General features: G+C 42.2%; 58 protein-coding genes and 2 pseudogenes (2 of these 60 only partly in view). 50 read left to right on the forward strand and 10 right to left on the reverse strand.

Features of this window, described 5'->3' with window-relative positions:
• The 7 genes from ASG93_RS27685 to ASG93_RS27710 all read left to right on the forward strand — a co-directional run.
• Positions 1-255, forward strand: partial view of a PH domain-containing protein gene (locus tag ASG93_RS27685; RefSeq protein ID WP_056837694.1) — the end only. It extends 360 nt beyond the left edge of the window; only the last 255 of its 615 coding nucleotides appear in the window; the start codon falls outside the window, past its left edge; it ends in the stop codon at positions 253-255.
• A gap of 349 nt (positions 256-604) precedes the next feature.
• Positions 605-1,051, forward strand: coding sequence for a GyrI-like domain-containing protein (locus ASG93_RS27690; protein ID WP_162262887.1), 447 nt, complete (start codon positions 605-607; stop codon positions 1,049-1,051).
• Positions 1,052-1,794: 743 nt separating this feature from the next.
• Positions 1,795-2,748 carry an RNA polymerase sigma-70 factor gene (locus ASG93_RS27695; RefSeq protein WP_056837324.1) on the forward strand — a complete coding sequence of 318 codons (954 nt, stop codon included), beginning with the start codon at positions 1,795-1,797 and terminating at the stop codon, positions 2,746-2,748.
• A 169-nt stretch (positions 2,749-2,917) separates the two neighbouring features.
• Entirely contained in the window at positions 2,918-3,067 is a 150-nt protein-coding gene (locus ASG93_RS36605) for a hypothetical protein (protein WP_235550980.1), read from the forward strand.
• Positions 3,046-3,261: a carboxymuconolactone decarboxylase family protein gene (locus tag ASG93_RS36610; RefSeq protein WP_235550981.1), complete on the forward strand. Its 216-nt coding sequence runs from the start codon at positions 3,046-3,048 to the stop codon at positions 3,259-3,261. Before ASG93_RS36605 ends, ASG93_RS36610 begins: the two co-directional genes overlap by 22 nt.
• Positions 3,262-3,337: 76 nt before the next feature.
• On the forward strand, positions 3,338-4,099 hold the full coding sequence (locus ASG93_RS27705; RefSeq protein WP_056837329.1) for an SDR family oxidoreductase: 762 nt from the start codon (positions 3,338-3,340) through the stop codon (positions 4,097-4,099).
• Positions 4,100-5,000: 901 nt separating this feature from the next.
• Complete coding sequence (locus tag ASG93_RS27710) at positions 5,001-6,500, forward strand: malate:quinone oxidoreductase (protein WP_056837332.1); 1,500 nt, start codon at positions 5,001-5,003, stop codon at positions 6,498-6,500.
• A 206-nt stretch (positions 6,501-6,706) separates the two neighbouring features.
• On the opposite strand, the gene ASG93_RS27715 is transcribed toward ASG93_RS27710, so the two are convergent.
• A complete protein-coding gene (locus ASG93_RS27715) occupies positions 6,707-7,096 on the reverse strand; it encodes a DUF1259 domain-containing protein (protein WP_056837334.1) in 390 nt (129 codons plus the stop codon).
• 282 nt (positions 7,097-7,378) lie between these two features.
• Here ASG93_RS27715 and ASG93_RS27720 point away from each other — a divergent pair, with 282 nt between their 5' ends.
• The 21 genes and pseudogenes from ASG93_RS27720 (at position 7,379) to ASG93_RS35505 (ending at position 27,050) form a co-directional block, all read left to right on the forward strand.
• Positions 7,379-8,212, forward strand: a complete 834-nt coding sequence (locus ASG93_RS27720) for a helix-turn-helix transcriptional regulator (RefSeq protein ID WP_056837336.1) — start codon at positions 7,379-7,381, stop codon at positions 8,210-8,212.
• Positions 8,213-8,307: 95 nt separating this feature from the next.
• Positions 8,308-9,306 (forward strand): quinone oxidoreductase family protein, encoded by a 999-nt coding sequence (locus ASG93_RS27725; protein WP_056837338.1) that lies wholly within the window; start codon positions 8,308-8,310, stop codon positions 9,304-9,306.
• Between the two features lie 185 nt (positions 9,307-9,491).
• Positions 9,492-10,376: a sugar phosphate isomerase/epimerase family protein gene (locus ASG93_RS27730; protein ID WP_235550982.1), complete on the forward strand. Its 885-nt coding sequence runs from the start codon at positions 9,492-9,494 to the stop codon at positions 10,374-10,376.
• 126 nt (positions 10,377-10,502) lie between these two features.
• Positions 10,503-10,844: an ethanolamine utilization microcompartment protein EutS gene (eutS, locus tag ASG93_RS27735; RefSeq protein WP_056837340.1), complete on the forward strand. Its 342-nt coding sequence runs from the start codon at positions 10,503-10,505 to the stop codon at positions 10,842-10,844.
• 14 nt (positions 10,845-10,858) lie between these two features.
• Positions 10,859-11,374 (forward strand): EutP/PduV family microcompartment system protein, encoded by a 516-nt coding sequence (locus ASG93_RS27740; RefSeq protein WP_056837342.1) that lies wholly within the window; start codon positions 10,859-10,861, stop codon positions 11,372-11,374.
• Between the two features lie 119 nt (positions 11,375-11,493).
• Positions 11,494-12,921 carry a sensor histidine kinase gene (locus tag ASG93_RS27745; protein ID WP_056837344.1) on the forward strand — a complete coding sequence of 476 codons (1,428 nt, stop codon included), beginning with the start codon at positions 11,494-11,496 and terminating at the stop codon, positions 12,919-12,921.
• Positions 12,922-12,975: 54 nt separating this feature from the next.
• On the forward strand, positions 12,976-13,575 hold the full coding sequence (locus ASG93_RS27750; protein WP_056837346.1) for an ANTAR domain-containing response regulator: 600 nt from the start codon (positions 12,976-12,978) through the stop codon (positions 13,573-13,575).
• Between the two features lie 126 nt (positions 13,576-13,701).
• Positions 13,702-15,138 carry an ethanolamine ammonia-lyase reactivating factor EutA gene (locus ASG93_RS27755; RefSeq protein WP_056837697.1) on the forward strand — a complete coding sequence of 479 codons (1,437 nt, stop codon included), beginning with the start codon at positions 13,702-13,704 and terminating at the stop codon, positions 15,136-15,138.
• A 202-nt stretch (positions 15,139-15,340) separates the two neighbouring features.
• Positions 15,341-16,705: an ethanolamine ammonia-lyase subunit EutB gene (locus tag ASG93_RS27760; protein WP_056837348.1), complete on the forward strand. Its 1,365-nt coding sequence runs from the start codon at positions 15,341-15,343 to the stop codon at positions 16,703-16,705.
• A gap of 76 nt (positions 16,706-16,781) precedes the next feature.
• Positions 16,782-17,873, forward strand: coding sequence for an ethanolamine ammonia-lyase subunit EutC (gene eutC, locus ASG93_RS27765; RefSeq protein WP_056837698.1), 1,092 nt, complete (start codon positions 16,782-16,784; stop codon positions 17,871-17,873).
• The gene (gene eutL, locus ASG93_RS27770; protein ID WP_056837350.1) at positions 17,857-18,507 is read left to right on the forward strand and encodes an ethanolamine utilization microcompartment protein EutL; all 651 of its coding nucleotides are present in this window, start codon (positions 17,857-17,859) and stop codon (positions 18,505-18,507) included. The genes eutC and eutL overlap by 17 nt, the downstream gene beginning before the upstream one ends.
• 56 nt (positions 18,508-18,563) lie before the next feature.
• Positions 18,564-20,096 (forward strand): acetaldehyde dehydrogenase (acetylating), encoded by a 1,533-nt coding sequence (locus ASG93_RS27775; RefSeq protein ID WP_056837353.1) that lies wholly within the window; start codon positions 18,564-18,566, stop codon positions 20,094-20,096.
• Positions 20,097-20,124: 28 nt separating this feature from the next.
• Positions 20,125-20,418, forward strand: coding sequence for a BMC domain-containing protein (locus tag ASG93_RS27780; RefSeq protein ID WP_056837355.1), 294 nt, complete (start codon positions 20,125-20,127; stop codon positions 20,416-20,418).
• Positions 20,419-20,454: 36 nt separating this feature from the next.
• A complete protein-coding gene (pduL, locus tag ASG93_RS27785; protein ID WP_056837357.1) occupies positions 20,455-21,117 on the forward strand; it encodes a phosphate propanoyltransferase in 663 nt (220 codons plus the stop codon).
• Positions 21,114-21,830, forward strand: coding sequence for a hypothetical protein (locus tag ASG93_RS27790; protein ID WP_056837359.1), 717 nt, complete (start codon positions 21,114-21,116; stop codon positions 21,828-21,830). Before pduL ends, ASG93_RS27790 begins: the two co-directional genes overlap by 4 nt.
• A 12-nt stretch (positions 21,831-21,842) precedes the next feature.
• Positions 21,843-22,115: a EutN/CcmL family microcompartment protein gene (locus ASG93_RS27795; RefSeq protein ID WP_056837360.1), complete on the forward strand. Its 273-nt coding sequence runs from the start codon at positions 21,843-21,845 to the stop codon at positions 22,113-22,115.
• Positions 22,116-22,120: 5 nt separating this feature from the next.
• Positions 22,121-22,369, forward strand: a pseudogene (locus ASG93_RS36615) (BMC domain-containing protein); the annotation flags it as partial.
• A gap of 288 nt (positions 22,370-22,657) precedes the next feature.
• Entirely contained in the window at positions 22,658-24,271 is a 1,614-nt protein-coding gene (locus tag ASG93_RS27805) for an amino acid permease (RefSeq protein WP_056837363.1), read from the forward strand.
• Positions 24,272-24,276: 5 nt separating this feature from the next.
• Positions 24,277-25,215, forward strand: a complete 939-nt coding sequence (mdh, locus tag ASG93_RS27810; protein WP_056837365.1) for a malate dehydrogenase — start codon at positions 24,277-24,279, stop codon at positions 25,213-25,215.
• A gap of 336 nt (positions 25,216-25,551) precedes the next feature.
• On the forward strand, positions 25,552-26,190 hold the full coding sequence (locus tag ASG93_RS27815) for a cell wall hydrolase (RefSeq protein WP_082615135.1): 639 nt from the start codon (positions 25,552-25,554) through the stop codon (positions 26,188-26,190).
• 587 nt (positions 26,191-26,777) lie between these two features.
• Positions 26,778-27,050, forward strand: coding sequence for a hypothetical protein (locus ASG93_RS35505; protein WP_156411066.1), 273 nt, complete (start codon positions 26,778-26,780; stop codon positions 27,048-27,050).
• A gap of 179 nt (positions 27,051-27,229) precedes the next feature.
• On the opposite strand, the gene ASG93_RS27825 is transcribed toward ASG93_RS35505, so the two are convergent.
• Both ASG93_RS27825 and ASG93_RS27830 read right to left on the reverse strand, forming a co-directional pair.
• Complete coding sequence (locus tag ASG93_RS27825; protein WP_056837367.1) at positions 27,230-27,937, reverse strand: DNA alkylation repair protein; 708 nt, start codon at positions 27,935-27,937, stop codon at positions 27,230-27,232.
• A 261-nt stretch (positions 27,938-28,198) separates the two neighbouring features.
• Complete coding sequence (locus ASG93_RS27830; RefSeq protein WP_056837368.1) at positions 28,199-28,873, reverse strand: N-acetylmuramoyl-L-alanine amidase family protein; 675 nt, start codon at positions 28,871-28,873, stop codon at positions 28,199-28,201.
• Positions 28,874-29,028: 155 nt separating this feature from the next.
• Here ASG93_RS27830 and ASG93_RS34525 point away from each other — a divergent pair, with 155 nt between their 5' ends.
• On the forward strand, positions 29,029-29,316 hold the full coding sequence (locus tag ASG93_RS34525) for a nuclear transport factor 2 family protein (protein WP_268796066.1): 288 nt from the start codon (positions 29,029-29,031) through the stop codon (positions 29,314-29,316).
• A gap of 83 nt (positions 29,317-29,399) precedes the next feature.
• Entirely contained in the window at positions 29,400-29,708 is a 309-nt protein-coding gene (locus ASG93_RS27835) for a GNAT family N-acetyltransferase (RefSeq protein WP_056837370.1), read from the forward strand.
• Positions 29,709-29,884: 176 nt separating this feature from the next.
• On the opposite strand, the gene ASG93_RS27840 is transcribed toward ASG93_RS27835, so the two are convergent.
• The 3 genes from ASG93_RS27840 to ASG93_RS27850 are packed head-to-tail and all read right to left on the reverse strand — an operon-like array spanning position 29,885 to position 33,604.
• Positions 29,885-30,742, reverse strand: coding sequence for an SDR family oxidoreductase (locus tag ASG93_RS27840; RefSeq protein WP_156411082.1), 858 nt, complete (start codon positions 30,740-30,742; stop codon positions 29,885-29,887).
• Positions 30,743-30,802: 60 nt separating this feature from the next.
• Positions 30,803-32,452, reverse strand: coding sequence for a thiamine pyrophosphate-binding protein (locus tag ASG93_RS27845; RefSeq protein WP_056837374.1), 1,650 nt, complete (start codon positions 32,450-32,452; stop codon positions 30,803-30,805).
• A gap of 33 nt (positions 32,453-32,485) precedes the next feature.
• Entirely contained in the window at positions 32,486-33,604 is a 1,119-nt protein-coding gene (locus ASG93_RS27850; RefSeq protein ID WP_056837376.1) for a mandelate racemase/muconate lactonizing enzyme family protein, read from the reverse strand.
• A 183-nt stretch (positions 33,605-33,787) separates the two neighbouring features.
• Between ASG93_RS27850 and ASG93_RS27855 the strand changes: the two genes are divergently transcribed.
• The 6 genes from ASG93_RS27855 to ASG93_RS27885 all read left to right on the forward strand — a co-directional run bounded on the left by ASG93_RS27855 (position 33,788) and on the right by ASG93_RS27885 (position 40,644).
• Positions 33,788-34,186, forward strand: a complete 399-nt coding sequence (locus ASG93_RS27855) for a hypothetical protein (protein WP_056837704.1) — start codon at positions 33,788-33,790, stop codon at positions 34,184-34,186.
• A gap of 4 nt (positions 34,187-34,190) precedes the next feature.
• A complete protein-coding gene (locus ASG93_RS27860) occupies positions 34,191-34,787 on the forward strand; it encodes a gluconate 2-dehydrogenase subunit 3 family protein (protein ID WP_056837378.1) in 597 nt (198 codons plus the stop codon).
• Positions 34,784-36,376, forward strand: a complete 1,593-nt coding sequence (locus ASG93_RS27865; protein WP_156411067.1) for a GMC family oxidoreductase — start codon at positions 34,784-34,786, stop codon at positions 36,374-36,376. Before ASG93_RS27860 ends, ASG93_RS27865 begins: the two co-directional genes overlap by 4 nt.
• A gap of 35 nt (positions 36,377-36,411) precedes the next feature.
• Positions 36,412-37,443: an aromatic acid exporter family protein gene (locus ASG93_RS27870; protein ID WP_235550985.1), complete on the forward strand. Its 1,032-nt coding sequence runs from the start codon at positions 36,412-36,414 to the stop codon at positions 37,441-37,443.
• A gap of 364 nt (positions 37,444-37,807) precedes the next feature.
• Positions 37,808-39,454, forward strand: coding sequence for a GMC oxidoreductase (locus ASG93_RS27875; RefSeq protein WP_063891976.1), 1,647 nt, complete (start codon positions 37,808-37,810; stop codon positions 39,452-39,454).
• Between the two features lie 746 nt (positions 39,455-40,200).
• The gene (locus ASG93_RS27885; RefSeq protein ID WP_056837382.1) at positions 40,201-40,644 is read left to right on the forward strand and encodes a cell wall hydrolase; all 444 of its coding nucleotides are present in this window, start codon (positions 40,201-40,203) and stop codon (positions 40,642-40,644) included.
• Positions 40,645-41,308: 664 nt separating this feature from the next.
• Here the strand turns inward: ASG93_RS27885 and ASG93_RS27890 are convergent.
• Positions 41,309-41,959, reverse strand: coding sequence for a L,D-transpeptidase family protein (locus ASG93_RS27890; RefSeq protein WP_235550998.1), 651 nt, complete (start codon positions 41,957-41,959; stop codon positions 41,309-41,311).
• 479 nt (positions 41,960-42,438) lie between these two features.
• On the opposite strand from ASG93_RS27890, the gene ASG93_RS27895 reads away from it, so the two are divergent.
• Entirely contained in the window at positions 42,439-42,966 is a 528-nt protein-coding gene (locus ASG93_RS27895; protein WP_056837386.1) for a hypothetical protein, read from the forward strand.
• Between the two features lie 179 nt (positions 42,967-43,145).
• Here the strand turns inward: ASG93_RS27895 and ASG93_RS27900 are convergent, their stop codons facing one another.
• Both ASG93_RS27900 and ASG93_RS27905 read right to left on the reverse strand, forming a co-directional pair.
• Entirely contained in the window at positions 43,146-43,817 is a 672-nt protein-coding gene (locus tag ASG93_RS27900) for a response regulator (RefSeq protein WP_156411083.1), read from the reverse strand.
• A 3-nt stretch (positions 43,818-43,820) separates the two neighbouring features.
• Positions 43,821-45,002, reverse strand: coding sequence for a sensor histidine kinase (locus tag ASG93_RS27905; protein ID WP_056837389.1), 1,182 nt, complete (start codon positions 45,000-45,002; stop codon positions 43,821-43,823).
• Positions 45,003-45,182: 180 nt separating this feature from the next.
• Here ASG93_RS27905 and ASG93_RS27910 point away from each other — a divergent pair, with 180 nt between their 5' ends.
• The 12 genes and pseudogenes from ASG93_RS27910 to ASG93_RS27970 all read left to right on the forward strand — a co-directional run bounded on the left by ASG93_RS27910 (position 45,183) and on the right by ASG93_RS27970 (position 54,451).
• Positions 45,183-45,725 (forward strand): CcdC protein domain-containing protein, encoded by a 543-nt coding sequence (locus tag ASG93_RS27910; RefSeq protein WP_056837391.1) that lies wholly within the window; start codon positions 45,183-45,185, stop codon positions 45,723-45,725.
• Positions 45,726-46,151: 426 nt separating this feature from the next.
• Positions 46,152-46,799 (forward strand): DUF3885 domain-containing protein, encoded by a 648-nt coding sequence (locus tag ASG93_RS27915; RefSeq protein WP_056837393.1) that lies wholly within the window; start codon positions 46,152-46,154, stop codon positions 46,797-46,799.
• A gap of 696 nt (positions 46,800-47,495) precedes the next feature.
• Positions 47,496-47,720: a hypothetical protein gene (locus ASG93_RS27925; RefSeq protein ID WP_156411069.1), complete on the forward strand. Its 225-nt coding sequence runs from the start codon at positions 47,496-47,498 to the stop codon at positions 47,718-47,720.
• A gap of 251 nt (positions 47,721-47,971) precedes the next feature.
• Positions 47,972-48,083, forward strand: a pseudogene (locus ASG93_RS36620) (IS1595 family transposase); the annotation flags it as partial.
• 78 nt (positions 48,084-48,161) lie between these two features.
• Positions 48,162-48,560: a hypothetical protein gene (locus ASG93_RS27930; RefSeq protein ID WP_156411070.1), complete on the forward strand. Its 399-nt coding sequence runs from the start codon at positions 48,162-48,164 to the stop codon at positions 48,558-48,560.
• A 174-nt stretch (positions 48,561-48,734) separates the two neighbouring features.
• Positions 48,735-49,541, forward strand: coding sequence for a class I SAM-dependent methyltransferase (locus ASG93_RS27935; protein ID WP_056837400.1), 807 nt, complete (start codon positions 48,735-48,737; stop codon positions 49,539-49,541).
• A 56-nt stretch (positions 49,542-49,597) separates the two neighbouring features.
• A complete protein-coding gene (locus ASG93_RS27940; protein WP_235550986.1) occupies positions 49,598-50,005 on the forward strand; it encodes a nucleoside 2-deoxyribosyltransferase in 408 nt (135 codons plus the stop codon).
• Positions 50,006-50,204: 199 nt separating this feature from the next.
• Positions 50,205-50,651 (forward strand): hypothetical protein, encoded by a 447-nt coding sequence (locus ASG93_RS27945; RefSeq protein ID WP_056837401.1) that lies wholly within the window; start codon positions 50,205-50,207, stop codon positions 50,649-50,651.
• Between the two features lie 154 nt (positions 50,652-50,805).
• On the forward strand, positions 50,806-51,498 hold the full coding sequence (locus tag ASG93_RS27950) for a hypothetical protein (protein ID WP_056837403.1): 693 nt from the start codon (positions 50,806-50,808) through the stop codon (positions 51,496-51,498).
• A gap of 516 nt (positions 51,499-52,014) precedes the next feature.
• A complete protein-coding gene (locus ASG93_RS27955; protein WP_056837405.1) occupies positions 52,015-52,788 on the forward strand; it encodes a helix-turn-helix domain-containing protein in 774 nt (257 codons plus the stop codon).
• A 271-nt stretch (positions 52,789-53,059) separates the two neighbouring features.
• On the forward strand, positions 53,060-53,308 hold the full coding sequence (locus ASG93_RS27960) for a hypothetical protein (protein WP_056837407.1): 249 nt from the start codon (positions 53,060-53,062) through the stop codon (positions 53,306-53,308).
• 558 nt (positions 53,309-53,866) lie between these two features.
• Positions 53,867-54,451, forward strand: a complete 585-nt coding sequence (locus ASG93_RS27970) for a hypothetical protein (protein ID WP_056837412.1) — start codon at positions 53,867-53,869, stop codon at positions 54,449-54,451.
• A gap of 212 nt (positions 54,452-54,663) precedes the next feature.
• On the opposite strand, the gene ASG93_RS36625 is transcribed toward ASG93_RS27970, so the two are convergent.
• Positions 54,664-54,795 (reverse strand): ribbon-helix-helix protein, CopG family, encoded by a 132-nt coding sequence (locus ASG93_RS36625; protein ID WP_235550987.1) that lies wholly within the window; start codon positions 54,793-54,795, stop codon positions 54,664-54,666.
• 831 nt (positions 54,796-55,626) lie between these two features.
• Here ASG93_RS36625 and katG point away from each other — a divergent pair.
• A protein-coding gene (gene katG / locus ASG93_RS27975) for a catalase/peroxidase HPI (protein ID WP_056837413.1) crosses the window boundary here: on the forward strand, positions 55,627-57,671 show its 5' portion. It continues 148 nt past the right edge of the window; 2,045 of the gene's 2,193 nt are visible here — the first part of the coding sequence; its start codon is at positions 55,627-55,629; its stop codon lies beyond the right edge, outside the window.

A 57,671-nucleotide genomic window follows, 5' to 3' on the forward strand; every position in this document is an offset into this window, starting at 1 on the left:
CAGATCAAAGACTTGTATAAAGCTTTAATTAAGATTTCCGAAACGGTAGCACATAACGAAGACTTGTTTGGCTACGCGAAGCAAAGCATAGTTGTTGCTAAAGAAGCGACAGGGCGTATTACAACTCAAACTACTTCCCCAGTAGCCCAATTCGATGCAATCAACGAATCAGTCTACAATTGGTTGAAGGGCAAGCACTCAGAGTTAAAAATTAAAGATTTCGGTTACATTTTCGAACGATATATCAACAACTAAATGGTTACCGACAGTAATAGAACGAATGTTATTCCTTGTGGCTGCATTTAGTCTCCTTTTTGCGTTAACGAGGATTGTGAGTTTAATAACTTTAGAATGAGGCTGCCGATAGAAATAGATCGGCAGTCTTTTCTGCTTGCTTAACGACGACTACCTTTTTAATCGAAATTCCAAATAAAGGTTATTTTGCAAGTACGTCGAATTACTTTTGAAAACAATACAAACGAAAGTTTAAGGAGGATTAACTTGATGACGGTACAAGTGAAAGCCAAAAGTGATTTGGATGGATATTGTATTTGTTTTGGCTCGGTATGAAAAAATAATCATGCGTTCAACGGGAGAGATGATTATGAACAACAATCAGGTGGAGATCGTTATATTTGAAGAAAAGCATTTTATCGGAGTACCTGTAACTGTAGCGTTTCAAAAACATGATCCTGAACGAATCAAAGAGGCAAATCAGATTTTTTTGACTAGGAAAAATGAGATTAAAGGAATTATAAATGAGCATGAATATGTGTGTCCACATTTTGCTAACGATGTCTTGTTTACATACATTTATTGCATGGAGGTATCAGAAATTAGTGATATTCCTGATGGAATGCTAGGATTTAACGTACCTAGTCAACGATATGCTAAGGTAAGTTCGACAGATCAAGATCCATACAAACTAATAAAATCATATTTAAAGGCCAAAGGGCTGGAGAATAATACAAGGTCACTTGCACTAGAAGTATTTAGATTTGGTGAACATCAAAATATTAATAATGCTAGTATATTTGTACCGCTGCTATAATTACAGTATGTCAAAACCATAAGTGATTTGATGAGAATTAAAGGCACCGACCAATAAGGCTGTCACGAAGTTTCTTTTAAAAGACTCAAGTTAACATCCATTTTGTATAAATAAAACTTGTGCAGCTGACTTTTGCTTAAACACTGATTGTGTTATTGCTCTAACTTGCTCTAATGAGAAACTATAGTTGAGGGGCTTGCTTAACGGCAGCTCCTCTTTTATTTATTAAGTAACGGGCAGCGCTCAAGCCTATTTTTGTCCAATTCCTTGAAGCAAATTACGCTCGGTCACGCGATCCAGCAATCGGTCAACAATGCAATAACGGGCTTTACGTTATCTAAGCTTGGTGCGGGAAACCAATTTCGCATTATCAGTATCATTCCAACAGAAAAGATCACAGCTGAAGCAAGAAAAGTAAACGTTATTGCCTTTCTCATCATTTTTGTAAGCCTTCTTGTCGCTATTGTAATTTTCCGCTGCACAACGATAATATCGCCACAAATTAGGACATCAGGTTTAATTTCCTTAAGAAGCCAGATTTACTAAAAATTTTTTTTGATATATGTCACACAATGACATAATCATTTGTCTTATTAGTGTCAAAAAACACCTAGAGGATATCCTCCTTTATCGTTTCCATAAAACCTTGGATATTTATTTTCATTTTGAATGGTTCATTTCGATTTGTTTAATAATAATGAGATGTGAGTTGAATGTTTCAGATTAAAGAAAGGGGGGGTATTATGCAAAGTTATACAATTGATTCACCAGTCGAAAACATTGAAGATTTGTATAAAACCTATAAGCCTCATTTAATTTCTATTGCTTACCGTATGCTTGGTTCTAGATCAGATGCCGAGGATATGGTTCAAGATTTATTTATAAGCATTCATGGATATTTAAATGACAATATCAACAATATCAAATCTTACTTAAGCAAAATGATGATCAATCGATGTCTGAACGAATTAAAATCTGTGAGAAAAAAAAGAATAAGCTACGTAGGTAATTGGCTTCCAGAACCAACTGTGCATTTAATCGAAGATAGTCCGCTTGAAAGTGTTGAGCGTCAGGATACGATTTCTTATGCCTTTCTCATACTTATGGATAAACTTACGCCCTTGGAACGGGCTGTATTTATCTTAAGAGAAGTCTTTGCATATGATCACAGTGAAATTGGCGAAATATTCAACAAATCAGAAGTGAATTGTCGTAAAATATACAGTCGAGTTAAGAAAAAAGTGAATGTATCCTCCGAAGAAAATGAAAAATTATCAACCCATCCAATTGAAGAAAAGGAATTGGTCACTCGATTCATCTCTGCTCTCTCGAATGGAAACATTCAATCCCTTTTAGACTTGTTAACTGAGGATGTCATATTTGTTGCCGACGGCGGAGGAAAAGTTTCCGCAGCAATCAATCCTATTTTCAGCAAAGAACGTGTGCTTGTCATATTAAATGCCCTTTCATCAAGTCGATTTCCCGATTCAAATGCACAGCTAGTTGATGTCAATGGTCAACAAGGGATATTGTTAACCAAAGAAGGCATTCCAACCGGAGTCATTTGTTTTGAATGGGATGCTGAAACGATGAACATTCAACGAATTTACTTTATTGTGAATCCAGATAAATTACAACAAATAAGCGTGAACGGAAAGACGGAAGCGTTTAAGTTAAATCCATTAGTCAATCCATAAAAGCTGACCAAGGTCTACATTATGTTGGAGGTTTGGTCAGTTTTTTATACATTTCAATTGTTCAGATCGACTTGTTAAATAATGAAAAGATGAAGTGTGATTTTTCCATGTCACACATTGCAGTCGTCAATTGTCTTATTAGTGTCAAAAAAAAACAGGAGGTACAATTATGACACAACGTTTAAATTATATGCAGCAATCACCAGAGCAAAGATCCATGGTGAGAGCGAGGTTCGCCTTTATCACATTTCGATATGGCGGGAATCGTCACTGTTTGTTCCACGCGAACGGGCTGCGTTGGCATGGACCGAAATCCTGACCAAGCTCCCTGAGCAAGGTGTACCCGACGAATTGTATGACCGTGTTCATGGACAATTGTCTGAAAAAGAAATCTCTGATCTGACGTTCTCAGTCATGGCGATTAATGCTTGGAATCGTATCAACATAGCTTTCAAGACTGTACCAGGTTCGGCTGATGCAGCATTTAAATTGACGAAAGCTGGTTTGAGCTAACTATTTAGAAAAGCAATGTATAAGTTTATACATCTCAAGCCCTTATATTACTGGTTATAAACTAGGAGGAATTAATATGAAAATTGTAGTTATTGGTGGAAGTGGACTTATTGGCTCAAAACTTGTAAAAAAACTTCGTGAGCTTGGCCATGAGACAGTGGCGGCATCACCTACCTTAGGTGTCAACACGATCACTGGTGAGGGGCTCGCTGAAGCGCTTACTGGCGCTCAGGTTGTCGTCGACGTGTCAAACTCGCCTTCGTTTGAGGACCAGGCAGTTATGGAGTTCTTCGAGACGTCGAATAAGAACCTTCTTGCAGCTGAAGCAGCCACAGGAGTAGGTCATCACGTAGCGCTGTCAGTTGTTGGTACCGAGCGCCTTCTCCAAAGTGGTTATTTCCGCGCGAAAATGGCCCAAGAAGAGTTAATCAAGACTTCCAAGGTTCCTTATACGATCGTCCGCGCGACGCAGTTCTTCGAGTTCGTCGGCAGCATCGCCTATGTGGCTACTGAGGGGGAAACCGTTCGTTTACCTTCCGCGCTTACGCAGCCTATCGTTTCGGATGATGTTGCAGCGGCGTTGGTCGATTTCACACTTGGGGCGCCAGTGAATGGCACTGTCGAGGTGGCTGGTCCAGATCGGATTGGTCTCGACGAACTCGTTCGACAATTCTTGAGCGCAAATAAAGACACACGTCAGGTGGTCACAGACGCCAACGCGCTCTACTTCGGTTCAGTAGAGGTGAATGATCAATCTCTCGTTCCGAGCGAAAGCAACGCGCGTATCACTACGACTCGTTTCCATGATTGGCTCAGCCGCTCAGCATCCCAGGGGTAATTCAGCAAAGCATGGTCGACGTCAAAGGTGTCGTAAAGTGAAGCAGTTTCCAACGAGAAACAAGGTGTAAATGAAAAGGAGATCCGGTTGTTTATGGGTCTCCTTTTCATTTGTTCTGAATCTGACTACTTTAACGAAGCGAAAGTACGCGAGAGAAGATATTGTACTTGATCTCCAAAATGCTGATCATCTTTGGGATATGTATTTTCCAATAGTAAAAAGTGTTTGAACAAAAATAAAGAAGAATAAGGGCAGTTCATTTACATGTATACAGAGAGAATTTGGATGAGCCCGGTAAACGGCGGGAAAAGGACATTGAAGGATGTCGTAAGCTATATTATGCGCTGGGATAATAATTATTATAGCCATCCATAACATGACCGGTCATGACCATCATCATATCTCCCAAATCAATTAGATATTAAAATCTATCAATAAAAGTTGAGTATAGTGAGGGCGATGATATCGAATAAAGAATTTCTATCGAAAAATCAGAATGGTCGGATACATAGAAGAAAGTTATAATAAGGAGTCTTTAAAATATCTTTGGGTTTGGGGTTAAGCTCAAGATTAAAAATAGTGTGATTGAACGAGCAAATGAGATCAAGTTCTGGTCATCCGAGATGACAACAATGCAAAATGTCGGGTGACAAGAACCTGATCTCATTAATAGCCGCGTAAATCGTGACCTTTTTACCTATTTTGACAAGAATTTTATTCGCCGCACTTCTTGTCGTATAGCTAATAACTATCATATAATAGTTAAATAAATATATGAATTAATAGTCTTATAATTGATCCAGAAAAGGTGTGTGACTAGGTCGCGCCTTGGCTTGCTGTAGCGCCTAAGCAGGAGCGCCTGCATCCTTTCTGCAAATTTCAGGGTATAAGGATGGTAAATATGAGCAACAGAGAAACTAAAACAGACGTTATTTTAATTGGTGCCGGAATCATGAGTGCGACTTTGGGGACACTTTTGAAAGAATTAATGCCGGAATGGGAAATTACAGTGTTTGAGAAGCTCGAAAATGCAGGAGAGGAAAGCTCTAACGAATGGAATAATGCAGGAACAGGGCATGCGGCACTGTGCGAGCTTAACTACACTGTCGAAAAACCAGACGGATCTATAGATATTAGCAAAGCTATCAAAATTAATGAACAGTTTCAGCTTTCCATGCAGTTTTGGTCATATCTTGTAAACAGCAAGCTGATAAGTAATCCGCAGGACTTTATCGTGTCATTGCCTCATATGAGTATGGTTCTAGGGAAACAAAATGTCACGTTTTTAAAGAAACGTTTTGAAGCGATGTCAAATAATTCTTTGTTTCAAGGGATGGAATTTTCAGATGATCCTGAAAAATTGATGGAATGGATTCCGCTTATTATACAAGATCGTCCATCGAATGATCCTATAGCGGCAACAAAAATCGACTGTGGAACGGATGTCAACTTTGGTGCATTAACACGCATTTTGTTTGAACACTTAAAGAGCAAAAACGTCAATATCAAATACAAACATAGCGTTGATAATATGAAACGTACTAGCGACGGCTCGTGGGAATTGAAAGTACGAAACGAAAGTGGTAACGTAGAACGCCATACTGCAAAATTCGTCTTTATCGGAGGCGGGGGAGGAAGCCTGCATTTACTGCAAAAATCCGGTATCCCTGAAGGAAAGCATATTGGAGGATTCCCAGTAAGCGGAATATTTATGGTGTGTAATAATCCGGAGGTTGTAGCGCAGCATCATGCAAAAGTCTACGGCTTAGCTAAGGTTGGAGCTCCACCAATGTCTGTTCCGCATCTTGACACAAGATTTATCGACAATAGAAAATCGTTGCTATTTGGACCATTTGCCGGCTTCTCACCAAAGTTTTTAAAAACCGGTTCAATGTTTGATTTGGTAACTTCCGTAAAACCTAATAATCTCGTAACGATGTTGTCGGCAGGCGCAAAAAATATGTCATTGACAAAATACCTGATCGAGCAAGTCATGTTATCGAAAGAAAAGCGTATGGAAGAGTTACGAGAGTTTATCCCGAACGCCAAAAGCGAGGATTGGGATTTAGTAGTAGCGGGCCAACGTGTGCAAGTTATCAAAGATACTGAAGCTGGCGGCAAAGGGACACTTCAATTTGGTACGGAAGTTATTAGTGCCGCTGATGGCTCGATTGCAGCATTACTAGGCGCTTCTCCAGGTGCTTCTACGGCTGTTCACGTTATGCTTGAGGTATTTAAAAAATGCTTCCCGCAACATATGAAAGAATGGGAACCGAAAATTAAAGAAATGATTCCTTCTTATGGTGTGTCACTAATGGAAAATCCAGAGCTCCTGCACGAAATTCATACTTCAACAACAGAAACGCTTGGCCTAGGCGAAAAAGTGCTAGTCAAAAGTTAATTGTTTGGATGTAGAAACAATGGGTATCTAATGAAAAGTTCAAGCAACATTTTAAAAAATAAAACAATGAATCTTTGATCTATTTATAGATTAAAGGTTCTTTTTTTTTTGAAAATTCACAGTTATCGAGAAAGCGCGGGAAAGAGACCAGCGCAAAATGAGGGCTGTAAATAAGCCATCGTCATCACGCTTGACGAATCTTTCCTTTAATGAATTTCTTTTAACGCTTTCCTGACTTTTCTAGCAAAAACAAGTGGTCTTTCAACCGATTCGATATTGATATAAATCAAACGAGGTTGCTCGAACAGCCATTCGCTGCGAACAGATGAAACTTTTATTCCTTGATTACGAATGGCCGAAATGAATGTATTGACTTCTTTTTGTAAGAATGCCGCTCTACCTAAACAAAGTGCTCTGCCCGTTCTATTATTTAATGATTCGAACGAAAAAGAAGACGTTACGCTAAATCTTTTCCCCAAAATTGTTGCTCTTATTTGATCTCGATTTATTGTCGTCACACATTTTCCGCCAGCGAAGCCGGGTTGACCACCGATAGTCCTTGAGAACTGCTCACAAAGCAAACCGTTATTTGCCATACTTCGTTCCTCCTCTGTTTTCTATTTATGGTATGAGCAAATGAACAGGGTTGAAACGGATTATCACCTAACACAACGATGAATATGTAAATACAAGCATTGGGTAGTCATTCCAAGTGTGAGCAATGCCCACCATATTAGTAAGCGAAACGACAGAGATGTCGTTTTTTTATTAATATCTGTATAATAGAAACTGTCATATAGAGATTATAGGTCGGAGTAATTCAAAACACTCATTCTGATAATTTTGTATTGAGCGCGAAGAAGGAGGTTGTTTGTGGAATGTCTTCAGAAAACCCAAAAATCAATATACTTGGAGACTTTTTAAAATCCCGCCGGGAACGGATTAAGCCGGATCATGTCAGCACTGTCGGTCGCTTTGGAACAAGAAGAACGCCGGGACTACGCAGAGAAGAGGTTGCCCATCTTGCTGGAGTTAGCATCACTTGGTATACCTGGCTGGAACAAGGCAGGGCCGTCACTGCCTCAAGAGAAGTGATCGAGAGCGTAGGCAAAGCCCTGCAATTATCTTCAGAAGAACATCTCCATTTGCTTCGTTTGGCAAATTATAGCGGCGATGGGGAATCTTACCCGATCGCTACGGAAATAGATCCAGGCCTTCAGAACATTATTGACCAATTGAGCTATCCGGCGATCATCGCAAACAATCGAACTGAGGTGTTGGCCTACAATCAGATGGCTTCTGAAATCATTACGGATTTCCATTCGATTCCCGCTGAGAAACGTGTGATGACACGGCTAATATTTACCGATCCAAACCTGCGCAAACAGTTGGCGAATTGGAAGGAATTTGCTGATTTTACGGTAGGGGTATTTCGTATGTATTTTGACCAAAAGGCGGGCGATCTCTGGTATGAGGAATTCGTGCGGCGGATGTGTAAAGAAAGCGAGGAGTTTCTAACCTTATGGCGTTTGCATGATGTACAGCAAAAGAAAGCCATACTTTACACGTTTGATCACCTCGTCGCAGGGCGATTATATTTTCAACTGAATACCTTTTCTGCAATTAACGGCAATGAAAACCTACACTGCTGTGTATTTACTCCTATAGCAGGTACCGATACTGAACAAAAATTAATGCATATTTGTCAATGAGCCTGTTAGTTTGGATACCTGTATAACTGCAAACAGGTTGCCTCCTTGGTCATCGAATATAATAAACTTATTCGCAATCAAGGAGGCTATATAAATTGAAAGCTATCATAATTGATCGACCAGGAGGACCTGCAAATTTGCAGCTACGAGAGAAACCGGATCTGCAACCGGTCCCAGGTATGCTAACCATTGACGTTGCTTATGCTGGAGTAGGGTATTTCGAAGTGCTGCTCAGTCGTGGCGAATTCAGCTCCGTATTTCCGATGCCGCTTACGCCCGGTTTGGAAGTATCGGGATATGTACGTGCCATCGGGGAAGGAGTAGAGGGCTTCTACGTTGGTCAACCCGTTGCTTCGATGACACTGCATGATCTTAACGGTTTTGCATCAATGGCGAATGTACGGCCAGATCTGACGGTTCCGTTAGATCAATTAGGAGCCGACCTCGACTTAGCTACAGCGGCAGCCTCCATTGTAAATCTGACAACCGCTTATCTGGCTATAAAAGATGTTTATAGAATGAGAACGGGTGACAACATTCTCGTTCATGCAGCGGTTGGCGGGTTGGGCAGCTTTATCGGGCAAATGGCGAAACGTCTGGGAGCAGGCAAGGTACTCGGAACCGTCGGAAGCGCCGAAAAAGTAAAGCTGGCCGAATCCCTTGGATACGACGAATTATTTGTCCGATCCGATTTTGTGGAGCAAACCCTACGGACAACCGGACAAAAAGGTGTGCATGCCGTTTTTGATCCTGTCGGAGGAAATATGCGCAAACAAAGCTTAGAGGTGCTTCGTTCTTTAGGGCAGTTGCTTGTAGTTGGCAACGCAAGCGGAGAAGAGGATATTTTACATTCTTATAATCAAATATGGTTGTCCAACAAACAGATCGCAGGTTTTACATTAGGCGGATACAGCGACAGTAATCCTGTGGAGACTGGGAAAGCCGCGCGAGAAGCGTTAGGTATGCTGGCAAGAAAAGAAATACATGCGGAGATTCATGGCGTATATCCTTTGGAAAATGCCTCAGAAGCACTTGCTCTCTTGGAAGAGAAGAAAACGGTCGGAAAACTGGTTTTGCAAATACACCATAATTAAAGCGCATAACGCTTGGGTTTCCGAGCGTTTTTTTGTTTTTCTAGTGAGATTTTGATTGATGAACCTCTCCCATTCCTGATCAGATCTTACCCCGTGAAATAGCAGGATTGTATGATTATTTAGCACTATTGTTTATTTAAATCTTGTCGATGAAACTTTAAGCTGAACTTAGGGGGGATATGATTATGCATACGATAAAACCAGCGCAATCGAATCAGTCGCAACGGACAAGTCTGGATGTTCAAATGTCGTGGTGGACGATGTCTGGATTGGATGATATGAACCGAAACAATGGTTTGGAGGAACGATTTAACAAAATTGCGGAAGGCGGCTTTAACGGAATTAATGGATTCATACCGGCTCAAGAGGAAGCAGAGGAATGGCATAATCTTCTGGAGAGTTATGGATTTTCATTCAGCATTAACGCCTATCCCAAGAGCGCTTCCGACATGGCTCACTTTTTGAATCAAGCTAAGTCATTTGGTCGAATTAAATTTATAAATGCTCAAGTGCTGACCCCATTTTTAACGGGAAAGGCTGCTGAGTCACTTTTGTCTGAAATACACGCATTGTCCATTAAAGCAGGCATTCCTGTTTATATTGAAACACATCGGGGAACGATCACTCAGGACCTTATTCGGACAGCACGCTATGTGGATCATATCGAGAATTTACGTCTGACAGCTGATCTTTCACATTACGTAGTAGCTGGAGAGTTGCATACCATTTCAGACGAAGCGGAATCACTCGTTCAAAAATTACTTGCTCGAACATCAAGTATTCATGGCCGGGTGTCGAACGGAGAGCAAGTCCAAGTAGCTATCGGGCCAAAAGGGGATCATCCTATGATGGAGCATTTTGTGCGTTGGTGGCGAAATGGCATGAAGAATTGGCTGCAATCGGCAGATGAGCAAGACGTTTTTCCATTCGTATGTGAACTTGGGCCTCCTCCTTATGCGATTACTGAAGATGAATACAGCAGCCGTCAGAAGGAGATTAGCGACAGATGGTCACAGTCTTTATTATTGGCACAAACGGCTCGAATGATCTGGAATGACCTTGTCAAATAACGTGTGCTATTATGTTGTTGCAAATCAGCAATTTTATGATAAGATAATATAAAAAAAGTGCGGCAAAGAAGCCCCCGTCAAAATTGGCAGGGGCTTCTTTTTTTTCATGAGAGGAGGTGATTTTCGATGCAAGAAGAGAAAAAGCGGTTTATCCAGGAGTTTGTACCTGGCAAACAGGTAACATTAAGTCATTTAATAGCTAATCCCGATGTGGATTTGTTTAGTAAACTCGGAATAGAGAAAGCGGGTTCTATCGGCATTCTTACACTGACGCCAAGCGAAACGGTCATTATTGCTTGCGATCTGGCAACCAAAGCAGCGAACGTTTCGATTGGGTTTCTTGATCGTTTTACCGGAAGTCTCGTTTTGGTAGGCAGTGTATCCGAAGTCGAGATGGCGATGCAGCAAATCAATACTTTTCTTTCTGAACAACTTGGATACACATCGTCACGTATTACGAAGTCGTAAAGGAAGTGCATGCCATGAACACCAATCATCGCGCAATGATTATAGGATCTATTGGCGCCGGGAAATCCACGATGACGAATGCGTTGCTTGGCCGCAAGATCGATGCCGTTAAAACCCAAGCGTTAGTCTACAAGGATTGGATTGTCGATACACCTGGAGAGTATACGGAAAATCCCTTTTTTTACAAAAGTATTATGGCCACTGCGCTAGAGGTTACTCATATCCTATTTATCCAAGATGCAACCAATCCGAAGACGATCTTCCCTCCGGGATTTGCTAACGGTTTTACCAAGCTGCCCATTGGCGTTGTAACTAAGGCTGATGCTAATCATGCTATTGTGGATCGTGCGTTGAGGCAGTTAAAACAGGCCATTCCGAAGGGGGCTATCGTTATTGCTTCATCGTTGACCGGTCAAGGAATCAAAGAGATCCAAGAACTGGTCCAATGCGCAACTTTCGAGGCAATGAAGGCGTATTGCACACAATCGGCGGTAAATCATGTTTTTTTTCATGAAAGCCTTTACAACTAATATAAAATTAAGTATTATTTCTTTAACAAAAGAATATTCTATTGGCAAAGGTGCCATCAACAGAAAGTGGATTTTTCATGTTGAAGGCTCTTTTTTTATTCTTAAAGGAGTCTTGATCTATGAATGTTGCACAGCAGATACATGATTTATGCAAAACGCACACTTCTCTAAGTGATGAAGATGTAGATCTTATCATTGAAAAGAGTAAAACTATCCAAGCTATTGCAGATATCGCACAGGCTAATATTTTTATCGATTGTCCGGTAAAGGGCGATTGTAATGTCATTGTAGTTGCAGAAGCCATTCCATCTACCTCGCATTCTCTGTACAAAGGAAGTGTTGTTGGGAAAATCATCTACGAACGTTACGAGCCAGCCGTATTTCGTGTATATCGGACAGGAAAACCTGCATTGATGAATCGTGCTATCACGCATGAAGGCGTTCATGTCAACCAGAATGTGATGCCCATTACGAATAACTGTAATAAAACGATTGGCATGCTGATCCTGGAAAAAGATATTACGGCACAAGTGAGGCACGAGAACGAACTTGCCATTCTTTCTGAGACAACCGAAGAATTTAGCCGTACGTTTTTTGATTTAATCTCGAAGGATCGAATCATTCCCGATCTGATTGAAGAGGCTCTTGTCTTATTAAGAGCAGATGGAAAGATTATGTATGCGAATAATTTTGCGATTGGATTAATGGAAATCCACAGTGATAATAGTTTGACTAGTTGTGACTATATAAATAGACCGATTTGCGAGATGCTTCCCTTTATTCAAGGAAGTGACTATTTGAATAACGGCGTTATTCAGCGAGAGGCTATTGATAAAGATAAGGTGTATATTCTTCGCGGCATTGATTTGCAGAACAAGAATGAAGCGATGCGAATCTTAATTCTGCGCGATATTACTGACCTTCGGGATAAGGAACGTCAGTTGATGGTGAAATCAGCTGTGATCAAAGAGATCCACCACCGGGTTAAAAATAACCTGCAAACGGTAGCGAGCTTATTAAGATTACAGCTGCGGCGCGGTGTTCCGGACGAAGCGAAAGTGCTTTTTCAAGAAAGCCTTAATCGCATCATGGGAATCGCGACGGTCCATGAAGTACTTTCGTACAGTGGCATTGAAACGGTTCGCATGAATCAAGTGGTCGAAAAAATATCGAAAATACTCGTGAATAATATTCAAAATGATTTATGTAAAGTAAACATACAATTGGATATCGAAGATATTGAATTGTCATCCAATCAAGCGGTTTCAATGGCGCTTATTCTAACAGAGCTTTTACAAAACAGTGTAAAACATGGCTTTGTAGGTTATGAGGAAGGAACCATTACGATTCAATTGTTTGTCGATACCGGTCAGGTTCATCTCATCATTCAAGATAATGGAATCGGGTTTGAGCATCAGTCGGATACCGAACATTTGGGACTTGAGATTGTAAGGAGTTTGACGAACTATGATCTGAACGGGATGTTTGAAATCGAACGGGTTTCTGAGAAGGGTACGAAAGCGAAGGTCGTCTTTCCAATCGGATAAAGCAGAGAGACTTTGAGCTCCGCTCAAAAGTCCCTATATTAGGAGCTGATCACGATGAGCAAGTCGCGTATTATGGTCGTTGACGATGAATCCATTATACGTATGGATATTAAGGAAATGCTTCTTGAAGCAGGTTATGACGTTATCGCCGAAGCAAATTCGGGAGAGTTAGCCATAGAACTTGCTGCCAAACTTCGTCCCGATCTCATTGTGATGGATGTCAAAATGCCTCGTATGAACGGAATCAAGGCGAGTCGCATTATCCAACACTCTTGGCAAATCCCGGTCGTCTTATTGACTGCTTATAGTCAGACCGAGTTTATTGAAGAGGCGAAGAATGCGGAAATCGTTGGATATTTGGTGAAACCAATTACGGAGAATGATTTGATCCCGGCCATTGAAATTGCGCTTAATCAATCCAAACGATTACATTCTTTAATGGGTAATATTAAAAAATTAGAGCAGCAAATCGAGGATCAAAAAATCATTGAAAAAGCAAAAGGTATTATCATGGAAACGTATCTCCTCAATGAAGAGGCGGCCTATAAAAAACTGCGTTCTTATTGTATGAATCATCAAGTTCAGATGATAGCTGTTGCCCATGATGTGATCAAAAATCGCTGTTTAAATGAAAATATGGTAAAAACGTATTAAATCGCTTTGTTCAAAAAAATAGCTCAGGCAAAGACGCCTTTATCACTATCTCAATTAGATAGTGCTAAAAGGCGTCTTTTTCTTCCGGGGGGTGATGAATTGAAACAACATCGTCAAGAAGCGGAAATGATTATTAGCGCAGGCATCGATATTGGGACCAGTACGACCAAGCTCATATTGAGCCGGTTTTTTCTGATGAATACGGCAGGTACCAGCCATGTGCCAAGGATTGAGATTATCGATAAACAAGTCTTTTATAAAAGTCCTATCTATCGGACGCCATTACGCTCTAATGTTCTCATTGATATGGATGCGGTACAGTTGCTTGTTAAAAAAGAATATGCCAAAGCAGGCATTAGGCCGCAGGATATCAAGACGGGGGCCGTTATTATAACTGGTGAAACGGCTACCAAGCATAATGCGGAGGAAATGATTCACAGTCTGTCCTCACAAGCGGGTGAATTTCTAGTCGCGACGGCTGGCCCGGATTTAGAAGGAATCATTGCGGCGAAAGGATCCGGTGCATACCAGTATTCTAAACAATCGGGGAAGACGGTAGCGAATATAGATATCGGTGGAGGAACGGCTAATATTGCTGTTTACCAATCCGGAAATTTCAAAGGGACATGTACACTTCATATCGGCGGCAGATTAATCGAGTTAGATAATAGGAGAATAAAAACGATATCTCCACCTATACAAAACCTTCTTACCCAACTAGGACATTATCTTTCTTCTGGCGATCCTATTCATATGGATGATATCAATGGTGTTATTCATGAAGTCATCCGCGCCATGGTCCGTACGCTTGCTCATATTCTTGAAGGGAAAGTTGAAGGCTCAGACAAAGTACTTCTACTTGGACACCCGCCCGATTGGGAGATCGCGATCGATGAGATTATGTTTTCGGGTGGAGTAAGTGAATGTATATATAGGCTGGAGACAAATTTAGAACAAGAGCAAAAGGTAGATTATGAGGATATCGGATTATTACTAGCCGAATCGTTACGGCAAAGTAATGAAATGAAGCGATGGAAGTGGATTACACCTGTTGAAACCGTGAGAGCTACAGTGCTTGGAGCCGGCACGCAAACAACGGAAATTAGCGGTGCGACCATTCAAGTCGAAGGTTCCCGATTGCCCATTAAAAACCTGCCTGTGTATCATTTTAAGTTAAGTGAAGGTCTTGTTAACGGCAAGCAAATCATGAATGAAGCGATGGAACAGGCTTTGCAGATTTATGATCCCCAAAGAGAAGGAATCAACTTTGCACTCTATATCACGGGACTATCGGTGTTGAGATTTCGCGAAGTACAGCAGTTGGCTGATTGGCTGTTTGAATCGTATCGCCAACAGCCGAATCAATCCGAGCCATTGGTCGTCGTCTTACAGAGTGATATGGCAAAAGTTCTAGGCCAAACTTTACAAGCGATGAACTCAGGACGCGACATCATATGCATCGATCAAGTACTCGTCGAACACGGCGATTATCTGGATATAGGCAACAAACTGCAAACTGAAGTTGTACTCGTCGTTGTAAAGACTCTGGCATTTCACTCTTAAGATAAGAGTTTAAAAAGTCCGCTTTCAGAACCGAGAAGGTTGGACGTAATGCGGAGAAGGAGGAACGGAGCGTAGAGATTTGCTACGTGAGTACCGGACTTCCCGGATTCGTTCAAGATTCGATGCCGAATTGGCTTCTTGAATTGCTTCGTTATCAAAGTGGGCTTTTTAAACAACCTCTTAAAGAAAGGATGGTTGGCAGATGAAACTGAAAACCCTGCTCATGGGTCAAGTGTATCACTTCAATCACTTAAAAGAAGTATTTGCAAAAGCGAACGAAGAAAAATCAGGCGACAGACTTGCTGGTCTTGCGGCTGAAACCGTTCAAGAGCGAATTGCCGCAAAGCAAGTGCTTGGCGCACTATACTTAAGCGACATTCGCGACAATCCCTTGCTTCCGGCAGAAGAAGATGAAGTATCACGTATCATTGAGGAACAAGTAAATGAACCGATTTACAAGAAGTTACAGGGATGGACCGTATCTGAACTTCGAGAATATATTCTTGATGACCGTACAACGGGTGAAGATCTTAAGCGCACAAGCAGAGGGCTCACGAGTGAAATGATAGCAGCAGTGACTAAACTGATGTCTAATCTCGATTTGATTCATAGCGCTAATAAAATAGAAGTCATAACCAAATGCAATATACCAATCGGACAAAAAGGGGTGCTTGCTTCCCGGCTCCAACCTAACCATCCTACGGATAATGTTGACGGAATGATCGCTTCTTTAAAAGAGGGCTTATCGTATGGAATGGGTGATGCGGTTATTGGCATCAATCCGGTTGACGATTCCGTCGAAAGTGTGAAGCGTCTGCTGCATGCAACTCGTGATTTTATGAACACATGGGAAATACCGACACAAAACTGTGTGCTGGCCCATGTCATTACACAAATGAAGGCCATCGAACAAGGCGCTCCCGCAGATATGATTTTTCAAAGCATAGCAGGTACGGAAGCGGCGAATCGTTCTTTTGGCATCTCAGCCGCACTGCTGGATGAAGCCGAGGATATGGCCAGAACGCTTGGAACGGGAACAGGTCCCGAGGGGTTATATTTTGAAACAGGGCAAGGATCAGAATTGTCTGCTGAAGCCCATTATGGCATTGATCAGCTGACCATGGAGTCGCGAAACTACGGATTCGCTAGGCGTTATAACCCTTATATTTTAAACACTGTCGTTGGATTTATCGGACCGGAATATTTGTATGACAGCAAACAAGTGAAACGCGCCGGTCTTGAAGATCATTTTATGGGTAAGATGCATGGGATCTCGATGGGGGTAGATATCTGTTATACCAACCATATTAAAGCGGATCAAAACGATATTGAAGATTTAGGTGTACTGCTTACGGCGGCAGGCGTCAACTTTATCATTGCAACTCCGATGGGAGATGACTGTATGCTCAATTATCAGTCGATGAGTTATCACGATGTAGCGACGTTGCGTCAAACGATGAATCGTCGGCCATCCCCCTTGTTTGAAGCTTGGCTAGAGAAAATGGGCATTATGGAAAACGGCAAATTAAGCAGAAGAGCTGGGGATCCTACCATTTTCACACGATAACAGGGGCCTCTTAATGGGTCAGCTTATGATTTACGATGCAAGCTTTCCTAAAGGAAAGCTCTCAGGAGGTGAAAACATGAATGAAGCGCTCATTGAAACAATTACAAAGATCGTTCTGGAGAAAATGAATACTCGCCAAGACGTTTCTACAACTGCCTTAGACAAGCAAATACCGGAAATTGCGGATGGAATGGTAAGAGTATGGGATCATCTGCAAAGTGGTGCTGAGATAAGAGATTCGTTTCCGTTGATACAGACATCATCGCCGTTCACCAACTCCCTGAATGAACCATCAGAAGATCAGGGTGGCATGGTGAGAATCTGGGATCACCGGACGGTTGCCAAGTTAACAAACGATAAAAAACCTTTACCGGATCTACGCGATGATGGAATCCTTCCGGAATTGCAAACTCGTTTGGGAGTTGATGAACCTCATTATAAAGATGAATTGTCAGAACTCATCCGAAAAACGCCCGCTAGGATCGGAATTGGAAGAGCCGGTTTGCGGCCGAAAACGGAAGCTTGGTTAAAGTTTCGACTTGATCACGCTGCCGCAGTAGATGCCGTATATGGGGAAGTTTCACCGGAATTGCTGAATAGTCTTGATTTGTTTTCGGTTGAAACCCAGGTTTCGGATAAAGAAGAATATATCCGTCGTCCGGACCTTGGCAGGCGATTATCGGAAGAAGCGATACAAACCATTTCCAAGCGCTGTGTGCATGAGCCAAAAGTACAGATTATCGTCTCCAATGGACTGAGTTCGCAAGCCATTGAGAAAAACCTGGAGGATGTGCTCTTATCGCTCCAGCAATCCTTGAAAAATCTTAAGCTTGCATGTGGTACTCCGTTCTACATTCAAAAAGGCCGCGTTGCGGTCATGGATGAAGTCGGAGAAGTTCTGCGGCCTGAGGTTGTCGTACTTATTATCGGAGAACGGCCAGGCTTATTAAGCGCAGAATCATTAAGTGCGTATATGTGCTACAAACCGCGTAAAGGAACGATTGAAGCCGAAAGGATGGTCATTTCAAACATTCATTCGGGGGGCATACCACCCGTCGAGGCTGGAGCCTACTTAGGTACAGTCGTCGAGAAAATACTCAAATATGAAGCGAGTGGAATCTCACTTGTTCAAAAGGAGGCGTCGGCCAGCGATGCTAGACAGAATTAAGGCTGAGGTGCTAGCTGTCCGTATCATTCCAAATGTAGATGAGTCGTTGGCTGCCCAGTATCAGTTGAAACCAGGGCATAGGAGCTTAGGAATTCTTACGACGACGATTGATGATATCGGGTATACGGCACTTGACGAAGGGACCAAGAGAGCGGAAGTGGAAGTCGTGTACGCTCGTTCCTTCTATGCTGGCGCCAGCCATGCATCAGGTCCATTATCCGGCGAATTCATCGGGATCATTGCTGGCCCCAGTCCTGACGAGGTAAGAAGCGGGATCGAAGCGATTGAAAATACGATTCAATATGACGCGTTTTTCGAATCACTCAATGATAGTCGTACCCATGCCTTGTACGCGCATGTCGTAGCGAGAACAGGCAGTTATCTTTCCAAGCTGGCGGAGATTAACGAAGGGGAGCCACTCGCCTATTTAATCGCTCCGCCTCTAGAGGCCATGTACGGTCTAGATGCTGCGTTGAAGGCGGCGGACGTACGACTTGTCAAGTTTTTTGGCCCGCCTTCGGAGACGAACTTCGGCGGCGGTTTGCTTACCGGTACACAATCGGCTTGCCGCGCTGCAGCGGATGCATTTCGAGAAAGCATTATCGGAATTGCCAAACAGCCTATCTCGTATTAGGAGTGATGCCTATGTAGAAGGTGCAGTGATCACTAAAAGAAAGGAGCATAAGAAGGATGCAATTAGAGAAAGATTTACAATCAATTCAAGATATGAGAGATGCCGTTAAGAAAGCGAAAGAGGCTCAAGCGAAATTCCAAGCTTTCTCTCAAGATGAGGTAGATCGCATCGTGAAAGCCATGGCGGATGCTGCCTATGAGAAGTCACTTGAGCTCGCATCCCTCGCTGTCCAGGAGACAGGGCTTGGCGTTGTCGAACACAAAGTGATTAAGAATCAAGTAGCCTCAAGAGATGTTTATCAGTCCATTTGTGATCAAAAGACCGTTGGTATCATCAATGAATATAAAGACCAAAAAATGGTTGAGTTTGCAGCACCCTTTGGCGTGATTGCGGGTATTGTCCCGACAACGAATCCAACATCTACTGCAATTTTCAAAAGCTTGATTGCGCTAAAAGCACGAAACGCGATTGTGTTCAGTCCACACCCATCCGCAGCAAAGTGTACCGTGGAAGCCGCTAACATTTGCTTGCAGGCAGCAGTCGCTGCAGGTGCTCCGGAAGGAATCATTGGCTGGATTCCGCAGCCAACGATGGAAGCTACGGAAGGCTTAATGAAGCATAAGGATGTTAATCTTATTTTGGCAACAGGCGGCGGCGCTTTGGTAAGGGCAGCCTATAGCTCGGGTAAACCTGCCTACGGCGTAGGACCAGGAAACGTGCCGGTATATATTGAGAAAACCGCCGAAGTATCCAAGGCCGTGGGGCGAATTGTCGACAGTAAGACGTTCGATAATGGAACCATTTGCGCCTCTGAACAAGCCGTTGTTGTCGATCGGAACATCCGAGAAATGGCCATTCGCGAATTTAAGAACCAGGGCGCATACTTCTTGAATACGGAAGAGAAGAAAAGGCTGGAACCGGTCATTTCTCCCGCTTCTGGCAAACTCAACCCTAAGATTGTGGGTCGAAGTGCTAGGGTAATCGCTGAGCTGGCCGGCATCACTGTTCTAGAGGATACGCGATTATTGATCGCGGAAGAAGCGAATATCGGGAAGGACATTCCATTCTCGATCGAAAAGCTGGCTCCTGTCTTTGCATTTTACACAGTAGACGGATGGCAGGAAGCCGCTGTCATCTGTGAACGCCTGCTGGATTTAGGCGGAAGAGGACATACGTTAGCTATTCATACGACGGATGATGAGATTGCCCGAGCCTTTGCTTTACGTATGCCGGTATCAAGAATCGTTGTAAATACGCCATCCGCGCTTGGTGCAGTTGGCGGTACGACTGGACTTAAACCTTCGTTTACGCTAGGTTGCGGTTCCTTTGGAGGCAATATTACCTCCGATAATTTGACAGCACACCATTTGATGAACGTTAAACGTCTTGCTTACGGCATCAAACATGTTGAAATCCCTAAACCAGGCAGTACGAAAGTTCAGGTAAGTTCAAAGCCTGCGGTACAAAGCGCCAAAGAAGAGCAGATTGAAGAAGTGGTGGGCAAAGTTTTGGCCAAGGTTGGCGCGGCAGGGAATATAGACAAGGAAACCATCGTTAAATTAGTTAACCAAGTGATTTCACAAATTTAATCCATATAAACTCTAGGAGGAATTTAAAATGACAAGAGAACTTACAGCATTGGGAATGATTGAAACTAAAGGATTGGTAGCTTCTATTGAAGCAGCGGATGCAATGGTCAAAGCGGCGAATGTTCATTTGGTCGGTAAGGTTCATGCAGGCGGCGGACTTGTAACCGTGCTTGTTCGCGGAGATGTTGGCGCAGTGAAGGCGGCTACGGATGCAGGGGCAGCTGCAGCGCAGCGCGTAGGCGAACTTTTATCCGTTCATGTCATCGCTCGTCCTCATAATGAGCTGGAAAGCATTTTGCCTAAATTTGATTCGGAAAAATAATTGATTGTTGTGATCGGAAAGTGAGGTGTACGTTTCATGGACCCACAGATGATAAAGTCGATTGTCGATGAAGTGGTGCTTCATCTTAATCAGGAAGAAAAGATAAAGCCAACCGTACCTATTGGCGTCTCCGCGCGGCATGCGCATTTATCAAAAGAACATCTTGCGGCACTATTCGGTACCGGTTATGAATTGACGAAGAAGGCGGATTTATCCCAGCCTGGTCAATTTGCCGCGAATGAAACGGTACTGATCGTCGGACCAAAAGGGAGTATTGAAAGGGTTAGAATACTCGGTCCGGTAAGAGGAGCTACGCAAGTTGAAGTCAGCATGACTGACTCTGTTAAGCTTGGAGTTCAGGCTCCTCTCCGCGAATCGGGCGATATTCAAGGCTCCTCGCCTGTCACGATCGTGGGCCCCAAAGGCAGTATTCATGTTAGTGAAGGGTTAATCATCGCACATGCGCACATTCATATGACACCGGAAGAAGCGGCTGAATTTGGTGTTGAGAATGGCGAAGTGGTTCAAGTCAAAACCAAGGGTAAGAGAACGATCACTTTCGAAAATGTGCTCATTCGCGTTTCTGAACGCTATAAGCTTGAGATGCATATCGATACCGATGAAGCGAATGCTGCGCTATTGAAAACCGGTGATACCGGGGCTTTAATAAGAGTAACGGATACAAAGGGTTTAAGATGACCGTATCCCTTGATAAATCGGTCATTGAGCTTATCGTCCGCGAAGTTATTAAAAATTTGCAAGCCGTGGAACAGGAAAAAGTATACCAGAAATCAAGTTTGCTTCTTGTTCATGAGGAAAACCATGATAAAGAGGAAGTAGCTAAGATTGCTGCAAGCTTACAAGCGAAATGGCATGTGATTCCGATGTCATTTCGCTCCCCTGAGCTTTTATCTGCGATGATCGATATCAAGCATGTCGTGTTTATGGACATCAACCAGGATATATTAATCCGGGGAGCTTTAGGTTTCACAGGCTCAGCTCCTTGTGAGCTGTTGGCAAGTATTTTGCATTATGGCATACCGGTGACGTTAGTACCTACTCGATCCTTAGAGTGGATACTGCATTCTGAAGACTCGGAAGATCAACTGCCGGAGCCTGCCAGACACTACAGACAGCACATTCGAATGCATAAAGATATGCTTGTTTCTTTTGGGGCCTCATTTGCCGGGCTATCCGGGTTGCAAATTGCTCCAGGTGCGAACGGTAGCACCGATTATCACAACGGCGTGAACAATAAGACATTGTATTTTGATCATAAAGTACTGACCCAGAGAGATGTGCAGGTTGCCGATGTTACCACTATTCTTGTTTCTCGGCTGACCCTAGTTACCCCGCTGGCACGTGACACTGCTAAGGATAAAGGGGTAACGATCCTTGTCAAAGAATCATGAGGTGGTGAGAACATGCAAGTTGGCACTGTGATCGGGAATGTTTGGGCAACACGTAAAGAGGATGATTTAACTGGTTTGAAATTTTTATTCGTTCAGCCTGAAGGGCCTACCGGGATGCCGATTGATGCTCCTTTTGTCGCCTTGGACCGCATCGGTGCAGGCAACGGAGATAGAGTAATGGTTACAAGAGGGAGCGCAGCCCGATTAGTGCTCAAGGATAAAGATTTGCCAATTGATGCCGTCATTATCGGTATTGTAGACTCTATCGATGTAGAAAGCAGGTGATCGACATGTCAAAAGCATTAGGCATGATTGAGACAAGAGGTTATATAGCCTCCATAGAGGCTGCCGATGCCATGATTAAATCAGCAGATGTCAAACTTATTAAACAAGAACAAGTTGACGCCGGCCTTGTAACGATCTTGGTTGAAGGAGATGTTGGAGCCGTTCAAGCCGCGCTTGAAGCCGGGAAAGAAGCGGCCAAACGTGTCGGGGTACTGGTTGCTGCCCATATTATTCCAAGACCGGATGACGAGCTTGGTACGATACTAAAAAAAAAAAGTGAATTGACCGTTCCCGTTACTCATCAAACGGAAGGAAGTCAACAATTACAGGACTCAATCGTTGAAACTCATGATGCTGCAGAAGAAGCATTTGAGAATGAAGTAACAGAAAATGAAGTAACAAAGAATGAAGTATCAACCGGAAATGAAAGCGAAGAAGAACAATCAGGTAATGATCACCAAACCGATCCAACAGCAAAATCTAATAGAAGAAAACGCCCGAATAATCACTCTTAAAAGCGTAGAAAAACTGGGGGATTGCGTATGACGTTAGGATTGATTTTAATTGCGGTTGCACTTATTGTGATGCTTGCTATATATTTGAAAGCTAAAAACGGAGTGAAATTAGCTCGCCAAAAGGGGCATACAGGCGACGACCTGAATGCATTCGGATACAAACAAGAATTAAGACGGGATATGGGGGGGTTCTCCAATTTCGCTATTTCATTCTCCGTGATTTCGATTCTAACCGGTGGCGTTACACTGTTCGGCTTTGGTTTTAATCAGGGCGGGCCGGCTATTATGGGCATGGGTTGGCCGATTGTTGTCATCTTTGTCTTATTCCTATCGGCTGCTATCGCGGAATTGACTTCTTCGATTCCGACATCCGGGGCCATCTACCACTGGGCTTCAATTCTTGGTAATCCGGGATACGGATGGTTCTCCGCTTGGTTTAACATGATCGGTCAAGTTACGATTGTCGCGGGTATCGATTACGGATGTGCCGGTTTTGCTTCTTCGTTATTATTCGAAAATCCGACGAAATCCGAAACATTACTCGTCTATGCGATTATTTTGCTCAGTCATGCTGCCTTAAATCATGTTGGTATTCGAATTGTTTCTAAACTCAATGATGTGTCTGCCTTTTATCATTTGATCGGGGTAGGTTTGATTATCGGAGCTTTGATTTATTTCGGACCGACACAGGATGTTAGTTACTTGTTTGATACAAGCTTCTCTACAGTGGCTGACAGTTCTACACCTTACTGGTTTGCGTTTATCGTCGGATTGCTGCAAGCTCAGTGGACGATTACGGGGTATGATGCTTCCGCCCATACGAGCGAGGAGACGGTTGATGCAAAAGTCCGCGCTCCTTGGGGTGTATTTATATCCGTTGTCGTATCCGGTATTTTCGGCTTCATCATGCTCGCGTTGGTCACGTTGTCTATTAAGGATCCGGCTGCTGTAGCTGCCGCTGGCGGCAATGCCTTTATCGTAGCCATAGAGCAAGCCATGGGTGGCGTTTTCGGTAAGGTTATTCTTTGGATGGTGACGTTTGCGATGTGGTTCTGCGGTCTATCCGGAGTGACTTCCGCATCCCGTATGATTTACGCTTTCTCCCGTGACAAAGGGTTGCCATTATCCAATTTGTGGGGCAAAGTCTCGGAGAAATTCCGCACGCCTGCCAATGCGATTTGGATTACCGTACTATTAGCTTTCTTGTGCGGTCTTCTTGATAACGTATATGCAGTTGTGACGGCGTTAACTGTAATTGGTTTACACAGCTCATATTTAATCCCACTTTTCCTTAAACTGCGCGCACAAATGAGAGGCGTATGGACGAAAGAAGATAACGGTCCTTGGTCATTAGGCAATTGGAGCGTTTTCGTAAATGTGGTTGCTATCGCCTGGGTACTCTTCTTAGATGTACTATTTTGCCTCGCGCCAAACGATGTCAAAGTTACGGAACAATTCACGATCCACTATGCGACAGGAAAAGCATTCGCCGTATTATTTGTTATCTTGATCATCATGTATGCGACTCGGGCACGAAAACATTTTAAAGGTCCACATTTGGGAACCTTCAAAGTGATTAATGATAGAATTAATTCGGGCCACACAAGTGCAAAGAGCAGTACTCAACTTGAGAGGGGCTAATCCATATGGCGTTTAAACGGAAAAAGATTGCCGTGATCGGTGCTGGATTTACCGGTGCTACTGCTGCGCTTATGCTAGCGCAAAAAGAACTTGGAGACGTTGTATTGGTTGATATTCCGAACTTGGAAAACCCTACAAAAGGAAAAGCTCTGGATATGCTTGAAGCCGGGCCTGTGCAGGGATTCAATGCAAATATCACAGGTACATCCAATTATGAGGATATTCAGCATGCAGATCTGGTCATCATTACGGCAGGTATTGCCCGTAAGCCTGGGATGAGCCGCGATGAATTGGTTAATACCAATGCAGGCATCATGAAAGGTGTTTCCGAAAATGTAGCCAAGTATGCGCCTAACAGCTACATCCTGATATTGAGCAACCCGGTAGATGCCATGACGTATGTCTGCTTTAAAACGACTGGATTTCCGAAAAATCGCGTCATTGGCCAATCCGGAGTTCTGGATACAGCCCGATTTAATACGTTTGTTGCACAGGAATTGAACGTATCTGTAGAAGATGTTACAGGATTTGTACTTGGCGGCCATGGGGATGATATGGTTCCGCTTGTTCGGTACTCGAGCGTTGGGGGAATTCCAGTAGATAAACTAATCTCTGGAGAACGTATTGACGCAATTGTTGAGCGCACGCGTAAGGGCGGTGGTGAAATCGTAAATCTTCTTGGTAATGGCAGCGCTTATTATGCGCCTGCAGCTTCTTTAGTTCAAATGGCAGAAGCCATACTTAAAGATAAGAAGCGCGTTTTGCCTTCCATTGCCTACTTAGAAGGAGAGTATGGATACCGAGATATCTATCTCGGTGTGCCAACGATCATTGGCGGAGATGGTATTGAAAAAATACTAGAATTGCAATTAACAGAAAAAGAGAAAACTGATCTTGATAAATCTGCACAAACCGTTCGTAAAGTCATACAAATTATGAATTAAAATAGTGATTTTGGGATCGAGCTTACTTATTTGACCACACGCAAGCATACATATCATTTTAAGAGAAAAAATATCGTATGTTCAATATTTCGCTAAAAGGCTGCTGATACAATTGGCAGCTTTTTGCCTTGCATATATATTGGCAGAGCTCTTTATTGTGATTTGCGACCCTTAATAGGTATTTCTCCCGAAGTCTATATGGACAGCTTGAAGCTGTTCACTATTTTTCGAGCGTGTATGGCGACATCTTGAGTCGGATCAACACCCCTAAATTTGTAATGCTGCATGTCGTTGCCAAGTGCAGCGCGTAAAAGGAAGAGGAGGTTATCTTGAAACATGAAGAAGAAATTACAAGCTCTTATCTGTGTCTGTTCCCTTGGAGTAATGGGGATGGCCGCACCGGTCAGTGCGCAATCGTTAGGACAGGGCACACAAAGTGACCAAGTACTGGATTTGCAAGAACGATTAAGCGAACTCGGTTACTTTAAAACAGGAATTACCGGTTATTACGGTAACCAGACTAAGAATGCGGTAAAGAAATTTCAAGCCAGCTATGGCTTGTCAGTTGATGGTGAAGCCGATTCCTTAACGCTGTCTAAACTAAAAAAAACGATTTCACCCAAACAGTCGGTGCTGGATGAATTGGCGCGAATCATTCATTCTGAAGCCCGAGGGGAGTCCTTTGTAGGACAAGTTGCCGTCGGAGCTGTCGTTCTTAATCGAGTTCAGTCCGAAAAATTTCCTGATTCCATCACTGAGGTTATTCATCAGCCAGGTCAATTTTCAGCCGTTGATGATGGCCAGTTTAACCTTAAACCAAATTTGTCAGCCTATAGCGCGGCAAAAGCCGCTTTGAATGGTTTGGATCCAACAACAGGGGCGCTTTATTTTTACAATCCTGATATTGCCCAGGCATCTTGGAGCAAAAAAAGACCCACCAAGATTACTATTGGTAATCACATATTTACCCTTTAAAAATAGATACAAGGATAAAAGTCGCGTAAATCGCGGCTTTTTTTTGTTATTTATAAATTAAATATAATTCGTCGGCAATTCGTGGATTGACTCTATGTTGCACGTTAGCACATTTCTGTGGGAAATCGCAGGATATGTATGGAAGACCATGGAAAACAAGTAACCTGTCACATATGCTATTAGCATCCTAATAGAAAGGGGGTTTGTGGTCAATGTCATGTTCATGTGGCTGTGGTAAATGCGGCGGGAAAAGAATGAAGTTGAAAGGGAAAAGCATCCCAAGGTCGACCGATATTGTATTTATATTTTGGGAAAAGAATCCCTTACGTCCTACGTCATTACGAAGAATTCGAAAATTTAGTATTGTGGGCAGCGCCTCTCCGTGCAGAAGCAACCTCGTTATCGGGAAATCTCTTGTCGAGGCGGGAAGGTGCCTACTCAAAAACGGTTTTGTTATCGTTACCAGCCAGACGCCAAACGGCGTTAGCGGATTCATTGTATTTAAACGCCGTGGGAGAGGTCAACCTAACTCTTGTTGCTCTGATTCACATCTAAGAGCACCAGGAATTAAAAAGAGATCCTCAGGCGTGTACTTTGCAGATGCTAATTTAATATGCTCTGGGCTATGTAGCGGTAAGGACTCGAATATTGTTTATGATTGGAAACTAACACCAACCGATATAAGAAATCCAGGTAATCTTAGAATTGTAGGAAGTTCACATAAAGTAGGTAACAATACGGTTGAAGTCGCTGGAACTGGTACTTTTGATTTAAATGTATCTGTTACGTTTAAGTGTACTGCTGGTCCTCTTGTTACTGCACTTTGTAGAAGTGAAGCAACTGTAAGATTCACCCAGTAATAGGGAAAAGCACTTAAAACACATCGTCATCTTGTGGCGATGTGTTTCTTTTGTTACTGGACATGAACAAATAACTTCTTATCTATTGGTTCTGATTGGTGTATCGAATGTCGCGAACCGCTTCGTTCCGTTCATTCCAGTCTTAGAAATATTAGCTCCAAAAGTGAAGCGGCCATAATTTAACACCTTACATGTTTGCGTTTGAAACCAAGTCGCCCTTTATCTACTGCCTTTTGAATATTTTCGGAAGCATTTAGGAAACTGCTTTTTTTCTTGTCCCGTTTGACTTCGACTGGGCCTACTGCCATTGCAGTCTCGACCGCCTTATCATGAAGCGGCGTATAAGATACCCCCACTGTGTAAATAAAATTATTCATAGCGTATTTAGTTCTTTCGGGAGAATTGTGAATTGTATTTCTCACATTTTCAAGCATATTGGCAATTTTGCTTTCGGAAAATTCACCGTCCGGGCGATTACCCAAAAGCCAGCAGTAACAACTCCAGCCCGCTGACATTCTTAGTTCTTCGCCGCTTGCGATCCATTTATCGGCAACTTCTTGAGCAATATCTGCTTCTGCCAAGGTTACTGCAACCACATAATCGGACAGCATATAAAAATAAGCCGCATCCATCCAACGCTCAAAATCCGCTTCAGTCATTGCATTTGGGTTTGCAATTATGCCGGCAAAGTACATTGCATCGTAGTTCCCTGTGGTGTAAAGCTGTTCAGCCAAAGGTTGATTTATTTTAATTTTCTTGGCGATGGGCTTCATATCACCTGTAGCCACGCCAAAAAGCGGCTCGTGCGCGCCATTGGATCCGTACATTTTTTTGGTTCGTTCCTTGCCGAGAGCTTCAAGCTCCTGCATAACCATTTCAACATTCATTGTTTAACACTTCCTTCTATTTGGGTGTTTTCCCTTAAGGTTTATGCTATCTATTAAGACTATATCAGATTTTGTAAGTTTTTTTAATTGTATTTCCATCTGAGCAGGAAGCAGATTCAGTCGGAGATAACCGCACCACCCAACAGGATTGTCACCAGGTTATTGAAGGGACGCGCAATTATTAATCCTTAATGACGTTTAAATGAATAAAAAGCGGTCCTATGCGTTCAGGACCGCTTTTTTCCAATTCTATCTTGAAAATTATCCCAAAGGTTGTCCGGATGCTTTCCGTAAGGCATTTGCCAATCGGTGTACCTCATCCTGGGCTAAACCAGCGTTGTATAGACCTTTTAGTATTTCGATCAGTTTGTTTGCATCTTCAACTATCATAGTTTGAACCTCCTCCTTTAAAAATTGATTATAGTAATTGGTTACATCTTGAATTACGTCGGCCCATCTTTTACCGTGTTCCGCTAAATAATCGATGGGGTCAGTATGAGTGCTTTCGTGCCATTTTTCAGTACATTGTAAATGGGAGTTCAGTGTCTCGTTATCAATTACATCCAACGTTCTTTGATATAATTGGTACGCCGCTAACCAAACCCATCTATCATAAGCAGCAAGAAACTTTTTGTGATCATGGGTTTGACAAAGCTCATTACCCAGGTAGCGCTCGTTTGCAGTATGTCCCGCATTCCACGAGATATAGTTAAAATCTGCGACTTGAAGAATCTGCGTATCATCAGTAAACGTATGAACAAAAGCATCTTCAAAATGTGTCGTTTCGTAATTCCTTTCTCCAGCGGGTGTGTCATTATAAACGGCTGTAGCATGCATAACTACGCCTTCATATTGCCCGACACCCTTCCTAAAAGGTATCTGTGGCAAATGGGGGATAAAGTTTTGATTGATCTTATACTTTTCAATTGCGCGCATTCCCTTCATCTCCGTAACTAGTTTGTTTCTTATATTCTATGAAGATTTATTAGATTGTGACTGGACAGACCTTGATATAAAACGTTTAATCTTGCGTTCCAAAAATATCCAAATTTATGGTATGTTGATCTATATAGGTACGAAACAAACAACTGATTGCTGATGACCTTATCTTTGTAAATCATTTAGGACAAGTTTTATCAAAAGAAATGGATATTGAAGCCCATCGTTCAGGAAACTTGAAAATGACTGGAATTAATATTTTGGAACAAAGAATTAGACTTCTGGATAGGGTAGCCGTAACCATTACAAGAGTCAATCTAAGCGGCATTTTCGGGACTCCATTTGAAGGCGAGTTTTGGTACACTCGTGTTTGGCAGAATCGAATCGGGACATGGCAAATCGTCTCAGGTCATTGTTGTTCGGTAACGCATGGAACGTAATTTCAGCTGTCAACCCTTGGTCTGCCCGTAGATAATTCGAGGCACAAGCACGATAAATACTAATAAAGAAGAGGAAGTTCAATATGATCAAACTCGTATTTTTTGAAAGAACAGATAGTAAACAATTAATTGAATGGAGTGGGGATGAAGCATTTTTACTTCAATGGGCAGGGCCACATTTCAAATATCCATTGACAGAGGATCAACTTGATACATATATCGAAGGCTCAAACAATATGCAGAGTTCGGATAAATTGATATTTAACGCGATCGACACGGAAACAGGATCGATTGTTGGTCATATTTCCATTGGAGGAATTGACAGAGAAAATAGATCAGGAAGAATTGGTAAAGTACTTATTGGCGGTAGATCGAGTCCTATTGGAATCTAGTAGAAATGAGTATTTTAGAAGACGAATGGCGAAAGACGAATTTGTAAGCATGGGACAAACTGGTTGTAATGTAGAAGGGTAGTTAGTTATAAATTAATAACATTGGTTTAGCCCCTTCAAAGTTGATTGGAGGGGCTATTTTCCATATTTTTTAAATTTGTTTCTGCCTTTATCTTTTAGCCGTTCATAATTACTCCACCAGTGATATGAATAAATTGCCCTGATACATATGTAGAATCTTCCGAAGCTAAATAAACGTAAGCGGGGGCGATTTCAAAAGGTTGGCCAGCACGTTTCATCGGGTTCTTTGCTCCCCAATTCGCAACTTGATCTGACGGGAATGAAGCTGGAATAAGCGGAGTCCATATTGTTCCAGGAACGACACCGTTGACACGAATGCCCTTGCTGTGTAAGGACTTGGATAGCGAACGTGTAAACGATACAATTGCTCCCTTAGTTGCGGAATAATCAATCAGTTGTTCGTTTCCTTCATATGCTGCAAGAGAAGCTGCGTTGATGATGGAGCTACCGGGTTTCATATGCGGCAAAGCTATTTTGGTCAAATAAAAAATGGAGAAAAAATTCGTCCGGAACGTTTTTTCCATTTGTTCGGAAGATATGTTTTCCAAGCCGTCCTGAACGTGCTGTTCCGCTGCATTGTTCACCAAAATATCAAGTTTTCCGAATTGCATAATCGTTTGCTCCATTACCTGTTTGCAAAACGCTTCGCTTCCTATATCACCTGCCATACATAGACAACGTCTACCCATTTGTTCTACATATTGTTTTGTTTCTTCAGCGTCGGAATGTTCATTCAAGTATATAATGAGAATATCCGCTCCTTCTTTGGCGAAAGCGACAGCAATAGCACGCCCCTGGCCACTGTCTCCACCAGTAATAATAGCTATCTTATCCTTCAGTTTTCCGCTGCCCTTGTAGTTGGGATTATCGAATATGGGTCTTGGATTCATGAGCGATTCAATGCCTGGCTGCTGATCCTGATGCTGAGATGGATATGGGGGGGATGGTTGCATTGGGGATTTCATTGGGATCGAATCTTGTATTGTTGTCTCTGTCATCGAGGCGGCTCCTCTTCATTTATTATGTTTGAAATCGGGATGCGGAATTTTGGCGGTAAACACGTCAAGTAAGACAGGTATGCTGCTGGTTGGTGAATGTTTCAATGCTTCTTCCAGCTGTTCAACGGTTTCGATTCGATATGCGTTCCAACCGCTAGCTTCCGCTACCATGGCGAAGTCTAGATGGGTCAATTGTGTTCCTTCAGGCTGAAATCCTTTCAAGAACATTTTATCCCTTTCCATTTGCAGAGTACCATTGTTAAAGACGATAACAGTAATGGGTAACCCGTACCGAGTGGCGGTAAGCAAGTCAGCCAGTACCATTGCTAAACCACCATCACCCGTTATACAGACGACTTGTTTTTCCGGCCAACATAGTTTTGCCGCCATCGCGGCAGGCAGACCAAATCCCATTGTTCGCCACTGGTTAGAGAGCAACACGTGCTGGTGGTTTGCACGGAAATTCCTCAGAAACCAAAGTGTTGAATCGCCCTCATCCAAGGAAATTACAGCATCCTCCGCAATGTTTTGTTCCATTAGTTTAATAATGGTTGAGGGGGGGAGAGGAGATCCAGATTGATTCCTCTCAACTTCGTTTTGTACCATCCACGAATGTTTGCATTGTTGAACTTGAATGACCCAATCGGATTGTGGCTTATATGACTTCAAGCCTTCTATTAACTGAGGAACAAGACTCGCCAATTCTCCTATTAATCCGATGTCTACTGGAACCGAAGTCCCAATGCTCGACGGATGTTTTGAAATATGAACAATGCGTACATGACTAGGGACAAATCCATCAGGGAACCGTGACATTTCAACAGCTAATACAACATCTGCCTTTAGGAATAGCGCTTTGAGAAAAGGGTTACCGCCTTCTCCAAGAGCGTTCAACATTAATGGATGTGCATCTGGTAAGATTCCCACTGAACCATAGCTCATCGCGACACCGCAACCCCAAGATTCAGCCAACCTTTGAATTCCTTCACGATCTGAAATAGCTCCACTTCCCACCAACATCATAGGTTGCTTGGCGGATTGAATGAGTTGTAGAGCTTTCTGTATGATTTCCCGATCGGAAAAGGGGAAGGATACCTGAGGTTGCCTGCGGGGTTGAATAGTAGTTCTCATGTTGAATACATCAGTAGGAATCGACAAATGCGATACGGTACGCTGCAAAATAGATGTTTGCATCGCTTGTGTCAGTGACTCGATTACTGAATCTGGATGAACGACTATTTGACTGTATCGTGAAATGGCTTGTACAAGTTCTTGTTGATTGATGTACTGTTTATAGGATGTGCCTATTTTGTTCAGCGGTGCTTGACCAGTGATTGCAAGCACTGGGGCATTATCCAAAAAAGCATCGCCCAAACCATTAATGAGATTGGTAAGGCCAGGCCCCATATGTGCGATACAGACCCCAAGTCGGCCCGTTAATTTAGCCTCTGCCGAAGCCATCATGGCAGCGACGGACTCATGTTTAACGGCAATAAATGAGATAGTATCCTGCATGGCAAGTGCATTCATTAGTGCAAATACAGAATCCCCAACTACGCCATAAATCCGCTTGACATTCCAGAGTTGAAGTTGTTCCAATATTGCCTCTGCAACTGTAAGGAAAGAACGGCTCTCATTGATCGAATTCGATAAATTTGTTGTCATCCGTGTTTGACTCCTCACAAATTGTTATTGGATTTATCCATAACTATTCCCATCCCATTGATAGAAGGCAAGCATCTCGCTATCAATCTCGAGTCCGATTCCAGTGCCGCTTGGTATAGAGATTTCACTATTCAAAGGTTGAAATCCGAATAATTTTGTAAAAGGATTATCCATTACGTCCCATTCCAGAGGTTCGATGGAGTCTTCTTCCATCTTGCCCCAAGGCTCCAAACAAGCATGAGCGAAGATGGCGTATAGGCGTGATAATGCACCATCATAGGAATGTGGAGTTACGCGGGTCCCAAAGCTTCTAGCAAGGCTTAATGTTTCCCTGTATCCGTCAATACCAGTCAAATGCAGAGTATCCGGCGTTATGAAATCAAGAGCATATTGAAGGAAAATGGGTACGAAATCTGCTGCTTTTTCGAGATTCTCACCGCCAGCCAGCGGAACAGACAAACGATTTCTTAGTAGTACGTATTCAGCAATGCGACTGATCTCAAGCGGCTCTTCAAACCATAAAAGATTAGGCCACGTATCAAGCATAGACTGCCAGCGTAAAGCTGCAGTTACGTCATAGCTTTGATTGGCGTCCAAAGCTAAACCAATCTTTTCTTGTAACAATGCCTGAACCATCTTTATATGTTGTTGATCCTCAGGGATTGATTTACCGCCTATCTTTACCTTAATCTTATCAAATCCTTGATTGATTGCCTGCTCAATAGCACTCAGGGAATGTTTTTGCCAATTTGCTTCTTCAGAATAGGATTGGAACGAAGCATACACGGGCACTTTCTCTCGGACCTTCCCACCCCAAAGATCACACACAGATATATGGCATGTTTTGGCCATAATTTCTGTTAATGCCATACTAACGGCCGTAGCTGATCGTGAATGCCATTTATTCAAAGTACGAACCAAGATCGTTCTGTCGGCTACTGACTTACCGATCAGATAGGGAATGATTCGTTCCTGAAAGCCTTTATGCAAGGTAGGCAACCAATCAACGCATTCTCCCCAACCTTCGACACCTAAATCAGTCGTTATCCGAATCAGATAACAGGTTCGATACGCTTTTAAACCGTTGGCGTCTCCGTATGGTTTAGGAAGATGATATAAGAGTGGAAAAGTATCTATTTTACGAATCAACAAGGAGATATATCCTTTCAAATTATGATGTGTTGTATAAATATGATTTATTAAAAAAGGGATAAATATACCATAAATTAAAGTTACATTCCTAGAGATAAAAACTTTGTTAATATATGTAATATTTTGCTGAGTAGGAGGAAATAATTAGTTATGAATATATTGTTTATGAAAAGAGGTAGTCGTATGAATTGGCACAATTGGTCCATTGATCGGACGCTCATTCTGTTCGTCGGTTTGGCATTTCTGGCTCTTGGTATTCAAGTGACGATGTTTCATTATCGGCAAAATTTTCACAATAAAGCTATGTGGGTACCCGTCATTTCAGCTCCCATTTTTTTTATAACGGGTATGATTTTGACCTGGTATAACGCTTATTGGCTGCGTAATTTATTTCTGGTTCTAATGTGGCTGGGTGTTTTATTCGGTCTGGTTGGTTTTTACTTCCATTTTCGGGGAGTGGGTGTTCGGGTTGGAGGATGGGCTTTGCGTAACTTTCTCATCGGCCCGCCAATCATACTTCCTTTAATGTTCTCCACTATAAGTGTTCTCGGTTTGATCGCTATATATTGGGAGGTAAGGTGATTCTATGCTAACGAAAAGCTACTACCCCTCTTACGATGTCATGAATGAGGTATATGAGTGGGATGACCATACCCAAACGATTGTAACTTCCCGTTTGAAGTCGATCAAAAGCCTTCATTTTCTTACGGGTATTGAGGCTGTAATGGTTAGACGAATCAGTTCACTTTTGGTCAGTGATCAAACGCCGGAAGTGCTCGATTTCATAATTAGTCATATTGATCAAACCCTACATCAATCATTAGGGGAGGGCCAAAGAAAGGCTGGCGTCCCAGAGTCCCCAGAGCTAATTAGGTCGGGACTCCAGGCAATCGAACAGGGCGTGCAATTACTTTATGGTTCTTCTTTTATAACATTGGATATTGATCGACAAAAACAATATTTACAGATGATTAGCGAATGCAATGCCGAACCGCTGGAAGTTTGGAACTCTATTCAACAAGAACCGCTGTTCATTAAACTTTTGAGATTGACTGTCGAATCGTATAGTTCGCATCCGAAGGTTTGGTCTGAAATTGGTTATGCAGGTCCGGCTTATCCGCGTGGATACGTACGTACGGAGCTGGGGCAATTGGATCCATGGGAGGCGCAACCGGAACAATGATGAAACGAAAATATGGAAATGAAGAAGTAGATGTAGTTATTGTTGGGGCAGGGGCAGCCGGAGGTGTACTCGCCAAAGAATTGAGCGAAGCAGGAATGAGCGTGGTAGTCCTGGATGCGGGTCCATTCCGTGATACTCAAAAAGATTTAGCTAGTGATGAGCTTACTATGCAAAACTTAGGGTGGCAGGATACTCGAATCGTGGATGGAACCAACCCGTTAACGATGGGGCACAACAATTCCGGCCGGGGCATCGGTGGAGGGACGGTGCATTTTACGGCTGTCTTTTTACGATTTCATGACGCAGATTTTAAAGCGAGGACAATGGATGGTGTCGCAGATGATTGGCCGATTAGCTATGAGGATTTAGAACCTTTCTATGACAGAATCGAAAAGGAAATTGCCGTATCCGGGCCTAAACACTTTCCATGGGGAAATTACCACGGTCCCTATCCATATCCCGAAAGGGAGCCTCTTAGTCCAAACGCATATATGTTTATGAACGGTTGTGAAAAGCTTGGGATCCGCTCGTCTGTAGCTCCACTTGCAATACTTTCCGCACCATTCGAAGGCCGTCCTCCATGCATCAATCGAGGCTTCTGCAATCAAGGATGTATGCCCGATGCTAAATTCAGTACCCTCATCGTACATATTCCTAAAGCAATCAAAGCTGGAGCAGAAGTGTTAGCCGATTGCATGGTGACGCAGGTGTTAATGGGAAAAGACGGAGTGGCGAAAGGCATCGCCTTCATACATGACGGAAGGACTTATGAGCAAAAAGCTAAAATCGTGATTTTGTCTGCCTATGTTGTAGAAACGCCACGATTGCTTCTTAACTCTGCAAATTCTCAGTATCCGGATGGGCTAGCTAATAGCAGCGGTTGGGTTGGGAAATCTATTATGGTTCACAGCTCTCAAGACGTTTATGCCAGATTTGATGAAGAAATCAGGTTGTATAAGGGTACACCTGTATTGGCTACAACACAAGATTTCTACCGTACTGATTCCAAAAACAACTTTGCTCGTGGATACACCCTTCATTCACATGGAGCGAGACCGGTCGAGTTTTCGAAAGGCATTTCGCAAGCGGAAGGTGGACCCGTGTGGGGGGAGCGTCTCAGGGAGACGATGTTGAATTATAATTACTACGGAAGAGTTACTTTGGTCGGCGAAGTACTTCCGAGTCCAATGAACCGGGTCACGCTGGCGGATGAAAAAGACGAATATGGATTGCCGCGTGCAAAAGTAACATTCAGCTATGGCGATAACGATCAGAAACTCATTGATCATGCGGTAGGTAATATGAGTACAATACTCGAGGCGGCGGGTGGGAAAGTCGAATACGTTGTTCCCGACACCGCTCATATGATGGGGGGCTGCCGTATGGGGAATGACCCCAAATCTTCAGTCGTCAATTCTTTTGGACAAACCCATGACATTCCTAACCTGTTTATATGCGACGCGAGTATTTTTGTAACATCGGGCGCCGGCAATCCAACAAATACGGTCATGTCGCTAGCATTAAGAACTGCGGAATATATAAAGGAAAAAGCGAAAAAGTTAGAATTGTTGGGCTCGAGGTCGGTTTAGCCGACCTCCTTACAGATGACTAAGTAAATAAACAGATGGGTAAAATTGAAATGAAACTTCAAATAAAATCTTTTATTCAAGATACAGGATTAATATGGAAAACTCCGCTTGCTGCTGCACTCTCATGGGAGTTAGCTAAACGAGTTGGGTCGAATCATCCGTATCTGGCTCCTCTTACAGTGATACTATGCATTCAGATAACGGTTAGCAAATCCATACAATTTGCTTGGCAGCGCGTTTACGGTACGATTGTTGGTGTTGCACTAACTTCCATACTAGCACCTTATTTAGGGTTAACTGGTTGGAGCATTGGACTTATGATCCTTTTGGGATCAGTAATCGTCAAGTTATTGAGGCTAGATAATGTTGTTATGAGTCAAGTTACTCTTAGCGTTCTGTTAGTCATGTACTTTCAAAGTGAGATGCCTACTTATCCTTTTGATCGCATTCGTGATACGGTTATCGGAGCTGCAATTGCGTTACTAATCCACATACTCCTATTCCCTCCCGATTCCGTTAGGAAAGCTAAAAACCATATGAGCAATTTTGCAGACCATTTAACTATGTATTTTTTTAAGACTGCTCAATGGGTCGAAGCTGGTTGTTCCTTGATGGAATCACGGGACATGAAAAATGAAATTCAACAGTTATTCCAAGAACTGCATCAAGCTACGACCGAGATGGATAAGGCGAATCAAAGTCTAATCTATAATCTTTTCGCTTCAGAAAAACGTGTTACTTTAAAGCGTAAAACTCAGCATTTGCAACAACTCCGGTTATGCTTTGCCAATCTCTCAGACATGATACGGATTTTTACTGAATGGTCCGAAAGTAAGCACTGGACGGCGGAGGATCAAAAGATTTGGGCAGATCATTTATTCACGATTGCCTTACATGTGAAAGAATGGAATTCACATCTCGATAACCTAACCAATTCCAACCTCACTTTTAGTACTCCTGTCCTTAATATCAAAGCACCATTCACTCTAGAGAAATATCAGTACCCTCTTGCTTTGTATAATAATGCTAACCAGATTATTCAAGATTTCCAAAAGTTCAGCAATTAGTGACTCAAGGATCAAACATATGCAAAAAACGAAATGCGTTTAACGAAAAGCTCCCTTTAAAGGCCAGATAATCCTTACACAAAGGAATATCTGGCTTATTTCTATTTTTGCAAGGCTTTCGGGGATTCGCTCTAGTCTTGCTCTTCGCATTAGACGCCAATGCTTCGTTCGCTGCACCATCAGATGGTTGCGTTAACGCGAGTTTTCGCAAACTGTTAAACACCTAACGATCTGATATTTGAAAAAGCTGCTGCAATTCCTGCGAGCAGCTTTATTTGAGCCTATCCTCGGACTTATTCCCAGTATCCCTTACATAAACTAAATTAGGCGTAGGCTTCAGATGTAAAGGAGTGAATAAGGAATCATGGCATTGAAAATATGGGTTGCTCGTAACAACGATACGCTTCGAATCATCGCAGATCAAAAGCGTGTATCGATTGATGAACTCCTATCACTTAATCCATCCATCGAAAACCCTGATCAGAACATCGTTGGTAAATTGGTATATCTTCCTGTCTTCTCCGAATCGGACATTAGGCCGGTCAAGATTCCTCCGACTTGCCACATACCACCGGAATATATCGAAAATTGGATTCCTTTGACTTCATTGGAAACCATGGCGGATAGTGAATACGATGTTCTGATTGTAGGTACAGGTGCCGGAGGAGGAACCATGCTCTGGAGATTGTGCGAACAGTGGCGGAATAGCGGTAAGCGGATTGGCATTATTGAAAGAGGAAACATTGTTATGCCAACGCATGGCCGCAACCTTCCAATGATGAATCGCACACGTCTTGAACAATATTACCGATACATATCAAAACCATTGCAAGGCTCTTATCCGGAGTTTATAGGGGCAAGAGAGGTTATTGGCCTTGGAGGAAGGACCGTATTCTGGGATGTAGTTGCTTCCCGCTTGGTTTTGTCTCTGCTTCCGGATTGGCCGATCCCGATTCGCGAAATGGACACCTATTATAACATTGCCGAGCGGGTCATGAATGTCACCAACGAATATGCCAGAGGGTCTTCATTAACGGAGATTTTGCTGGATCGTCTGCAGCAAGGCGGTTTTCCCGAATCGAGATATCTGCCGATAGCCGCCGATATTCATCCGACCAAGTTCGGGGAAGTTCATTCGGATGTTTTTTTCAGTTCTTTTTCTCTCCTTGCTAAAGCTTTATTTCTTAAACCTTTCGATTTGGCTATAAACGCCCGTGCCGTTCAAGTGCTGGTCGATCAGGGGAAAGCAGCCGGCATTAAGGTCATGTCTCCGGATATGAATTCTTATACTCTTAAAGCAAAAACGATCGTATTGTCGACGAGTACGTATGAAACTCCGCGTTTGCTGCTTCATTCGGGCATCCAGGGAGGAGCGGTCGGCCGTTATATGACAAATCAAGTTTTTATGCTAGCTCCCGGAAAAGTGAGCCGGAGAGATTTCACGGATATTCCGGGAACTCTCAGTATTTTAATTACTGCAACGCCGGATAAGCCTTATCAGATCCGTCTATTGGGACCGGACGGTTATAATTGGTATCCATCATCTCAAGAAAAACCGTTCTTGGAGGAGTTGAACATTCTTCTCCAATGTTTTGGTAAGATCGATCCTCGGTATGAAAACAGGGTCTTATTAAACCCTGACAGAAAAGATGAATACGGAGTACCGGAAATAGAAGTACAATTTTCATTTAGTGAAGCAGAACAAGCCGAAATTCAAAAGATGGTAGAGTCTGTAAAGCGGATTTCTTCCGTTGCAGATATCACCTTGGGCGAAATCTGCCTTATGCCTACCGGAGATTTGCATCACACTTCGGGTACGTGCCGTATGGGAAAGGATCCTTCAACCTCAGTCACGGATCTGTACGGTCAAGTTCACGGTATTTCAGGACTGTATGTGGCCGACAACAGTGTTTTGCCATTCATCGGGTCTGGAAATCCAACGTTGACCACAGTTGCGCTGGCCATTCGAACGGCTGATCATATCGCCACCCAAGGCAAAGGATATAAGTGAGTTCTTGTCGTTTAAGGACAACAAGAAGAATTATCGGGTGACAAAAACATTATCTCATTAAGTGCCGCGTAAATCGCGGCTTTCTTGTTTTAATTTAGAGTTGATAATCCTCCTTTATATCATATGATTTTTTTAACAGATGCTGCATTAGGATATAAATATCTTGTTTCCGAGGACGGCTTGAAGTGTACATCGATTCAGACATAGATAGTTTTTGGGTGAACTTCCCTAACACGGAACATTTGAACTTAAAGATAATTAGACCTAAGGATGTAGAGTTTTTTATCAATCAGTCGATTGAACAAGGATGGAGCCCTAAAGAAAAAGGAGTACCCTTAGTCTTTGAATTTGATGGTAGACAACTTGTGAAGAGGTTGAACTAAAGATGAGCTTTAGCATGGCGGATTTTAGAGAGAATGAAATTAACGAAAAAACACTCAATTTTAAATCCCTGCCGAAATGAAGAAGAAAGCGAAGATGTAATAACTTCCGATTATTTTGTTGGTCATTCATTCAAAAAGAACTTGATTTATGTACAATAAGCTATTATTTTATATTGTCCTAACGAGAAGCTATAGCTCAATAAACATCAGGAGAAGGCTGCTGACAGCATTGAACGGCAGCCTTCTCAGTTAACGTGCAGAAGAGTGTGGTGGAACGGCTCTTTATTATCGCCCACTTTGCCAGAGTAACACTTCCGCTTCACCTATAATATGATGTGTATAGAAATCTAAAGAGGTGAGCCAATGGCAGTCGTAAAAGCCAGGAAACAGGATATTGATATGTTGGCAAGGTTGCTTCGAGCTGAAGCTGAGACCGAAGGCGAAAAGGGCATGCTCCTTGTTGGAAATGTCGGCATTAACCGAATAAGAGCGAATTGCTCCGATTTTAAAGGCATCCGGACAATTCCCCAAATGATCAACCAGGCGCATGCGTTCGAAGCATTGCAACATGGTATGTACTATCAAAACGCAAGAGAGAGGGAACGCCGTCTGGCCCAACGGGCTGTGAATGGGGAGCGGGATTGGCCAGGCAAATTCTCCCTATGGTATTTCCGTCCAGGAACGTTCGAAAATCCCGGACCATGTCCGCCAACTTGGTATAATCAGCCGCTTGCAGGACGATGGAAGAAGCACTGTTTTTATGAACCGACCGCGGTAGAATGTGAAAATGTATATAAAACTTTTTAATTTTATTAACGTAGAGAGCTCAGGATCTCTTAACTTGACTTGTCATAGCCATGTGTCGGTTGATAAGAACTTTATCTCATTAAGTGCCGCGTAAATCGCGGCTTCTTGGGTTTAGTGGAATAAAGTTGTTGTCACGGTCATTATTCGGAAACTATACCAACGTGAGAGTCCGTCCGATGTCGGATGACAAGAACATTAGCCGAATGAAGCCTGCTTGAATTGCTGGCTTTATTTATGATCGGATCAAGTTCTTGTCATTTGTCAATGTCAAGAACATTGTCCGATTGCCGACGAGCTTTGCCGGTCGGCTATAGGTACGATAGCTTCGATCCTAAGTATGAAACACTCAAGTACACGTCACCAAAGGAATGTGGGGTCTGCCCATTTAACGATGGAGAATGAATTGTTAATTCAGCCGCTGGATTAGCAGCGGTACGGATTCGACTTGGCAGCTCAAGCGGTACGGCGATCACGGTTTGGAGCTTGTTATCAATCTGCGACCGCAACTAATCTTCGCCGATTGTGCGCATGCCCGAATTGGAAGGTATTCAGATGTCGTAACGGATTCTGAAGGAAATTGAACACCAAGATATAAGCTGAACCAGAGTCGTATACGCTACGAAGCCGATGTACTGTCTTGTATAATGCGGTCATCGCGGTTTATTCAATCCAATAATCCCAATTTTTCATACACTTTACCCGAGACGACACCGTTAGGTGCCAAGTGGTGATTCCGTTGAAATTGTTTTATGGCTACAGTTGTGTCAGAACGGAACTTGCCGTTACATACCCCTTTGAAGTAACCTGCACTTTTTAAACGGGACTGAATCAATTGCACGTCTCCTCCGACGTCGCCTTCAGCCAAATCCCTTGGTTCGTGATTCGGATCTCCCAGTACATGTCCATTAATTTTGACTATGGTACCAAGCGGAATCATCTCAAACAATTCAATAACATCGCTATTGCGCATGCGGATGCAACCGTGGCTCAAATGCTGCCCAATGGAGTAGGGCTTGTTTGTACCGTGAATGCCGTAATTTCCCCAAGGGACGTTTAAACCAAGCCAGCGCGGGCCAAAGTAAGGAGCCCAATCTTTCCCCTTATATACAATCTTGTATTCTCCAACGGGGGTAGGAGTGGAAGGATTGCCAACGGCAATGGGATATGTTTTGAATTTCTGTCCTTGTACCCGTACCACCATTTGATGACGTTGAGGGTAAATTTCTATCGTATACATCCCTTGATCAGCCATAATCGGGAGGGGTGGGTCTGCATAAGCAGGAGAGTGAGCCATCCCTTCTATCATGGACAACATGAGTAAGGCTGCTGTGATGGGACGAAATAGAAGGTAACGTATGCTTTGCATTTCTTGTCTCCATAAGCAAAAATTTTCAATATATGATGTAGGTTGTCCTCATGATGGAAGATCATTCATAAAATTAAATAATACGGACAGCAAATCTTGTACATACATAGGGCTATAAATAAGTTTTTTATTCACTCTGCTAACGGGAGATCGATAGTTGAATAAACCTAAACAGGCTGCAGTGTGCAGCCTATTGTACTAACGGGAGGATAACGAAACCTAACTTACACAATTAACATCTAAACAAGAGTGGGACTAAATGAAAGAAGTGTTCTTTTGGTCAATTATGTTATAGTATGTCGATAGGTACCGGGTTACTATTCGAAATACGTTCGAAATCAATAATGGCACTTTTTACCTAACATGACTATTAACCGAATTTCGCCAAAAAAGCGTTATTTGAAATAACCTGAAATTATGGAGGGAACATGAGAGTTTATAGAATTATTTTAATCCTATTATTTATTTCTCTTATTATTTGTGGATGTAAGAGCGAGACAATTGAAGAAGAGTTTTATAAAACACATAAAAAAAAAGGTCAAGAAATAATTTACCAAGGCTCTGTAATGAAAAGACCGTTCATTTTATATAAAGCACCTTTTGATAATGGAAATTTTGGTATTGGCTTGGCAGTGATTGAGGGTGATGAGGCTACAGGATGGAAACTGAGTTCATCAAATGCAATGTATAATGACGCTAAATTGTTAATAGATCAATCAGGAATTAACTTTAAAGATAATGTTAGAAGGTATTTAATATATGGTTTTATTAATGATCCAGAAATAAACAAAATTGAAATAGTTGATAAGAACAATCAAGTTATCGAGGCGAACATTATTCAGACTAATTGGAAAAGAGTATATTACGGATTAGTTGAAATGAATGAATTGAGACTTAATGCTTATAACAAGAACAATAAAATTCTGTTCGAAGTGCCGTACAAGAGCAAGAATTAGATTGTTACTCAAGGATGTCAGGTTACTTATAAATAACATGTTTTCACGCTTCAGGGCTAACTCCCCTTGTCCGCCTAAATTTCTTCCTCTACAACTTCATTCCATTGAAATGTTATCTGCTATGAAGCATTTACGGTGAAATTCTAAGAAAACGTGATGCTTAGAATTACGACCTGCTCTCATTTAACCATTCCGTTACGTAGAGCCGCTACAACAACCTGCGTTCGATCTTCGCACCCAATCTTTTGCAGAATCCTATGGACATGCGACTTTACTGTCCCCTCAGTAATCATTAATTTTTGGGCAATCTGATCATTACGCAATCCATAGGCCATTTCTTGCAAGACTCCCTGTTCTCGTTCCGTCAATGGCTCTAATAACGGCGGTTTATGACTCGTTCCAGGAATAATGAAACCGGAAGCAGCCACTCTTGAAAGTGCCTTAGCCGCAAAACCTGTTTTATAAACGGCTTCGCCGCGGAAGGCGGAGCGAACCGCCTCCAGCATGTCTTCCACATCCGCATCCTTCAGCAAATATCCGACAGCTCCTAATCGAATCCCTTGGTAAATATACTCCTGATCGTCAAATGTGGTTAAAATGACAATCTTCGTTTCCGGCAAACGTTTCATAATCTCTTGCGTGGCTTCAATTCCGGACATGCAGGGCATCTGAATATCCATTAGGATGACATCAGGACGGCATTTAACGGCCATATCAACTGCTTCTTTCCCGTCGGAAGCTTCGCCAATCAGTTGCATATCGTTTTGCAATCCGACTACATACCCGAACCCCTGTCGAATCATCGTCTGATCGTCAGCAAGCAAAACTTTGATTTTCTCATCAAGGGGCATCATTCAACCATCCTTTTCATCGTTATTATTTCGAGCCAGTTCAACCGCAGGAATTTCCGCAATAAGTTCAAAGCCGTTTGGTTCCGGAATCGAATAGCGCAGATGTCCGCCTCTCTCCTCTAGCCTCGCCTTCATACCCTTCAAACCAAATCCTTCGCTGATCTTTTGATGTGATTCCAAAATACCATTATCTCGGATGTACATAATAATGTTACCCGACTCTCTTTTTAGGATGACTTCCACCTGTGTAGCCTGGGAATGACGAATGATATTAGTGATCGCTTCCTGCAGCACCCTGAACAAAATTCCATAAACTTGAACGTTCAGATCTACGTCGTTTAAATCAGAATGTAACCTATAGCGAATTGAGGCTGAAGCTTCCATTCGGGAAAGCAATGCTTTCATAGGAGCCACCCCTGATTTTGATTGATCGTCAGCAAGAGAATGAACGGAAGTACGGATATCATGTAATCCTTGGCGAGCTACAACCAACATCCCTTCCACAGATTGTTCTGCTTGTGCAGGATCTTTTTTGATCATATAGCGCAAAGCTTGCATCTGAACGATTAACGATGTCAGACTATGACCGATAGCATCATGAATTTCTCTCGCAATCCTTGTTCTCTCTTCCAAAACCGCGTACTGCATAGCCATTACGGATGCTTCCTGCAGTTGATCGTACGCTTCCTGCAGTTCAGCCAAATGCTTTTTGTTCAATTCATACATTTCATTTCTCTGCTTACGGTTCCGAATATTTAAGTAAAAGACAACTGACAATAAAACAAATGAAATGATACTGAATAGATCTTCGCGACCAAATCGAGTATAGAGCACTGCCGTCACAAACATTGCCACCATCCACAAAATAGGCGATTTGGACAAGGACAGACGAATCGCGCCAGAAAGAATTAAAATAGCGTCGAAGTATATCAGTTTCAATTCTTGGTACCAAACCAAACCGGCTGTGGTTTCAATCACAATGATGAAGATTGCCAAGAATAATCTTCTTCTTGTCCACCATGATTTAGGAAAGAATAAGAAACTGGAGTATGTTGCCCAGATCATGATATTCAGGCTAATTTGGAGATAGGGACCTATAAACAATCGGTTCATATCCATGAGAAAAAAGATGACCACGCTAATAGCAAGCGGTTTTCCATATCTCTGGTAATCTCCCAATAACATCTTGATCCCCCTTAAACAACTGCATTTTTACCCGCACTTATACTCCCTTGTAAGATTCAATCTCTATCTAGAGATAGAGATCTTTCTTGTCTAAATTCTATCCAGAGCTAGTCGTTCCATTGAGATGAAAGAGGTAAGATAATACCATCCGACATCAGTCAAATAGGAGGCACTAGCATCATGCAACTACAAAATATTGTTTTCATTTTCCTAGGTATCTTTATTCTTTATAGAATTTTTCTGCGAGTACGACGTAACATCGGATGGCAACAATTAAATCCTGGAAAAATGCAGGTACTAACCGCTATTTTCTTCATCGTTGGGCTGATATTCCTGATTGAGGGTGCTTTCCACCCGATAAGCCTAATCTCGGATATAGCGGGAATCCTCATTGGCCTCATCCTCGCATATTTTGGAGCGGTCATGACTCGTTTCGAACAGCGTGACGGACGTTGGTACTTCCGCCCCAACACCTGGATGGGAAGCCTCGTTACCGCTATATTCTTCGGGCGTCTAATATACCGTTTGTACGAAATGTACACGCTCGGAAACCTCGGAGGATCACAAGGAGGACTCACACTGACAGACAGACTGGCAACTATGGGCTATAACGCCGAGTCACCTTGGACATCCGGACTTCTTCTTGTCATGTTCGCTTATTACATTTTGTACTACATTATCCTATTACGCAAGCAGAAACGCATGCCCCAATCAAGCCGATAAAGAAAAAATGATATTGTTTGCAATACCGGAATTAACGCCTATGTATTTGGTGGTTGTATTGCTTCATCTGAAGCTGAAAAGGGAAATTACATTATTGCAAAGTAGAGCAAAGAATCTTAGTGGCGAAGCAAATTTCTAAGAAGGAAGCATGCAGAAAGTAAGACCTTGGCTACCTTCAAAAAGAATAATATCGAATTAGTCTATGATTAGGATATTGTGAACGAGAACCATTATCCTAATCGTATCGTCGTTGATCTAACGAATAAGTATATGAAGGAGCTTGCCTCGCGCAACTCCTTTTTTATTCATTCAAGACGGGCAATTATCTTTAGCAATGGGATACAAAAAATGATACATTAATTAAAGACGAAACGAAGTTCGTGAATATGTCGCAATATGCTGTAAAACAAATAAAAGAGGTGTCTGATGTCTCTGGATGACTATTTGCAAAAGTATTTTCCCAACCTATTGCTTTGCCCACCTCTTTTTTATAATTGGGACTACGGCATTCGTTTTGAACTTGGAAACCCACCAATGTTCAAGGCTGATAAGGCATTATATATGGAACAAGTTTATCATAGAGCGATTAGTATCTACGCGCACTTACATAAAGATAATGATGAAATATATGTTGTAACTAATGCGCATTTTGCTGATAAACCTAATCCAATAAGGCGAAACCCCAAGGTTTATAGAAGATATATTAACAATAAAGATGTATTGAAATGCTTACAGCACAAAGTAATCTCTTATGTTTTTGCTGATGTTTATGGGATAGATGATTTTGAAACACATCGGTTCATTTTAAAGTGTTACGGAAGGAACATTAAGTATGGAAGTTTGATTAAAGCAATATGTAATAATGATGTTGCAATCAGACCTTCGATTTATCATGATGTTTTTTTTGTTAATATTTCCGCTGGAACCATATTTCATGTTTATGATGATAGGGGATGCGATGTAGTCGCTTCATCAAAAGAAGCGTTAATAAACATCTATCGAGATTATTATGAATGGATATTAAAATACGATAGAGCAAGTATTGAACAAACATTTGCTAACTGTAACATATAACAATGCATTCCTTCTAACGAATTACGCTAACGGCGAACTTTAGTTCAGAGCTAAAAAAAAGAGGAGGGGATCATATATTAAAACAGTGTCAGTGATTGTAATTTTGGTGTCCTTGACTCCTATTAGTTTCGGATTGTTAATGGCTTATTATATGGGGTGGGGTGGTATGGAGTTTTCCTATGCCGTGTTCCATGAACCAACCAGTTATGTCCCTATATTAATCGGTTTCTTAGTTTCCATAATAGGTCTGCTTGGGCTATTGGTTATGTACAATAAAAAAAATAGAAAAGATTAATAGAACGATAGCACAATGTTGAAAAGGCTGCCAAAATAATTGGAAGCCTTTTCAGTTATCGAGCAGGCAAGCTGAACGCTATCCAATATAACTTAAGGGTTCGGAATATTCATGATATTATTAAATGGAAATAACTCTTGAAATAATAAGAACACGAGCAAATTAAGTTCATTTCAATCAGTATCAAACAAGGATATAACGAAACACTGGAGGACCTGAACCAAATATTAATTGTTTTAAATGCCATTGAGAAAGCAGAAAAGCTTGAGGAAGTATTAAATCCTACTACTCCAAATCGAACACCTGATGAAGACTTTATTCTGGGAGTTCACTATGATTCAGCAGTGAAACATGATGCTCTAAACTCTTTTTTTGTCTGGGTTGATAAGGAGAAGAATGAAGTGAAAATAGCACCTATTCAAAAGGGAACCACTAATCTTTATAAGCTGGCATCTGAATCAATATTCCATAAAAAGAATCAGGAGATCTACAAGGACTTTGAATATACAGGTCGCAATGAACTCGTTCTTCTTGCGAAGATGAAATTGGGACGATTAACTGAAGAGGATATTTCAGAATATGGCTGGCTTTTGGAACGATGGGGCTACGAGGACAAAAGCAGATAAACTTATCTATAAATTGCTATCCGAGAACAGGTTGCAGTGAGTGGTTGCTTGTTTTAGTAATTTTGCTGATAAAATATTCTTAAGGTACTTATATTATTCATTAACCTAACGAGGAACGTTACTAAAATAGGGATCGTCTGGCAGAACGACAGCTGACGATCCCTATTTTAGTTAAAATAAAGGGCAGGATAGTTGAGTCGTCGCGTATTACGTCAACAGGTAAAAGATCTAATCTGACAAATAATGCATAAATAGTCCAATTTAACGGTGTTGCAACGAAGTATTTGCAACATTATTCAGCTTGGTTTCGTTTTTTAGATAGCAAGGAATACAAAAATATCAAAGCAAATAAAAAGAACATGCTCGAACAAAGTATCTTTTCCAGACGAAAGTGACAAATAACTCGCTAAGAGTCATCCCAAATTGAAGGGAAGAATTTTATTGAAAAAAATAATACCTTTATTAATACTGCTCGTGATTTTGATTGGTTGTAAAAGAGCAGATGATATACCAAAGGAACTATCCTTCCTTCCTTTTTCGGAGGAAAATGTTTCGATTGTCAAGGTTTGGGGACGTGGGGTAGATGGGAGAGAAGCAACATTGGAAGAAACCCAAAATATTCTAGAATGGCTTAACAGTGTGAAGCATTTAGAAAAAGAAAATAATCTTCCAGGCGAAAGAAAGGCACCACAATCTGAAATTAAGATATATTTGAAAACGAGCCAAGAGATTTCGATACACCGTTGGGGCAAAAATTTAGAAATAAATTGGTCTTATCAATTCGCACAAACAGATTTAGAAAAGTTTCTTGATATACTTGCAAGCCCATCTACGAAATAGTATTTCGGGAAAAAATCCCTAAAATGTAAATGGGATCATACATAATTCGTAATAGACGACATTTACATAAGAACGTACGTGCGATATGATGGTTTTGCATATATATCCCAATAAAAAGTTGGAGTAGGATTAATTGGTAACATTTAGTGAATCTTATTTGGGGAGAGCGACGGCATGGATAAGAATTCTGTTTATAGAACAAACATTATAGGCGGTGGTGAGGTTGGCGCCATCTCGGTCGACATGGATAAGAGTGTTGTTCATGAAACAAACAGCTTATTTTGGGATACCAAAGGAAATGATGTTTTAGGAGCAACCTCGCTTCCTTTTTATGGGGCATTTGTCTCGGAAGAAAAATGCCAGCTTTTTGGCGATGTCTCAGGAAAAAAGATGCTGGAAATAGGCTGTGGAAGCGGTCAATCTTTGCAATATCTGGGGGAACGCAAAGCATCTGAACTATGGGGTATGGATATATCAGAAAACCAAATCGAAAAGACAAAGCAACATTTGACGGAGTGCGGTCTTTCAGCAAAATTAATCTGTTCTCCCATGGAAGAAGAATGTGGCATACCAGATGTTTATTTTGACTTTGTTTACTCGATTTATGCAATAGGCTGGACAACCGACCTGGAGGGTACTTTTCGCCGGATTGCTTCTTACCTAAAAAAAGACGGTGTATTTATTTTCAGCTGGTCTCACCCTATACACAAATGTGTTGCTGCAGAAAATAATATGCTTGTTTTTAAAAAATGTTATTTCGATGAATCTTGGTATTCGGTATCTCTTGACGGAAGTATGCTAACATTATCGGACCGTAAACTATCAACCTATGTGAACGCGTTGGCAAAAGCGGGATTTGTCATTGAGCAAATGATTGAGCAATCTGATGATGAAATTATGCAATCGCGTAACAGCGATTTTGCAAAAAAAGCTAAGATGCTTCCTGTAACTTTTGTAATCAAGGCAAGAAAACTAGGTTAACGGGCAGAATACTTCCAATATGTGCTAATATATAACTGGATGTTTAGAAGGCAGAAATGGGTGGGAATATGAAATTTTACATAGCGTCTAGTTTCAAAAACATAGAAAATGTGCGGCAAGTCGCTGAGAATTTGAAAGCACGTGGTTTTCAACATACGTACGACTGGACAATACATTCGAACATAGACTCCATCACCGGACTCCGTAAAATTGGCCAAGAAGAAGTTTCAGCGGTTTTAGCTGCAGATGTAGTAATTGTAATGATCCCGGCGGGGAAAGGGAGTCATGTTGAGTTTGGAATTGCTCTGGGGGCAGGAAAGAAAATTTATTTATACTCCTCAACAAATGAACTAAATGAAATTGGAAACACATGTACGTTTTATCATGTAGATTCAGTTGAACAGAGGATTGGCTCCTTAGATGATTTGATAAATTCAGTCTGTCTTGAATACCAGTATAATTAAGCTATCGGAACTGCTATGTAGTAGTTGATGCAGAACGATAGCACAATATTAAGACAGGCTGCCGGCATCATCGGCAGCCTATTCAAGTAAACGGGCAGTTTACTTGATTGATGACTGAAAACGGAGATGGATATAAAATGAATCCAAACATTTATTTGTGGGTGATGACATGGAATAGAGCCTGAACAGGAAATGGAGAATGCAACAGTTACTTAGAAAGCAGAAGTTAAAACAAAAAATAGAGTATGGTGTACTGTTTGACGAATGTATTAATGCTTTGGGAAAAGAAGTTTCCATATTGTCCAAAAATGAAGGCGAAGAAACTTACGATTGTCTCCAAAAATCCTATCCATTTTCCCGTTGGTCAAGGATCGATTGGGAGAATGTAAGCTCCAAAATGGCTGCCGGAAATGCCAATGAAATTGAGAATTGCCTTAGCAAAGAACTGAGGGAGATTATTGAAGAAAACGTATTTATCCTCTGGAGCTATGGGGATTTCCCTGTGCTGAAAACTCGACTTCATAAAGCAATAGATGCTCTAGATGATTTATTGGCTGTAAGCTCGGACATCTTTATTCTATCCCCATCTAGATTCGTAATTGAATTCTATCATGAGGGGGAAATCACCATCGGTTTCCGAAAATGATTGAACTATCGAAGAACGCTAGCTAAGTTGAAACATATTCCATAATTTAGGCGTCTAATTGGTGTTGAACCCGTGTAGGGTGTTGTATTAGCCGTCTGTTTTTTTTGGGTCGATTTTCTTTTAGTCAAAAATCAACAATAAAAGGAGTTGTGACATGAAAAAAAGAGCGCTTCTTGTTGTAGTTATAGGATTATTCGGATGGTTGTCGGGTCGAGAAGTATCCGCAACAACAACCATAACGACCGAGGTTTCATCTCCTGCGAAGACAATTACCTTATTTGAAAATACAACCTTGCTGGGCGAAAACGGGCAGACTACCGGAATCATAGCCCCTCAAACGGTTACAATACTGGATAACGGTCAAAGGAGAGTTGGGCATGGAGAAGGATATTTGGTACCTATTTACTTGATCTCTACCTGGCTTGGAAAGGCATGGATAATGCCAGACAACGCGCTACTTGGAAATCAAATGCCGGTTGAAACGAGTCTGGAGATTTTCGGTGTGGAGTCACTTTATAGCGATCCGGGTCTTACCAAGCCTACAGGGATGCAATTGGCGCCGCAAACTGTAAAAGTTAAAGCAAAGTGGGATAACCGCTATTTGATTGAGACGATGAACGGCGAAAGATGGATCGCACCGCGTTACCCGGCGTTATTCGAGGTAAGCGAGGTCCAGCAGGAAGTCCAATTAAAAAGTACGACGAAGCTTTTTCGTTCTCCAGATGGTTTGGAAACGGGATCCGCTTTGAGCCCCCAGAAGGTCATGGTGAATGAAGTCTGGCGAGATTGGTGCAGAATCGATTCCTGGTTGGGACCAGTCTGGTTCGAGCTTCAGCATACTGAGTAATAGGCTACCGGTGATAAATTCGGTGGCCTATTCCGCTAACGGGCAGGTTTGCGTGGTTATATTTGTTAATTTATTCCTCACGACGACCCAATTGTGGGATTATATCTGAAATATATATAGACTAGCATCGATAAAAAGTCTAAGAGCGAAGCAGAACAGTCTGGTGGAGGAGTAGCAATGTTGCGGGGGATATTCCGATAAATTTACACGATTGCACCATGATGAACAGGCTACCGATTGAGCCATCGGCAGCTTGATTCGCTCCTTCAGGAAGAACTGTTATTGGCCCATATTCACTTATAGCGCGCCAACTTCATTATCCCGCCATTTGAACACTCTAGCGCCATCTCTTGAGTCTGGCCTTACTCCATATGAAGCTAACTTCCGTAATGCCGGACTTCAGTGACAGCACGGCAAATCTCCCAATATTTTTGTTCTGGAATACCATAAAATGGTACAAGTTTCTTTCCATTTGCGCTATGATTGATACAACTGAATGGAAAGGTGGTAAGCAATGTGCTGCAGCCAATTAAGGTAGGGCATCGCATCTCCGTGTTGAGGGAAGAAAAAGAGTTAAATCAAGCGGATCTCGCGGGTATATTGGGCGTCAACGAGGAAGAATTGGAGAATTGGGAGAGTGGGGATAAGCTTCCTCCGACGGAACTGCTTCCGAAGCTTGCCGTCATGTTGGAGTGCACGATCGATTACTTGCTGCTGATGGGCGATTCCAGTACGTTGAAGATTAAGGAAGCATATTACGGAGTCAATCAAACTTATCTCAACTGCACAGCAAGAGTGAACAGTAAAATCGTCAATAATGAAGTTACCATTCCGGTAAACAACGGATATTTTGCTGCAGACCCGGTTCCCGGGGCGGACAAAGTGTTAGCCGTTACGATTGAGAATGAAGGACGGCGGTATGCAGCATTCGTTCCGGAAGGTACTAAACTGAATTTATCCTTAGATATGCTGACAAAACCGATCCTTTCGAATCCTGATTTCATATATATTCTTTATGCATATTACGGCTCCTGGGGTGGTCGAATGGATGTTAAGGAAACACTGGCCAGCCTGATATCAGTTAAGGGCGGGACGGTCAACGTTTCGAATGAAACGTTCGGTAATGATCCTTCTCCGAACATCCGCAAGCAATTAACCGTCGTTTATTGCGATAACAAAGGCATGTATATCAGAAACGCGAAAGAAAATGAAGTCATTACGCTTATACCTGACGACGCGATCAATAGAGCAATCGATTTCGGGCAGGAAACGATGCTACTTGCCGTATAGCCCTGCAGCCGAATAACGATTATATAACGGGCCATGACCGCATATAAGATGCGGACCTGAGTTCGTTTTTTTCTCTGCTAAGAAATGAAATGTACAAGCTGCAGTTTTTATTCCGAAGCTTTCAAGTATAATACTTAACACTATTCCACACTAACGGCGAAAACAGAAGGGATGCCGTGTCGTGGCAGCCCTTCACCAGCTAACTGGAAGGATAATTCAGCCCATTTTATGGTAATATGGATTGGTCTACAAAAATTTTTAGGGTGTTGAGGTGTTATCACTGAATAACCAAAATCAAACATTAGGATTTCAAATCGTAACCACAAACTTTCTAGGGACTAAAGAAGCAGCAAGTTTCATAATTGACACCTTAAAGAAACTTCCGAAAAAATATTGGCCTACTAAGTCAGAATATTATTCTAGTAAAAACATAGGGCTCTTTTCATTTGAAAATAAAAAGGAATTTGTAGATAAAGTACCAGGCACTTACTTGTTTGGAGGATATGCGAAGCTTTTTTAGCGAAGTTGAATCAATATGGATGGAATTATGCAAGAGGTTTAACGCATGGTATGGGCAATGTCATTTATTTAGTAATTCAGAAAGAAGTAATAACTATTTAGGTTGGGGATTTGGACGATGTATTTCACGATTACATTGGAAAACGTACTTCGGTAAGGAATATTATAAGGAGTTTGATATTAGTAGTATTGTTTTGGAGGAATTGTGTACGATCATACGATATTGTGACGGGGACTTTTTTTTGACGATAAATGCAGACCCTGAGGAGGTTGTTACGAGAAACAAAATAGAAAGAGAAATTATAAAACGGATAGGAAAGAATTATTTTGGGAAGAAAATGACAACAGGTTGGATCCGATATGTTTCTTTATTGATTTCTACGATTTTATCTGTTCTGATATTGAGAAATAGAAATTAACTTTTTAATTCTCTCATTTGTGAGTAATTGGGAAGTTAAAACAAAAAAATAAGTGCTTTCCAGTTCAACTACTCTAGCTATTGAAACTGAGTGAAAACTTGTTTCGTATGGTATGAAAAAAACAACTGGGGGGCCAATCTGTGAAACGTTATAAGGTGATTAATGCGAAGACGGCGACGCTGTTATCCCTTTCTGCCATGGTCCTTACCTTAGTCCTGGTATTTGCCATCGGCCATCAATCAATTTTAGTAGAGCTCGAGATCACGACCGGCGTATTAGCTGTAGTACTCTTTACATTTCTGTCCTTAGGTTTGTACAGGGGAGTAAGGTTGCAGAACGATCCCTTATATAAGGAAGGGTGGAAACCGTTTGGAAAGTGGGATGTACTGGATTTTGCTTCGGCGGGCGACCTGTTTCCGGTAGAGTTCTCCGGAGAAGGCCTATTTGGGATCGTACTTACAGTTATTGCCTGGATCGCAATTACGATTGTGATGCTCATTCTTATTTTTTTGGTCGGTAACATGCTCTGGGGGATTATCATGTTCATGGGTGTAATGCTATATTGGTTGTTTTATAGGGCATACCGATATGTGTTTCTAAAAGGGAGGGCGTGCCGTAATCGAGTTGGCTTAAGTCTGGCATATGGCGGGTTATATACCGTTTTGTATACTGGATGGGCATTTATATTGCTTCAGACCGGGTCTTGGGTGATGCAACGAAATTAACCGTGCTTTTTAAGCTCTAACTAAGTACAATTGCTCAATAAACGGGAGCAGGCGCCGCGGAGTTCGCAAATTTACACATGCCTGAATACATTCCCTGATAGAATGGGTTTGGGTTGTTCGAAGATACAGCTCTTAACACATGCTGTAGAGCATTGATAAGCGAATCTTTTGTTATGTTGACGAGCAATACCCTCACCTACCTCGGAAGTAAATTACTTTGAATAGAAGGATTCGATAATAATGTTACGGATAACCTCTGAACGGGATTGCTGCTTGTCCGTACAATGCTTTTCTAGTCTTTCCCATAAATCGTCCGTTAAGGTTTGTGATACTTTCTTAGTCACACCTATATTCTTTCTGCCAGCCCCCTCACGAAGGCCACCTCTATACGGACTGTAAATATTTCCAATAATACAGTCATATGCTAAAGGGCAGGATAGTTGAATTGCAACAAATTTTAAAAAGAAACTTTTTCCAATTTATGTACGTCTAACTAACGGTTGCAATTCTATGGTCATCGGGGTTATTCGGCTTATGGTCTGGTGGAATGGCTTTTCTTGCAAACAATACAGAAGAATTTACAGATAAAAATGGTCACCAGATAGTTGGAAGGTATTTACTTGAAGTCAATTTGTCAGATTTAGAAAGTAACATTGGAAAAGAGATATTAAAAAGTGGGGTTAACGGTATTACGCTAACTTAGAGAAACTATAGTTCAATAACGGTGGCTATGTTTATCTTTGAAAATAACAATTAGACAGATTAGCAATATATGATATGCAGGCAGTCCTTTCTTTACATAAATCTTTGTCGTTTTAATTTTGAGGAGGATGATTTAATTAAGAAATATTCAAAGATGCTGAAATACAAGGTGGTACTATCAAATGTGTTCAAGTTGTGCCAGCTGGAAGTTATTCTCTATCGGATGGTAAAACCATAACCGACTTACCTGCATTTAGCCGCATTGCGGTCAATCTGGAGCCAACTCCCCAATATTAATTGGATTAGGTTGTGTATTGGATGTCTGATTATCAGCGCAGAGGTGTCTGGAAATCCTTGTTAGTCGATTGGTCAGTCGTAGAAAAAAACGTTGATTTCTGTACCAAAAAGGTTTATAACTTATATTAGAGTTATTCTTATTAAGAACTTATTTTAAATTGAATGGAGAGGTTTAAATGAACTCTATGGATGCTGCTAATTCAGGAAAATGCCCGTTCCCGCATGGAAGCACTGGAAGCGCTTCAACGCACAAATCTAGTGGTACGACGAATAGAAACTGGTGGCCTAATCAGTTGAATTTGAACATTCTCCATCAGCATGACCGCAAAACGAATCCTTTAGGCGACGATTTTGATTACGCAGAGGAATTTGCAAAATTAGACTATCAAGCACTTAAGCAGGATTTAACTGCTCTCATGACGGACAGTCAAGACTGGTGGCCAGCTGACTACGGACATTATGGTCCGTTCTTTATTCGTATGGCTTGGCACTCCGCAGGTACATATCGTACAGGTGACGGCCGTGGAGGTGGCGGAACCGGAACACAGCGTTTTGCTCCCCTTAACAGTTGGCCGGATAACGGCAACCTTGATAAAGCTCGTAGATTACTATGGCCGATTAAACAAAAATATGGCAACAAAATCTCTTGGGCCGACTTGTTCATTCTAACTGGTAATGTCGCTATTGAATCGATGGGCGGCAAAACATTTGGTTTTGGCGGCGGACGTGCTGACGTGTGGCACCCAGAAGAAGACATCTACTGGGGTATTGAAACGGAGTGGCTAGGGGATAAGCGTTATACAGGTGATCGTGAGCTTCAGAATCCGCTTGCTGCCGTTCAAATGGGACTTATCTATGTGAATCCAGAAGGTCCTAATGGCAATCCAGATCCGCTTGCAAGTGCTCGTGATATTCGCGAAACGTTCAAACGGATGGGTATGGATGATGAAGAAACCGTTGCACTCGTAGCCGGTGGACATACATTTGGTAAAGCACATGGTGCAGGCGATGCTGCGCATGTGGGTGCAGAGCCGGAAGCTGCTGCTATTGAAGCACTAGGCTTAGGTTGGCTCAGCTCGCACGGCTCTGGTAAAGGCCGCGACACCATCACCAGCGGAATTGAAGGTGCTTGGACAGCGAATCCGACACAGTGGGATAATGGTTATTTTGAACTACTGTTTGGGTATGAATGGACGCTTACGAAAAGCCCAGCAGGCGCAAATCAGTGGGCGCCAGTCAATCCTGCTGCAGAGCATCTAGCTCCAGATGCAGAAGATGCATCCATTCGTGTTGCGACGATCATGACTACCGCAGATATGGCATTGCGTGTGGATCCAGCCTACGAGAAAATTTCTCGTCGTTTCTATGAGAATTCAGATGAGTTTGCTGATGCATTTGCTCGTGCATGGTTTAAGCTTACTCATCGTGACATGGGTCCTCTTGCCAGATATTTAGGGCCAGAAGTTCCTGAAGAAGTTCTCATCTGGCAAGATGCTGTGCCGGCTGTTGGATATACATTAACAGACGCACAAGTAGAAGATCTTAAAACAAAAATTCTAAACTCAGGCCTTACCGTCAGTGAACTGGTAACTACAGCTTGGGCTTCGGCTAGCACTTTCCGTGGTTCTGACATGCGTGGCGGCGCAAACGGTGCTCGTATCCGTCTTGCCCCACAGAAGTACTGGGAAGTGAACCAACCTGCACAACTGACTAAAGTGCTTACGATCTTAGAAGGTATTCAATCAGAGCTTGATGCTGAAGTGAGCCTCGCTGATCTGATCGTACTCGGCGGCAGCGCCGCGGTGGAAAAAGCTGCCCGTGATGCAGGCTTTAACGTAACTGTTCCTTTCACTCCTGGACGCGGTGATGCAACACAAGAGCAAACGGATGTAGAAAGCTTCGCAGTGCTAGAGCCAATCTTTGATGGTTTCCGCAATTATCAGAAGAAGAATTATAGCATCAGCTCAGCAGAGCTTCTAGTAGACAAGGCACATCTGCTCAACCTGACTGCTCCGGAAATGACAGCTCTTGTTGGCGGTATGCGTGTACTAGATACGAACTTCGAGGGAACCAAACACGGCGTATTCACCGAACGTGTAGGCACACTCACCAACGATTTCTTTATTAACTTGCTTGATATGAACGTACAATGGAACCCAGTAGGCGGAGATCTATTTGAAGGACGCGATCGCAAGACGGGTAAAATCCTGCGTACAGCGAC

Source organism: Paenibacillus sp. Soil787, assembly GCF_001429545.1.
Taxonomy (GTDB): domain Bacteria; phylum Bacillota; class Bacilli; order Paenibacillales; family NBRC-103111; genus Paenibacillus_E.

Bases quoted from the DNA above. Each gene is read 5' to 3' on its own strand.
- ASG93_RS27690 (WP_162262887.1), top strand. From the start codon at position 605: ATGAACAACAATCAGGTGGAGATCGTTATATTTGAAGAAAAGCATTTT.
- ASG93_RS27695 (WP_056837324.1), top strand. From the start codon at position 1,795: ATGCAAAGTTATACAATTGATTCACCAGTCGAAAACATTGAAGATTTG.
- ASG93_RS36605 (WP_235550980.1), top strand. From the start codon at position 2,918: ATGACACAACGTTTAAATTATATGCAGCAATCACCAGAGCAAAGATCC.
- ASG93_RS27705 (WP_056837329.1), top strand. From the start codon at position 3,338: ATGAAAATTGTAGTTATTGGTGGAAGTGGACTTATTGGCTCAAAACTT.
- ASG93_RS27710 (WP_056837332.1), top strand. From the start codon at position 5,001: ATGAGCAACAGAGAAACTAAAACAGACGTTATTTTAATTGGTGCCGGA.
- ASG93_RS27715 (WP_056837334.1), bottom strand. From the start codon at position 7,096: ATGGCAAATAACGGTTTGCTTTGTGAGCAGTTCTCAAGGACTATCGGT.
- ASG93_RS27720 (WP_056837336.1), top strand. From the start codon at position 7,379: ATGTCTTCAGAAAACCCAAAAATCAATATACTTGGAGACTTTTTAAAA.
- ASG93_RS27730 (WP_235550982.1), top strand. From the start codon at position 9,492: ATGCATACGATAAAACCAGCGCAATCGAATCAGTCGCAACGGACAAGT.
- eutS (WP_056837340.1), top strand. From the start codon at position 10,503: ATGCAAGAAGAGAAAAAGCGGTTTATCCAGGAGTTTGTACCTGGCAAA.
- ASG93_RS27740 (WP_056837342.1), top strand. From the start codon at position 10,859: ATGAACACCAATCATCGCGCAATGATTATAGGATCTATTGGCGCCGGG.
- ASG93_RS27745 (WP_056837344.1), top strand. From the start codon at position 11,494: ATGAATGTTGCACAGCAGATACATGATTTATGCAAAACGCACACTTCT.
- ASG93_RS27750 (WP_056837346.1), top strand. From the start codon at position 12,976: ATGAGCAAGTCGCGTATTATGGTCGTTGACGATGAATCCATTATACGT.
- ASG93_RS27755 (WP_056837697.1), top strand. From the start codon at position 13,702: ATGATTATTAGCGCAGGCATCGATATTGGGACCAGTACGACCAAGCTC.
- ASG93_RS27760 (WP_056837348.1), top strand. From the start codon at position 15,341: ATGAAACTGAAAACCCTGCTCATGGGTCAAGTGTATCACTTCAATCAC.
- eutC (WP_056837698.1), top strand. From the start codon at position 16,782: ATGAATGAAGCGCTCATTGAAACAATTACAAAGATCGTTCTGGAGAAA.
- eutL (WP_056837350.1), top strand. From the start codon at position 17,857: ATGCTAGACAGAATTAAGGCTGAGGTGCTAGCTGTCCGTATCATTCCA.
- ASG93_RS27775 (WP_056837353.1), top strand. From the start codon at position 18,564: ATGCAATTAGAGAAAGATTTACAATCAATTCAAGATATGAGAGATGCC.
- ASG93_RS27780 (WP_056837355.1), top strand. From the start codon at position 20,125: ATGACAAGAGAACTTACAGCATTGGGAATGATTGAAACTAAAGGATTG.
- pduL (WP_056837357.1), top strand. From the start codon at position 20,455: ATGGACCCACAGATGATAAAGTCGATTGTCGATGAAGTGGTGCTTCAT.
- ASG93_RS27790 (WP_056837359.1), top strand. From the start codon at position 21,114: ATGACCGTATCCCTTGATAAATCGGTCATTGAGCTTATCGTCCGCGAA.
- ASG93_RS27795 (WP_056837360.1), top strand. From the start codon at position 21,843: ATGCAAGTTGGCACTGTGATCGGGAATGTTTGGGCAACACGTAAAGAG.
- ASG93_RS27805 (WP_056837363.1), top strand. From the start codon at position 22,658: ATGACGTTAGGATTGATTTTAATTGCGGTTGCACTTATTGTGATGCTT.
- mdh (WP_056837365.1), top strand. From the start codon at position 24,277: ATGGCGTTTAAACGGAAAAAGATTGCCGTGATCGGTGCTGGATTTACC.
- ASG93_RS27815 (WP_082615135.1), top strand. From the start codon at position 25,552: ATGAAGAAGAAATTACAAGCTCTTATCTGTGTCTGTTCCCTTGGAGTA.
- ASG93_RS27825 (WP_056837367.1), bottom strand. From the start codon at position 27,937: ATGAATGTTGAAATGGTTATGCAGGAGCTTGAAGCTCTCGGCAAGGAA.
- ASG93_RS27830 (WP_056837368.1), bottom strand. From the start codon at position 28,873: ATGCGCGCAATTGAAAAGTATAAGATCAATCAAAACTTTATCCCCCAT.
- ASG93_RS27835 (WP_056837370.1), top strand. From the start codon at position 29,400: ATGATCAAACTCGTATTTTTTGAAAGAACAGATAGTAAACAATTAATT.
- ASG93_RS27840 (WP_156411082.1), bottom strand. From the start codon at position 30,742: ATGCAACCATCCCCCCCATATCCATCTCAGCATCAGGATCAGCAGCCA.
- ASG93_RS27845 (WP_056837374.1), bottom strand. From the start codon at position 32,452: ATGACAACAAATTTATCGAATTCGATCAATGAGAGCCGTTCTTTCCTT.
- ASG93_RS27855 (WP_056837704.1), top strand. From the start codon at position 33,788: ATGAATTGGCACAATTGGTCCATTGATCGGACGCTCATTCTGTTCGTC.
- ASG93_RS27860 (WP_056837378.1), top strand. From the start codon at position 34,191: ATGCTAACGAAAAGCTACTACCCCTCTTACGATGTCATGAATGAGGTA.
- ASG93_RS27865 (WP_156411067.1), top strand. From the start codon at position 34,784: ATGATGAAACGAAAATATGGAAATGAAGAAGTAGATGTAGTTATTGTT.
- ASG93_RS27870 (WP_235550985.1), top strand. From the start codon at position 36,412: ATGGGTAAAATTGAAATGAAACTTCAAATAAAATCTTTTATTCAAGAT.
- ASG93_RS27875 (WP_063891976.1), top strand. From the start codon at position 37,808: ATGGCATTGAAAATATGGGTTGCTCGTAACAACGATACGCTTCGAATC.
- ASG93_RS27885 (WP_056837382.1), top strand. From the start codon at position 40,201: ATGGCAGTCGTAAAAGCCAGGAAACAGGATATTGATATGTTGGCAAGG.
- ASG93_RS27890 (WP_235550998.1), bottom strand. From the start codon at position 41,959: ATGTTGTCCATGATAGAAGGGATGGCTCACTCTCCTGCTTATGCAGAC.
- ASG93_RS27895 (WP_056837386.1), top strand. From the start codon at position 42,439: ATGAGAGTTTATAGAATTATTTTAATCCTATTATTTATTTCTCTTATT.
- ASG93_RS27900 (WP_156411083.1), bottom strand. From the start codon at position 43,817: ATGCCCCTTGATGAGAAAATCAAAGTTTTGCTTGCTGACGATCAGACG.
- ASG93_RS27905 (WP_056837389.1), bottom strand. From the start codon at position 45,002: ATGTTATTGGGAGATTACCAGAGATATGGAAAACCGCTTGCTATTAGC.
- ASG93_RS27910 (WP_056837391.1), top strand. From the start codon at position 45,183: ATGCAACTACAAAATATTGTTTTCATTTTCCTAGGTATCTTTATTCTT.
- ASG93_RS27915 (WP_056837393.1), top strand. From the start codon at position 46,152: ATGTCTCTGGATGACTATTTGCAAAAGTATTTTCCCAACCTATTGCTT.
- ASG93_RS27935 (WP_056837400.1), top strand. From the start codon at position 48,735: ATGGATAAGAATTCTGTTTATAGAACAAACATTATAGGCGGTGGTGAG.
- ASG93_RS27940 (WP_235550986.1), top strand. From the start codon at position 49,598: ATGGGTGGGAATATGAAATTTTACATAGCGTCTAGTTTCAAAAACATA.
- ASG93_RS27945 (WP_056837401.1), top strand. From the start codon at position 50,205: ATGCAACAGTTACTTAGAAAGCAGAAGTTAAAACAAAAAATAGAGTAT.
- ASG93_RS27950 (WP_056837403.1), top strand. From the start codon at position 50,806: ATGAAAAAAAGAGCGCTTCTTGTTGTAGTTATAGGATTATTCGGATGG.